At 65.7% G+C, this 55594-nt stretch carries 56 protein-coding genes and 2 tRNA genes (1 of these 58 cut by a window edge); 26 read left to right on the top strand and 32 right to left on the bottom strand.

All coding sequences use genetic code 11. The features are described from left to right. Positions 1-81 precede the first annotated feature (81 nt). Both rpsB and HT578_RS21490 read right to left on the bottom strand, forming a co-directional pair. Positions 82-837: a 30S ribosomal protein S2 gene (rpsB, locus tag HT578_RS21495; protein ID WP_039394238.1), complete on the bottom strand. Its 756-nt coding sequence runs from the start codon at positions 835-837 to the stop codon at positions 82-84. 220 nt (positions 838-1057) lie between these two features. Then, positions 1058-1516 carry a hypothetical protein gene (locus HT578_RS21490; RefSeq protein WP_159108111.1) on the bottom strand — a complete coding sequence of 153 codons (459 nt, stop codon included), beginning with the start codon at positions 1514-1516 and terminating at the stop codon, positions 1058-1060. 232 nt (positions 1517-1748) lie between these two features. Between HT578_RS21490 and HT578_RS21485 the strand changes: the two genes are divergently transcribed. After that, positions 1749-2021, top strand: a complete 273-nt coding sequence (locus HT578_RS21485) for a hypothetical protein (protein ID WP_213501381.1) — start codon at positions 1749-1751, stop codon at positions 2019-2021. On the opposite strand, the gene pssA is transcribed toward HT578_RS21485, so the two are convergent. The 3 genes from pssA to HT578_RS21470 form a co-directional block, all read right to left on the bottom strand. After that, positions 1948-2736 carry a CDP-diacylglycerol--serine O-phosphatidyltransferase gene (gene pssA / locus HT578_RS21480; protein WP_084592310.1) on the bottom strand — a complete coding sequence of 263 codons (789 nt, stop codon included), beginning with the start codon at positions 2734-2736 and terminating at the stop codon, positions 1948-1950. The two genes, HT578_RS21485 and pssA, sit on opposite strands and share 74 nt — an antisense overlap. 83 nt (positions 2737-2819) lie before the next feature. Next, positions 2820-3569, bottom strand: coding sequence for a phosphatidylserine decarboxylase (locus HT578_RS21475; RefSeq protein ID WP_213501380.1), 750 nt, complete (start codon positions 3567-3569; stop codon positions 2820-2822). A gap of 240 nt (positions 3570-3809) precedes the next feature. Continuing rightward, positions 3810-3895, bottom strand: a tRNA-Tyr gene (locus tag HT578_RS21470). A gap of 175 nt (positions 3896-4070) precedes the next feature. On the opposite strand from HT578_RS21470, the gene HT578_RS21465 reads away from it, so the two are divergent. Beyond that, a complete protein-coding gene (locus tag HT578_RS21465; protein WP_039394246.1) occupies positions 4071-4859 on the top strand; it encodes a TrmH family RNA methyltransferase in 789 nt (262 codons plus the stop codon). Between the two features lie 34 nt (positions 4860-4893). Next, positions 4894-5727 (top strand): hypothetical protein, encoded by an 834-nt coding sequence (locus HT578_RS21460; protein WP_213501379.1) that lies wholly within the window; start codon positions 4894-4896, stop codon positions 5725-5727. Between the two features lie 167 nt (positions 5728-5894). Here HT578_RS21460 and HT578_RS21455 read toward each other — a convergent pair whose 3' ends face one another. The 8 genes from HT578_RS21455 to HT578_RS21420 form a co-directional block, all read right to left on the bottom strand. Continuing rightward, positions 5895-6167, bottom strand: coding sequence for an HU family DNA-binding protein (locus HT578_RS21455; RefSeq protein WP_039394254.1), 273 nt, complete (start codon positions 6165-6167; stop codon positions 5895-5897). Between the two features lie 357 nt (positions 6168-6524). Next, a complete protein-coding gene (rplS, locus tag HT578_RS21450) occupies positions 6525-6893 on the bottom strand; it encodes a 50S ribosomal protein L19 (protein WP_039394257.1) in 369 nt (122 codons plus the stop codon). A gap of 4 nt (positions 6894-6897) precedes the next feature. After that, positions 6898-7635 carry a tRNA (guanosine(37)-N1)-methyltransferase TrmD gene (trmD, locus tag HT578_RS21445; protein WP_213501378.1) on the bottom strand — a complete coding sequence of 246 codons (738 nt, stop codon included), beginning with the start codon at positions 7633-7635 and terminating at the stop codon, positions 6898-6900. 83 nt (positions 7636-7718) lie between these two features. Next, positions 7719-8228, bottom strand: a complete 510-nt coding sequence (gene rimM / locus HT578_RS21440; protein ID WP_039394260.1) for a ribosome maturation factor RimM — start codon at positions 8226-8228, stop codon at positions 7719-7721. Positions 8229-8246: 18 nt separating this feature from the next. Further along, positions 8247-8672, bottom strand: coding sequence for a 30S ribosomal protein S16 (gene rpsP / locus HT578_RS21435; protein WP_039394262.1), 426 nt, complete (start codon positions 8670-8672; stop codon positions 8247-8249). A 38-nt stretch (positions 8673-8710) separates the two neighbouring features. After that, positions 8711-10180, bottom strand: a complete 1470-nt coding sequence (gene ffh, locus HT578_RS21430; RefSeq protein WP_039394265.1) for a signal recognition particle protein — start codon at positions 10178-10180, stop codon at positions 8711-8713. A 217-nt stretch (positions 10181-10397) separates the two neighbouring features. Further along, positions 10398-10473: transfer RNA gene (locus HT578_RS21425), tRNA-Ala, on the bottom strand. Between the two features lie 286 nt (positions 10474-10759). Continuing rightward, complete coding sequence (locus HT578_RS21420) at positions 10760-11083, bottom strand: FYDLN acid domain-containing protein (protein WP_213501377.1); 324 nt, start codon at positions 11081-11083, stop codon at positions 10760-10762. Positions 11084-11325: 242 nt separating this feature from the next. Here HT578_RS21420 and aroA point away from each other — a divergent pair, with 242 nt between their 5' ends. After that, on the top strand, positions 11326-12678 hold the full coding sequence (gene aroA / locus HT578_RS21415; protein ID WP_239026404.1) for a 3-phosphoshikimate 1-carboxyvinyltransferase: 1353 nt from the start codon (positions 11326-11328) through the stop codon (positions 12676-12678). Beyond that, positions 12675-13298: a (d)CMP kinase gene (gene cmk, locus HT578_RS21410; protein ID WP_213501376.1), complete on the top strand. Its 624-nt coding sequence runs from the start codon at positions 12675-12677 to the stop codon at positions 13296-13298. The genes aroA and cmk overlap by 4 nt, the downstream gene beginning before the upstream one ends. Positions 13299-13386: 88 nt before the next feature. Here cmk and HT578_RS21405 read toward each other — a convergent pair whose 3' ends face one another. Further along, on the bottom strand, positions 13387-14415 hold the full coding sequence (locus HT578_RS21405; protein ID WP_213501375.1) for an NAD(P)-dependent alcohol dehydrogenase: 1029 nt from the start codon (positions 14413-14415) through the stop codon (positions 13387-13389). A gap of 351 nt (positions 14416-14766) precedes the next feature. Here HT578_RS21405 and rpsA point away from each other — a divergent pair, with 351 nt between their 5' ends. The 4 genes from rpsA to HT578_RS21385 all read left to right on the top strand — a co-directional run bounded on the left by rpsA (position 14767) and on the right by HT578_RS21385 (position 19884). Beyond that, positions 14767-16473 (top strand): 30S ribosomal protein S1, encoded by a 1707-nt coding sequence (gene rpsA, locus HT578_RS21400; RefSeq protein WP_039394280.1) that lies wholly within the window; start codon positions 14767-14769, stop codon positions 16471-16473. A gap of 608 nt (positions 16474-17081) precedes the next feature. Continuing rightward, complete coding sequence (locus HT578_RS21395; RefSeq protein ID WP_213501374.1) at positions 17082-17450, top strand: hypothetical protein; 369 nt, start codon at positions 17082-17084, stop codon at positions 17448-17450. 83 nt (positions 17451-17533) lie between these two features. After that, positions 17534-18304 carry a hydroxyacylglutathione hydrolase gene (gloB, locus tag HT578_RS21390; RefSeq protein ID WP_213501373.1) on the top strand — a complete coding sequence of 257 codons (771 nt, stop codon included), beginning with the start codon at positions 17534-17536 and terminating at the stop codon, positions 18302-18304. Positions 18305-18789: 485 nt separating this feature from the next. After that, positions 18790-19884 (top strand): 5-methyltetrahydropteroyltriglutamate--homocysteine S-methyltransferase, encoded by a 1095-nt coding sequence (locus HT578_RS21385; RefSeq protein ID WP_213501372.1) that lies wholly within the window; start codon positions 18790-18792, stop codon positions 19882-19884. Positions 19885-20034: 150 nt separating this feature from the next. On the opposite strand, the gene HT578_RS21380 is transcribed toward HT578_RS21385, so the two are convergent. The 8 genes from HT578_RS21380 to HT578_RS21345 all read right to left on the bottom strand — a co-directional run bounded on the left by HT578_RS21380 (position 20035) and on the right by HT578_RS21345 (position 26764). Then, on the bottom strand, positions 20035-20616 hold the full coding sequence (locus HT578_RS21380) for a F0F1 ATP synthase subunit B family protein (protein ID WP_084592266.1): 582 nt from the start codon (positions 20614-20616) through the stop codon (positions 20035-20037). After that, positions 20609-21103, bottom strand: a complete 495-nt coding sequence (locus HT578_RS21375; RefSeq protein ID WP_039394297.1) for a F0F1 ATP synthase subunit B family protein — start codon at positions 21101-21103, stop codon at positions 20609-20611. Before HT578_RS21375 ends, HT578_RS21380 begins: the two co-directional genes overlap by 8 nt. Positions 21104-21214: 111 nt before the next feature. Then, entirely contained in the window at positions 21215-21442 is a 228-nt protein-coding gene (locus tag HT578_RS21370) for a F0F1 ATP synthase subunit C (protein WP_039394300.1), read from the bottom strand. Between the two features lie 52 nt (positions 21443-21494). Continuing rightward, positions 21495-22280, bottom strand: a complete 786-nt coding sequence (locus HT578_RS21365) for a F0F1 ATP synthase subunit A (RefSeq protein ID WP_039394302.1) — start codon at positions 22278-22280, stop codon at positions 21495-21497. A gap of 72 nt (positions 22281-22352) precedes the next feature. Beyond that, positions 22353-22673, bottom strand: a complete 321-nt coding sequence (locus HT578_RS21360) for an AtpZ/AtpI family protein (protein ID WP_039394305.1) — start codon at positions 22671-22673, stop codon at positions 22353-22355. Between the two features lie 328 nt (positions 22674-23001). After that, positions 23002-23403 (bottom strand): YdbL family probable chaperone protein, encoded by a 402-nt coding sequence (locus HT578_RS21355; RefSeq protein ID WP_052322579.1) that lies wholly within the window; start codon positions 23401-23403, stop codon positions 23002-23004. Next, positions 23403-23588 carry a YnbE family lipoprotein gene (locus HT578_RS21350; RefSeq protein WP_039394311.1) on the bottom strand — a complete coding sequence of 62 codons (186 nt, stop codon included), beginning with the start codon at positions 23586-23588 and terminating at the stop codon, positions 23403-23405. The genes HT578_RS21355 and HT578_RS21350 overlap by 1 nt, the downstream gene beginning before the upstream one ends. Positions 23589-23683: 95 nt before the next feature. After that, positions 23684-26764, bottom strand: a complete 3081-nt coding sequence (locus HT578_RS21345; RefSeq protein ID WP_239026403.1) for an intermembrane phospholipid transport YdbH family protein — start codon at positions 26762-26764, stop codon at positions 23684-23686. Between the two features lie 179 nt (positions 26765-26943). On the opposite strand from HT578_RS21345, the gene radC reads away from it, so the two are divergent. Continuing rightward, a complete protein-coding gene (gene radC / locus HT578_RS21340) occupies positions 26944-27714 on the top strand; it encodes a RadC family protein (protein ID WP_039394314.1) in 771 nt (256 codons plus the stop codon). A gap of 261 nt (positions 27715-27975) precedes the next feature. Continuing rightward, entirely contained in the window at positions 27976-29772 is a 1797-nt protein-coding gene (locus HT578_RS21335) for an SLC13 family permease (RefSeq protein WP_213501370.1), read from the top strand. Positions 29773-29787: 15 nt separating this feature from the next. Here the strand turns inward: HT578_RS21335 and HT578_RS21330 are convergent, their stop codons facing one another. Beyond that, positions 29788-30810: an alpha/beta fold hydrolase gene (locus tag HT578_RS21330; protein WP_213501369.1), complete on the bottom strand. Its 1023-nt coding sequence runs from the start codon at positions 30808-30810 to the stop codon at positions 29788-29790. 165 nt (positions 30811-30975) lie between these two features. Here HT578_RS21330 and purB point away from each other — a divergent pair, with 165 nt between their 5' ends. From purB to HT578_RS21310, 4 genes are all read left to right on the top strand, one after another. Beyond that, complete coding sequence (gene purB, locus HT578_RS21325; protein ID WP_039394319.1) at positions 30976-32289, top strand: adenylosuccinate lyase; 1314 nt, start codon at positions 30976-30978, stop codon at positions 32287-32289. Between the two features lie 140 nt (positions 32290-32429). Then, positions 32430-32786 carry a LapA family protein gene (locus tag HT578_RS21320; protein ID WP_213501368.1) on the top strand — a complete coding sequence of 119 codons (357 nt, stop codon included), beginning with the start codon at positions 32430-32432 and terminating at the stop codon, positions 32784-32786. 4 nt (positions 32787-32790) lie between these two features. After that, on the top strand, positions 32791-33468 hold the full coding sequence (gene pyrF / locus HT578_RS21315; RefSeq protein WP_039394324.1) for an orotidine-5'-phosphate decarboxylase: 678 nt from the start codon (positions 32791-32793) through the stop codon (positions 33466-33468). Positions 33469-33675: 207 nt separating this feature from the next. Continuing rightward, positions 33676-34428 (top strand): SIMPL domain-containing protein, encoded by a 753-nt coding sequence (locus tag HT578_RS21310; RefSeq protein ID WP_213501367.1) that lies wholly within the window; start codon positions 33676-33678, stop codon positions 34426-34428. Positions 34429-34441: 13 nt separating this feature from the next. On the opposite strand, the gene HT578_RS21305 is transcribed toward HT578_RS21310, so the two are convergent. Then, positions 34442-34864, bottom strand: coding sequence for a DUF4019 domain-containing protein (locus HT578_RS21305; RefSeq protein ID WP_039394331.1), 423 nt, complete (start codon positions 34862-34864; stop codon positions 34442-34444). A 69-nt stretch (positions 34865-34933) separates the two neighbouring features. Between HT578_RS21305 and HT578_RS21300 the strand changes: the two genes are divergently transcribed. Then, positions 34934-35572 (top strand): phosphoribosylanthranilate isomerase, encoded by a 639-nt coding sequence (locus HT578_RS21300; RefSeq protein WP_213501366.1) that lies wholly within the window; start codon positions 34934-34936, stop codon positions 35570-35572. A gap of 4 nt (positions 35573-35576) precedes the next feature. Here the strand turns inward: HT578_RS21300 and HT578_RS21295 are convergent, their stop codons facing one another. Both HT578_RS21295 and HT578_RS21290 read right to left on the bottom strand, forming a co-directional pair. Beyond that, complete coding sequence (locus tag HT578_RS21295; RefSeq protein WP_213501365.1) at positions 35577-36044, bottom strand: hypothetical protein; 468 nt, start codon at positions 36042-36044, stop codon at positions 35577-35579. Positions 36045-36261: 217 nt separating this feature from the next. Further along, a complete protein-coding gene (locus HT578_RS21290) occupies positions 36262-36729 on the bottom strand; it encodes an outer membrane protein (RefSeq protein ID WP_213501364.1) in 468 nt (155 codons plus the stop codon). A gap of 267 nt (positions 36730-36996) precedes the next feature. Here HT578_RS21290 and trpB point away from each other — a divergent pair, with 267 nt between their 5' ends. Genes trpB through HT578_RS21270 form a run of 4 tightly spaced genes read left to right on the top strand, consistent with a single transcriptional unit; the run spans position 36997 to position 40660 of the window. Further along, the gene (trpB, locus tag HT578_RS21285; protein ID WP_052322581.1) at positions 36997-38274 is read left to right on the top strand and encodes a tryptophan synthase subunit beta; all 1278 of its coding nucleotides are present in this window, start codon (positions 36997-36999) and stop codon (positions 38272-38274) included. Continuing rightward, positions 38271-38519 (top strand): hypothetical protein, encoded by a 249-nt coding sequence (locus tag HT578_RS21280; RefSeq protein ID WP_039394344.1) that lies wholly within the window; start codon positions 38271-38273, stop codon positions 38517-38519. The genes trpB and HT578_RS21280 overlap by 4 nt, the downstream gene beginning before the upstream one ends. Continuing rightward, entirely contained in the window at positions 38519-39295 is a 777-nt protein-coding gene (trpA, locus tag HT578_RS21275; protein ID WP_213501363.1) for a tryptophan synthase subunit alpha, read from the top strand. Before HT578_RS21280 ends, trpA begins: the two co-directional genes overlap by 1 nt. Positions 39296-39322: 27 nt before the next feature. Next, on the top strand, positions 39323-40660 hold the full coding sequence (locus tag HT578_RS21270) for a bifunctional folylpolyglutamate synthase/dihydrofolate synthase (protein WP_213501362.1): 1338 nt from the start codon (positions 39323-39325) through the stop codon (positions 40658-40660). Between the two features lie 22 nt (positions 40661-40682). Here the strand turns inward: HT578_RS21270 and HT578_RS21265 are convergent, their stop codons facing one another. After that, positions 40683-41954 (bottom strand): AmpG family muropeptide MFS transporter, encoded by a 1272-nt coding sequence (locus HT578_RS21265; RefSeq protein ID WP_213501361.1) that lies wholly within the window; start codon positions 41952-41954, stop codon positions 40683-40685. Between the two features lie 155 nt (positions 41955-42109). Here HT578_RS21265 and HT578_RS21260 point away from each other — a divergent pair, with 155 nt between their 5' ends. Further along, on the top strand, positions 42110-43108 hold the full coding sequence (locus HT578_RS21260; RefSeq protein WP_422394361.1) for a pseudouridine synthase: 999 nt from the start codon (positions 42110-42112) through the stop codon (positions 43106-43108). A gap of 13 nt (positions 43109-43121) precedes the next feature. Next, positions 43122-43691, top strand: a complete 570-nt coding sequence (gene rsmD / locus HT578_RS21255; RefSeq protein ID WP_213501360.1) for a 16S rRNA (guanine(966)-N(2))-methyltransferase RsmD — start codon at positions 43122-43124, stop codon at positions 43689-43691. An 85-nt stretch (positions 43692-43776) separates the two neighbouring features. On the opposite strand, the gene HT578_RS21250 is transcribed toward rsmD, so the two are convergent. After that, on the bottom strand, positions 43777-43935 hold the full coding sequence (locus tag HT578_RS21250; RefSeq protein WP_213501359.1) for a hypothetical protein: 159 nt from the start codon (positions 43933-43935) through the stop codon (positions 43777-43779). A gap of 313 nt (positions 43936-44248) precedes the next feature. On the opposite strand from HT578_RS21250, the gene HT578_RS21245 reads away from it, so the two are divergent. Then, on the top strand, positions 44249-46549 hold the full coding sequence (locus HT578_RS21245; protein WP_213504548.1) for an ATP-dependent helicase: 2301 nt from the start codon (positions 44249-44251) through the stop codon (positions 46547-46549). A gap of 58 nt (positions 46550-46607) precedes the next feature. On the opposite strand, the gene HT578_RS21240 is transcribed toward HT578_RS21245, so the two are convergent. Next, a complete protein-coding gene (locus tag HT578_RS21240; RefSeq protein ID WP_213501358.1) occupies positions 46608-48029 on the bottom strand; it encodes a carboxylesterase/lipase family protein in 1422 nt (473 codons plus the stop codon). Positions 48030-48207: 178 nt separating this feature from the next. On the opposite strand from HT578_RS21240, the gene HT578_RS21235 reads away from it, so the two are divergent. Beyond that, the gene (locus HT578_RS21235; RefSeq protein WP_213501357.1) at positions 48208-49749 is read left to right on the top strand and encodes a M20/M25/M40 family metallo-hydrolase; all 1542 of its coding nucleotides are present in this window, start codon (positions 48208-48210) and stop codon (positions 49747-49749) included. Between the two features lie 25 nt (positions 49750-49774). On the opposite strand, the gene HT578_RS21230 is transcribed toward HT578_RS21235, so the two are convergent. Then, positions 49775-51202, bottom strand: a complete 1428-nt coding sequence (locus HT578_RS21230) for a DEAD/DEAH box helicase (RefSeq protein ID WP_213501356.1) — start codon at positions 51200-51202, stop codon at positions 49775-49777. A 153-nt stretch (positions 51203-51355) separates the two neighbouring features. Beyond that, positions 51356-51946: a hypothetical protein gene (locus HT578_RS21225; RefSeq protein WP_213501355.1), complete on the bottom strand. Its 591-nt coding sequence runs from the start codon at positions 51944-51946 to the stop codon at positions 51356-51358. A gap of 149 nt (positions 51947-52095) precedes the next feature. Between HT578_RS21225 and HT578_RS21220 the strand changes: the two genes are divergently transcribed. Together HT578_RS21220 and HT578_RS21215 are read left to right on the top strand one after the other, a co-directional pair. Beyond that, positions 52096-53532, top strand: coding sequence for an FAD-binding oxidoreductase (locus tag HT578_RS21220; RefSeq protein WP_213501354.1), 1437 nt, complete (start codon positions 52096-52098; stop codon positions 53530-53532). Between the two features lie 106 nt (positions 53533-53638). Then, a complete protein-coding gene (locus HT578_RS21215; protein WP_213501353.1) occupies positions 53639-54424 on the top strand; it encodes a SapC family protein in 786 nt (261 codons plus the stop codon). Between the two features lie 404 nt (positions 54425-54828). Here HT578_RS21215 and HT578_RS21210 read toward each other — a convergent pair whose 3' ends face one another. Beyond that, positions 54829-55594, bottom strand: the 3' portion of a protein-coding gene (locus tag HT578_RS21210; protein WP_239026402.1) for an N-formylglutamate amidohydrolase. Its footprint extends 161 nt past the window's final position; the window shows 766 of its 927 coding nt (coding positions 162-927); its start codon lies beyond the right edge, outside the window; the stop codon is at positions 54829-54831.

Genomic DNA, 55594 nt, shown 5'->3' with positions numbered 1-55594 from the left:
CTTGAATACAGGTGCGCGCCGAGCCCCATGGACCCGGCGCGCGACAATTCCATGACGAAAGTGTCGTCCGTCGCCGGGCTATCAGGCCTCGACAGCGACTTCCGCGGCGGGCTCGTCCATGGCGCCCATGTCGACACCGCTGTCGGCCAGAGCGTCCTGGCCGCCCTTGGTCGCGGCCTGCGCCATGGCGTCACAGTACAGGCGCACAGCGCGGCTGGCGTCGTCGTTGCCCGGGATCGGGAAGGCGATGCCCTGCGGGTTGACGTTGGTGTCGAGCACGGCAACGACCGGAATGCCAAGGACGTTGGCTTCCTTGATGGCCAGCTCTTCCTTGTTGGCGTCGATCACGAACATCACGTCCGGGATGCCGCCCATGTCGCGGATACCGCCGAGCGAGAGCTCAAGCTTGTCGCGCTCACGGGTGAGCTGAAGGATTTCCTTCTTGGTGAGGCCGTGGGTGTCGCCAGCGAGCTGCTCTTCGAGCGCCTTGAAGCGCTTGATCGACTGCGAGATGGTCTTCCAGTTGGTGAGCATGCCGCCCAGCCAGCGGTGGTTGACGAAGTGCTGACCGCAGGCGCGCGCAGCCTGGGCGATCGGCTCCTGAGCCTGGCGCTTGGTGCCGACGAAGAGCACCTTGCCGCCGGCCTGCACGGTGGCCGAGACGAAGTCGAGAGCGCGGGCCATCAGGGGCACGGTCTGCGACAGGTCGATGATGTGGATGCCATTGCGCGCGCCGAAGATGTACGGCTTCATGCGCGGGTTCCAGCGGTGGGTCTGGTGGCCGAAGTGGGCGCCAGCTTCGATGAGCTGCTGCATCGTGACGGTAGGAGCCGCCATAGAGAAATTCCTTTCCGGTTGTACCTCTGGAAAGCTGGAACCGTGGGGATCAGACCCGCTGCGGCACCGGTATGTGCGCTTTCCATGTGGATTCGCCCTTGATCGGAACCTGCGAATTCAGGAATCCATATCAGTGGACGCGGCGGCCCTTAGACCTATCCGCCCCGCGATGCAAGGCCGGATGCAGAACCTGCATGCAAACAGCGCCCCCAAAGCCCGTTCAGTGAACCCGCAGCGAGCCCGTGACACCGAACGCGCGGTCGATCGCAAACTCGTCGGCCGCGACATCGCTCTCGACGACATCCTCCAGGAGCCCCACGGTCTGGTCGATGATCGACTGCATCTGCAGCAGCGTCTCTCCGATCGCCTCCATCGACTGCGCCGCGCGGGCAAAGTCGGCGACGATCACGACACCGTGCTGCTGATCGATGGAGAAGCGGCAACCCAGCAGCCGGTCGTGCAGACGGGCGAGCGTCAGGCACATCGGCAGTTCAGGCTCGACGTCCTCGAGAACGAGCCCCTTCAACTGGAGCCAGTCCTCCACACGGAACAAGGACCAGGCGCTCCCGGTAGTCTGATCGGTCAGGAACACCTCGTCCGCGCCGATCTCCTCCACGGTGAAGGCGTTGAGCGCGCACCACTGCGACAGTCCGTCGAGCGTGATGAGGCGATGAGGCAAACCGTCGGCAACCATGGGAACCCTAACTAAGCGGATGAAGGCGCAGCGGCGCGGCGCCCTTCAAGGAGGCGCCCTGCACGCATCGCGCCCCTCTCGTCAAATTCCCGCTTGACACAACGGGAACAAAAATAGAACAAGAACGCCATTGGAACATTGATAGAACAGATTCGCGTTTTCCACAAGTCATCCACAGCCCCACGCACAGCTGCGGGGCGCGAGAAAGGAAACGGTCATGACAGCCTTTGCCGCCAGCCTCTTCGCCCTCGCCGGTCTTGTCTCTCTATGGGTGATCGGAAAAACGCTGCTGGAGTACGCAGCGGCCGCGCGTGGCCTGACACGCCAGCTTCAGGCCTGCAGCACCACGCTGACCGTGTCCTGGTCCGTGATCGAACGCCCTTCCCCGCACGGCGACACGCAGCGCGGGCGCGTTGTCACGATGGGCCAAGCGGTTCGTCAAGCTCGTCGAGTTCCGGCTCCGGCACGGCCAATGGACCTTGCCGCCTGACCTTGGCGTAGACGAACAGACCATAGGGCAGCAGCGCCAGATAGCCGATGGTGAGCACCGCCAGCGTGGGCCAGGGCTCGACCAGGAGCGCTGCCATCACCAACCCGACCAGGGCCAGGACGAAAAGACGCACGCCCGGCGCGGGACGCAGGCGCGACCAGCTGAGCGTCGGAATATTCGAGATCATCAGGAAGGCGGCCAGGACCATCCACACGCTGACGCCGATGGGATTGGCAAAGTCGCGCTCTCCGCTCGCGATCCACAGGCACAGCGGCAGGAAGCCGAGCACGGCCCCAAGCGGCGCCGGGACGCCGGTCAGGAAGCCTGCCGCCTTGTGCGGCTGATCATCGAGATCAAGACGCGCATTGAAACGCGCAAGTCGCAGCACACAGCAGATCGCAAAGGCCAGCGCCGCCATCCAGCCCAGGCTGGGCAGCGCATGAAGCGACCAGAGATAGACGATCAGCGCAGGCGCGACACCAAACGAGATGGCGTCGGCTAGGCTGTCCAGTTCGGCACCGAAGCGCGACTGCGCCTTGAGCAGGCGCGCCGCGCGGCCATCGATACCATCGAGGACGCCCGCCAGCAGGACGGCCTGGACCGACTTTTCGAAATCCCCGGCAATGGCAAAACGGATGCCGGTCAGGCCCGAGCAGAGCGCCGCGGCGGTAATGGCATTGGGCACAAGCGCGCGCAGCGAAAGGCCGCGCGCCATGCGCCGGGCACGCGATTCCGAAGCCCCGTCCGGGCCCGGCGTGTCGTCCGAGGGCGCGGCGGCCTGGGAAATCGCGTCCTCGCTCACTGGCAGATGCCCTCGATCATGGGGGCGGCACCAATTTCGCCAAGCACGGTCTCACCCGCGACGATACGCTGGCCCATGAGCACCTTGGGCTCGGTTCCGGCGGGAAGGTACACGTCGACACGGCTGCCGAAGCGGATAAGGCCGATGCGCTGGCCTGCGGCGATGATGTCGCCGGGCTTCACGAACGGCACGATGCGGCGTGCGACAAGCCCCGCGATCTGGGTGAAGCAGACCTGCTGACCGTCACCGCGCTCGATGAGAATGTGCTGACGCTCGTTTTCTTCGCTCGCCTTGTCGAGATCGGCGTTCACGAACTTGCCGGGGATGTAGATGACGCGGCGGACGGTGCCGCCAATCGGTGCGCGGTTGATGTGGACGTCGAAGACACTCATGAAGATCGAGACGCGCGTGAGCGGCGCGTCGGAGAGCGGCGGCATGCCGCTGCCATCGTCAACGGTCAGCTCGCGCGGCGGCGAGACCTTCTGGATCAGCGTCACCAGGCCGTCGGCCGGCGCGACAATCGCGCGCTCATCCTGCGGCGTCACGCGCAGCGGATCGCGGAAGAAGGCGAGCACGCACAAGGTCAGGACGGCGAGCGGCCATCCGAACCAGGGTCCGAACAGGACCCAGACGCCCAGCGCCAGGACACCGGCAATGGAGCCGAACTTGCGCCCTTCGGGATGAATGGCCGGCCATTGCCACGAGGCATCGCCACGACCCTGATTATCGAGAATATCTGAGGACATCGGTTTCCTCTAGTGAGTGGCGTTCAAGACCGCAATGCCGCCACGCGCGGGAAGTTCCGCAAAGCGTGCGCAAAGCTGTGTCTTGCACTCCAGGGAAAACCGTTCCTGGGCACTTGCCGCTGGCAAGCCGTACTCATCTGGAAGAATGGGCTGATAAAGGCATCCGCGCCATGGGCTCAGCCGCCACCCGATCCGCTTTAGCGGATCCCTTCGTCATCGCGATTTCGAGAGAAGGGCTGGTGGTGGACAGGGCTGGATTCGAACCAACGTACGCTTGCGCGGGCAGATTTACAGTCTGCTGCCTTTAACCACTCGGCCACCTGTCCACACCAGTCATCTGGCTGAGATTTTCCTTTCAGATCATCTCGTTGGTCGAGAGCGTTTAGTGCCGCCCCCGTTGCCGAGGACCGGCCCAATGCCGAACTCGGCCTTGCCTGTCAATGGGTCGAATGGCAGGAGCGGCACATAATTTGAATTTTTTTGAAAAAAGGATCACACGAGATGAGCAAGCGCGGACAGGGGAAAGCCCTGCGCGGCCGGGCCGGACGCATGAAAAACGGCCGGGGATCGGGGCGCGCGAGCAGCGGCATGGTCCGCCTGTGGGGTCGCCATGCGGTCGAGGCGGCGCTCAAGAATCCGAATCGCCAGCACCGCAAACTTTGGGCGACTCGCGAAGGCGTCGAATCACTTGATGGCGAATTGCCCGTCGATTTCACCGTCGAATGGGCCGAGGCACCCGACCTTGCCCGACTCGTTGCACGCGATGCCCCCCACCAGGGCCTCGTCCTGGAATGCGAGCCGCTCGACGATTTTTTCCTCTCTGACGTCCTCGACAACGATCCCGCGCGCCCGGTGCTCGTCCTCGACCAGGTGACAGATCCGCATAACGTCGGCGCGATCCTGCGTTCGGCGGCCGCCTTCAATGCCTGCTGCATCGTCACCCAGGACCGCCACGCGCCACCCGAATCGGGAACGCTGGCAAAATCGGCCTCGGGCGCGCTCGAAATCGTGCCGTGGATCCGGGTCGTGAACCTCGCGCGCGCGCTCGAAGAGATCGCCGAAGCGGGCTACTGGCGCATTGGCCTCGATGGCGAAGCCGAATCGACGCTGGCCGAGGCCCTGCCCGCAGGCCCCGTCTGCCTCGTTCTGGGTGCCGAGGGTGATGGCATGCGCCACAACATCGTCCAGCACTGCGATGCGATCGCCAAGCTGCCGATCTCCTCGGACATGGAAAGCCTCAACGTCAGCAATGCGGGCGCGATCGCTCTCTACGCGGCCGCGACGCGCTGAGGCGCCTCGCCAACACGCATCGGAGACGTTCGTCATGCACCTCCCCTTCCCGCGTGCCGATCAGGCACGTCGTGCGCTCGCGGTCCTGACCGCGGGCGCCGCCACCCTCCTCGTCGCCGCGTGCTTCTTTGCCCCGGGGCGTTTCTCCTCGCGCCTCGATGTCAACGCGGACCACAGCTTCGCCTTCCGCTACACAGGCGAACTCATCATGATCCCGTTGAAGGAAGAGGCCGACAAGGCCGCGCAACCCTTCGAGCCCGAGGACTGCTACGACGAGGACAGCTTCGAGGAACGAACCTGCACCGAAGATGAGATCGCCCAGCAGAAGGAGGATTGGGCTACCAAGAAGGGTTCGAATGCCGACGCGGCGCGTGCGCTTCTGGGCGGTATCGACCCGAGCGATCCCGAAGCGGGCCATGAACTAGCCCGCAAGCTGAGCCGCCGCCAGGGCTGGAACAAGGTCACGTACAAGGGCGGCGGCGTGTTCGACGTCGACTACGCCGTCTCGGGCCGCCTCGACCACGATTTCGTCTTCCCGACCTTCGAAGGCTTCCCGATGGCCAACGCCTTCGTGCAGATCACTCCGCGCAAGGATGGCTCGGTACGCATCAACGCGCCGACCTTCGGCCCCGATGCCACGAGTTCGCCGGCAGCGGGCCTGATCCCAGGCAATCTGTCCGGCCCGTCCAAGGACGGTGGCCCGGCGGAACTGGCCGATGGCACCTTCACCATCCACACCGATGGCAAGATCCTCGCCAACAACACCGACGAGGGGCCGACCATCGAGGGCGCGATGCAGGTGCTGACCTGGGCGGTCAATCCGCGTATCCCGGCCGCCCCGACCGCGCTCCTGCAACTGGAGCCCTGAGGGCAGCGCTCAGGGGCGGCGCCACCGGTGTCGCCCCTGACAGCCTCCTCTTTTCCGGCCCCCTCACAGCAGACGCCCACAAAAAAACGCCGCTTTCCGCACGTGGGGAAAGCGGCGTTTTTGCGTTCACAAGGCCCGTGAGGCGTTACGGGCCCTTGAAGGACGTCTTAGTTGACGGCGTCCTTGAGGCCCTTGCCGGCCTTGAACTTGGGCTGCGACGAAGCCGCGATTTCCATCGGCTCGCCGGTGCGCGGGTTGCGGCCGGTCGAGGCCTTGCGCTTGGCGACCGAGAAGGTGCCGAAGCCGACGAGGCGCACTTCGTCGCCCTTCTTCAGCGCGCCGGTGATGGCGTCGAACACGCCTTCGACAGCCTTGGTCGCATCGTTGCGGGTCAGACCGCTGGTTTCCGCGACAGCGCTGATGAGATCGTTCTTGTTCATTATACCCCCTACCTTTCAGTGGAACAGGATGTGATGGGAAGCTGGATTCGCCTCGTAAGAGGAGACGGAATTGAGCGGTTTTTGGTCACGCTGTCAAAGCCTAAACCGGGCAAAAAAGCGCGGTTTATCGTGTTTTTCCGCCATTTTAGATGCAGAAGCACGTTGTGCAGTGCAGCATGGACTTGCGCCACGGCCCGGCATGCAAATTCGCCGGATTTGCGCGGGGAACGCGACAATGCGGTGACTGCATGGATTTGCCGGTTGCCCAAGCGCCTGCGCCGGGGACAAAAAAGGCGGCTCGCATGCGAACCGCCTGATTGCCGTCCCAGGCCAGAGCCGTGGACGAATGTGACCGAATTAGCCTTCGGTGCGCACGTCGCGACGCTCGGCGATGCGGGCGCGCTTACCGGTACGACCACGCAGGTAGTACAGCTTGGCACGACGCACGATACCGCGGCGAACGACGGTGATGCTGTCGATGTTGGGCGAGTAGAGCGGGAATACGCGCTCCACGCCTTCACCGAAGCTCATCTTGCGAACGGTGAAGTTCGAACCCATGCCACGGTTCGAACGCGCGATCACGACGCCTTCGAAGTTCTGGACGCGGGTACGGGTGCCTTCGACAACCTTCACACCAACCTTGACGGTGTCACCGGCGCGGAAGGTCGGGATTTCCTTGGCGGCCTTGGCAATTTCCTCGGCCTCGATCTGCTGAATCAGGTTCATGAACCTAGTCCTTCGTCTTTTTGCCGCGCATCAGAGGCAGACGGTCCCGAACGTCGACATGACGTTCCCAAAGGTCCGGCCTGCGTGACCGTGTGTGATCTTCCGCCTGGGTCTTACGCCAGGCTGCGATCTTCGCATGATCCCCCGATCGCAGCACTTCAGGGATCGTGCGCCCTTCCCATTCGACGGGTCGGGTGTAGTGCGGGTACTCGAGAAGGCCGTCCTCGAACGATTCCTCGGTACCGCTGGAAGCCGCGCCCATTACGCCGGGAAGCAGGCGAATGCAAGCGTCCAGTACCATGAGAGCCGCGCATTCGCCGCCCGACAGGACGATATCGCCGACCGAAATCTCCTCGACCTCGCGACCCTCGAAGATGCGCTCGTCAAAGCCCTCGAAACGGCCGCACAGGATGATCGCGCCGGGACCTGCCGCGAGCGCGCGAACGCGTTCCTGCGAGATCGGCGTGCCGCGCGGCGTCATCGCCAGAACGGGCGCGCCCGGATTGGTGGCTCGGGCGTGGTCGATCGCGCTCGCGAGCACGTCGACCTTGAGCACCATGCCCGCCCCGCCGCCTGCGGGCGTATCATCGACCGTGCGATGCTTGTCGGTCGCGAAATCACGGATCTGCACCGCGTCCATCGACCAGTCCCCGCGCTCGAGCGCACGCCCCGCCAGGCTGATGCCCAGAGGCCCGGGGAACATGTCGGGATAGAGTGTGAGAACGGTGGCCGCGAACGTCACGAGAGCACGCCTTCCTATTCAAAGATATGCACGTAGCCGCCCGCTTACGGCCATGCCCGGCCAGCGGCGGCTCGGCTCCGGGGTCAATCCTCGGCGAACGCGGCCGTTACCACCAGCTTCTCGGCGTCCCAGGAAGGCACCGCGGCCTCGGTCATGGGCACCATGAAGCGCTGGATACGGCCCTTCTCGTCGCGCTCGGCACGCTCGATCTCGAGCACGTCGCCCGCGCCGAAATTCTCGACCGCAATGACGCGGCCAAGGGCCTCGCCCGTGTCGGAGACAGCGGGAAGACCGATGAGGTCGGCGTGATAATATTCGCCGTCCGCCAGCTCGGGCATCTCGGCGCGCGGAACGGTGAGGACGGTGCCGCGCAGCTTTTCGGCCGCGGTACGGTCGGTCACTTCCTCGAAACGGGCGATAGCCCCGCCCTTGCCGTCGTCCTTGAGCTTCTTGAGCGTCAGGGCCGAATCGTTGAAGGCGCGGTAGCGCTTGAGCGCCGCCACGCCTTCCCCAAACAGCTTGAGGCGGACTTCACCCGTCACCCCGTGCGCGCCGGTGACGGCGGCCAGGGTGACGGACGTGTCGTGTGCCATATGCCGTGTCCCGAAGGCTTACGCCTCGGTCGATTCCTCGGTGGCTTCGGCAGCCGGAGCTTCCTCGGCGGGAGCGGCCGAAGCGGCAGCAGCAGCCTCAGCAGCTTCGCGAGCCTTCTCGGCCTTTTCCTCGGCGCGTTCCTTGGCCTTGTCGCCCGGCTCACCCTTCTTGGGGTTGTTGGTAGCCTGACGCTCCTTGATGCCGGCCTTGTCGAACATGCGTGCAACGCGGTCGGTCGGCTGCGCGCCGACGGAAAGCCAGTACGAAGCGCGCTCGCCGTTGATCTTCACGCGGTTCTCGTCGTCCTTGGCGAGGAGCGGGTTGTAGGTGCCGATCTGCTCCAGGTACTTGCCGTCGCGCGGTGCGGTCGCGTTGGCGACGACGATCTTGTAGTAGGGACGCTTCTTCGCACCACCGCGCGACAGACGGATCGAAACTGCCATGAGATTACCTTTCTTCTAAATCTTACAAATGTTTGGAATTATTTCTTCAGAAACTTGCTGAGGTCCGGACCACCGGCTCCGCCCGGTCCGCCAAGCCCGGGCAAGCCGCCCTTGGCTCCGCCGCCCAGACCCTGGCCGCCCAGGCCGGGCATCGCGGCATCGAGACCACCCTTGCCGAACATCGCAGCCAGCCCCTTGAGGCCGCCCATCTTCTTGATCTGCTTCATGGCCTTGGACATCTCCTGGTGCATCTTGAGCACCTTGTTGACGTCCTGGACCTGGGTGCCCGAGCCGTTGGCGACGCGGATCTTGCGCTTGGCGTTGAGAAGCGCGGGATTGGCCCGCTCCTTCTTGGTCATGGAGCCGATGATCGCCTCCATGCGCAGCAGCACCTTGTCGTCCATGTTCGAGGCGGCCATCGCGGCCTTGGCCTTCTTCATGCCGGGCATCATGCCCGCCAGCATGCCGAGGCCGCCCATGTTCTGCATCTGGCGAAGCTGGGTGCGCAGGTCGTTGAGATCGAACTTGCCCTGCTCCATGCGCTTGGCGAGTTCTTCGGCCTCCTCGACCTTGACCGCCTCGGCGGCCTTCTCGACCATCGAGACGATGTCGCCCATGCCGAGAATGCGGTTGGCAACGCGGCTCGGGTGAAAGACCTCGATCGCGTCCATCTTTTCGCCGGTACCGGCGAACTTGATGGGCTTGCCGGTGACCGCACGCATCGAAAGCGCCGCACCACCGCGCGCATCGCCGTCCATACGGGTCAGCACGACACCGGTAAGGTCGACTTCGCCCGCAAAGCTCTGCGCGACGTTGACCGCGTCCTGACCCGTCAGCGAGTCGACGACGAGCAGTGTCTCGCGCGGGGTGGCGATGGCGGCCACCGCCTTCATCTCGTCCATCAACTGCTGGTCGACGTGGAGACGGCCCGCGGTGTCGAGCATGAGGACATCGACGGCCTGCAGCTTGGCGGCCTGCATCGCGCGGGTGGCGATTTCGGTCGGCTGCTGGCCGGCAATGATGGGAAGCGTGGCAACGCCGGTCTGCTCACCCAGGACCTTGAGCTGCTCCTGGGCGGCCGGACGGTTCACGTCCAGCGAGGCCATCATGACCTTCTTGCCCTGCTTGTCCTTGAGAAGCTTGGAAATCTTCGCCGTGCTGGTGGTCTTGCCCGAGCCCTGCAGACCGACCATCATGATGACGACGGGCGGGCTGGCGGCAAGGTCCAGTTCGGGCGTCACATCGCCGCCCAGGGTCTCGATCAGTTCGTCGTTGACGATCTTGACGACCTGCTGGCCGGGCGTGACCGAACGCAGCACCGACTGGCCAATGGCCTTTTCGGTAACGCGATCGACGAAACGGCGCACGACGGGAAGAGCAACGTCGGCCTCGAGCAGCGCGATGCGCACCTCGCGCATGGCGTCGCGGACATCCTGCTCCTTGAGCGCGCCGCGGCCACGCAGCTTGTCGAACACACCGCCGAGACGATCGGAAAGGCTGTCGAACATGACCTTGCTCCTCTTTGACAGGCCCCGCCTTGCACAGCAACGAGACCCATCGAACGCCAAAAACGCCGGTGGGCGAAACCTCGCCGACCGACGCATGCGGGACAGTACGCGAAAAACGCCGGTGGACGAAACCTCGTCAACCAGCGTGGTACGCACATCGCGCGAAACTGATACAACAGAAGCCGCCCTCTTGCGAGAAGCGGCATCTGGTGGGAAATGGTGGAGCCTAGCGGGATCGAACCGCTGACCTCTACAATGCCATTGTAGCGCTCTCCCAGCTGAGCTAAGGCCCCGTGCCATTTCGAAAAACCGGTCTGGGAAGGCCGGTTTGTGTTACCGTTTGGAGTGTCGCCCCGTCCGGTGAAGCGCCATCTAGGGTAGGTCGGTCAGGCTGGCAAGAACTTTTTTCAAAAAAATGAAATTTTTCTGCTCAAGCCAGAATTTGCGCCAATTCCAAGCCCTTGCCTGACCATTGGCGCCCAACCTTGCCGCGCCGGGTGACCGGCGCCTGCCGGCCGATGCCCCCTTATGCGGGGCATCGACCCACCTGCTCCCGGGAGGCACACCGGGGAGCGCGTCTTACTCGTCGCGCTCGTCGTCGTCGTCGCCGCCGCTCGAGATGCCCAGGTCGTCGTCGCCGCCCAGGTCCACATCGTTGTCGGGCGAATCGCCGTCGTCATCGATGTCCAGATCGTCATCGGCCAGGTCGTTGTCCTGCTCCTCGACCTTTTCCTTCTTCTCCGCTTCCTCATAGGGGATCGGCTGCTTGGACTTGAGCACCGGCTCGGGCGTCCAGGTGTGGCCGCATTCGATGCAGGTCACCGGGTCGTCCTTGCCCAGGTCGTAGAAACGGGTGCCGCATTTCGGGCAGCCGTGCTTGGCGCCCCATTCAGGTTTGGCCATGAAATGTCCTCGTTTTGGGCGACCCGCGAAGACACGGGCGCTGGAAAAATCCGTTATATGATGGAAAGGCCCCGCTTCAAGATCAAGCACCCACGCACGAACCGGCACAAGGGCCGGCAGGCAGGGCGCACGATCAGGCATTGAAGCCACATCAGGGCGCGCGCCTTGCCATGGGCCGCTGCCGCTGTCAAAAGCCGCCGCGATTTTCCGCCCTTCGCCTAGCCCAGAAAGACGCCCTGCCCGTGACTTCCTCTGCCCACGACGCCGCCTCTGCCACTCCGCGCCGTTTCACCGCGCAAGGCCCGCTCAAGGGCCGCATCCGCGTGCCCGGCGACAAGTCGATCAGCCATCGCTCGATCATGCTGGGCGCGCTCGCGGTCGGCGAAACCAAGGTCACCGGCCTTCTGGAAGGCGAGGACGTTCTCGCCACGGCCGCGGCGATGCGCGCCATGGGCGCGACCGTCGAGCGCACGGGCGAAGGCGCCTGGACGGTCAGCGGCGTGGGCGTGGGCGCGCTCCTCCAGCCCCAGGGCCCGCTCGACATGGGCAATTCGGGAACCTCGACCCGGCTGCTCATGGGGCTTGTCGCCAGCCACCCGATCAACGTCAGCTTCACGGGCGATGATTCGCTCTCCAAGCGCCCGATGAACCGGGTGATCAATCCTCTCTCGCAGATGGGCGCCAGCTTCGAAGCGAGCGAAGGCGGGCGCCTGCCTCTCATCGTGCGCGGCGCAAGCCCTGCCGTGCCGATCACCTACACGCTGCCCGTCGCCTCAGCGCAGGTGAAGAGCGCGATCCTGCTGGCCGGCCTCAACACGCCCGGCAAGACCACCGTCATCGAGCCTGTCCCCACCCGCGACCATTCCGAGCGCATGCTCAAGGGCTTCGGCGCTGAGCTTGAGGTGGAAACACAGCCCGACGGCACGCGCATCATCACCCTCACCGGCGAAGCGGAACTCAAGCCCCAGACCATCGAGGTCCCGGGAGACCCCTCCTCGGCGGCTTTCTTCCTCGTTGCCGCTCTCATCACGCCGGGCAGCGATGTCGTGATCGAGAACGTGGGCCTCAATCCCACGCGCGCCGGCATTGTCGACGTACTCATTGCAATGGGCGGCCAGATCGAGAAGCTCGACGAACGCGACGTCGGCGGCGAGCCGGTTGCCGACCTGCATGTGCGCCACTCCGCGCTCAAGGGCATCGAAGTCGACCCCGCCGTGGCGCCGAGCATGATCGACGAGTTCCCCGCCCTCTTCGTCGCCGCCTCGGTTGCCGAGGGCGTGACGACGACAAGCGGGCTCGATGAACTGCGCGTCAAGGAATCGGACCGCCTTGCGGTCATGGCGAGCGCCCTCACGGCCGCTGGCGCCACGCTGGAAGAGCGCGAGGACGGCCTGGTCATCACCGGCACCGGCGGCAAGCCCCTTCCCGGCACCCGCGCAGGGATCGAGATCGCCACGCACCTCGACCACCGGATTGCCATGTCGATGGCCGTAGCGGGCGTGGCAAGCCAGGACGGCGTGCTCGTCGACGACACCCGCCCCATTGCCACCAGCTTCCCGGTATTCGAATCGATGCTCGAAGGACTTGTCGCATGATCATCGCCGTCGACGGCCCCACCGCCTCGGGCAAGGGCACCATCGCCAAGGCCCTGGCCGCGCACTACAGCCTGCCGCATCTCGACACGGGCCTGCTCTACCGCGCGGTCGGGCGTCAGTGCGCGAAGAACGGAGGCAATCCCGACAGCGCCGAGGACGCGCTGGCGGCCTGTGCGTTCCCCGACGACCTACTGGCCGACCCGGAGCTTCGCTCGGAGGTGACCGGGGGGCTGGCAAGCCGCGTCTCGATCCACCCGCCCGTGCGCCAGGCGCTCTATGAACGCCAGCGCAGCTTTGCCACGCAACCGGGCGGCGCGGTCCTCGACGGGCGCGACATCGCCAGCGTCATCGCGCCCGAGGCCGAGGCCAAGCTCTTCGTCACCGCCAGCGTCGAGGCCCGTGCGCAGCGCCGTTTCTTGGAAATGCAGGAACAGAACCGCGACGTCGCGCTCGAGGAAATCGCCGCAGACCTCGCCGCGCGCGACGAACGCGACCGGGGCCGCAAGGACGCTCCGCTGGTGATTGCCGAGGGCGCGGTCGAAATCGACACCTCGGACCTTCGCCGCGAGGAAGCCATCGCAGCTGCCATTGCCGCGGTTGAGGCTTTCCGCGCAGGATAACGCCCGCCTTATCACACAGAACATGAAGAAGGGGCCGCAAGTATAGCGCTTGCGGCCCCTTCTTCATGTTTCGACCTTGTTCGCCGGGTCAGGGTACCAGCACCGCGCGCCCTGGCACCTTGCCCTCGCGCAGCCGGTCATAGACCTTGACGGCCTCATCAAGGTCGTGCGTTTCGATATCGGCCTTGATCTGCCCGCTACGGGCCAGCGCGATGACCTCGATCAGTTCGGCCCGCGTGCCCCAATAGGGAACCATGACCTGCGATCCATAGGGCATGGTGTTCGCATTGTAGCTGAGCGTTCCGCCCGCCAAACCCACGATCGTGAGGCGGCTGTCGCGCCCGATCAGCGAACTCGCCAGGTCGATCGTCGCCTGCGCCCCCACGAAGTCGAGCGCCACCGTGACGCCGCGCCCGCCGACGAGATCACGGATCTCCTCCTCGGCACTCTTCGCGCCGGAATTGACAACGACATCCGCGCCCAGCTTGCGCGCTGTCTCCAGCTTGTCCGCGCTGATATCGGCCGCCACGATTCGCGAGGAGCAGGTGGCCTTCAGGATCTGGAGCGCCATCTGCCCAAGCCCGCCGATGCCGGTGACGAGCACGGTCGCATCGGGCGTCAGCTTGGCCTGTGCCGCCCTGATCGCGTGATAGGGCGTCAGAGCGGCATCGCTCAGCGGCGCGGCCTGCGCCGGATCGAGATCACCCAGCGGCACCAGCAGGCGCGGATCGGGCACGATCATGTATTCGGCCATGCCGCCGTCGGAGCCCAGGCCGCCACCAAAGGTCGGCAGGCTGGCGTGATTCTCGCAGTAGTTTTCCGCCGAGGTCTGGCAGTGGTGGCACGAACCGCAGCCCCAGGGGCCGTAGACGGCGACCGCATCGCCCTCCTTCCAGCCCGTGACGCCCTGCCCCAGCGCCTCGATCCAGCCTGCGTTCTCATGGCCGAGCGTGAAGGGCCCCTTGAACGGCACCTCGCCATCGAGGACGTGAAGGTCGGAGTGGCAGACACCCGCGCCGCCGATCCGCAGGAGGACTTCCCCGGGCCCCGGCTCGGGCTTCGCGATGTCGACGATTTCCGGCGGGCGGCCGCCCTCGATGAAGCGCACGGCTTTCATGGCAATTCTCCAGATCGTATCATGTTTGCAGCTATTCAACGACTTAGGCCCGATCGCGTTCCGGTGGATTGACAGACATCAAGCGAAACCGCCCTGCCAGCGCCCTCGCGCAGGAAATTTGCGCCCCCCTGCGCATACCCCGCCATTTCCCTTGCATTTCCCGCCCCACGCGCGTAGGGCGCGCCGGTTCGAGGGGCCGTTCAGTCGGCTCCAAGAGCGCTGTGCAGGTATCCGGCCTGCATGGCAGTTCGGCCCTTTTGGCCCGCCGATGCAATGGTGCGGATGGCGGAGAAAGACCGGCGGAAACAACCGCCTGGCCGGAAAAACGTACAATCTGAGGATAACCTCTTAATGGCTACTTCTGCCAATCCGACCCGCGACGATTTCGCGGCGATGCTCGACGAGCAGCTCGGTGGCGTTGCTGACGACGGCTTCGAAGGCCGCGTCGTCAAGGGCACGATCACCGCAATCGAGAACGACAAGGCCGTCATCGACGTAGGCCTCAAGAGCGAAGGCCGCGTGCCGCTGCGCGAATTCGCGCGCGGTGAAGACGAGCACGGCCTCAAGGTCGGCGACGAAGTCGAAGTCTACGTCGACCGCGTCGAGAACGCCGACGGCGAAGCGATGCTGTCGCGCGACCGCGCCCGCCGCGAAGCCGCCTGGGACAAGCTCGAGAACGAATTCGGTGAAGGCAAGCGCGTCGAAGGCGTGATCTTCGGCCGCGTCAAGGGCGGCTTCACCGTCGACCTCGACGGCGCCGTGGCCTTCCTCCCCGGCTCGCAGGTCGACATCCGCCCCGTGCGCGACGTCACCCCGCTGATGGACGTGCCCCAGCCCTTCCAGATCCTCAAGATGGACCGTCGCCGTGGCAACATCGTCGTGTCGCGCCGCGCCGTCCTCGAAGAGACCCGCGCCGAACAGCGCAGCGAGCTCATCGACAAGCTGAGCGAAGGCCAGGTCATCGACGGCGTCGTCAAGAACATCACCGACTACGGTGCGTTCGTTGACCTGGGCGGTATCGACGGCCTGCTCCATGTCACCGACATGAGCTACAAGCGCGTCAACCACCCGAGCGAAGTGATCGCCATCGGCGACACCGTCACCGTCCAGATCATCCGCATCAACCAGGACACCCAGCGCATCAGCCTCGGCATGAAGCAGCTGGAAAGCGATCCCTGGGAAGGCGCAGCGGTCAAGTACCCGGTCGGCGCGAAGCTTTCGGGCACGGTCACCAACATCACCGAATACGGCGCCTTCGTGGAGCTGGAGCCGGGCATCGAAGGCCTGGTCCACGTTTCGGAAATGTCCTGGACCAAGAAGAACGTCCACCCGGGCAAGATCGTTTCGACCTCGCAGGAAGTCGAAGTCATGGTTCTCGAGGTCGACTCCGACAAGCGTCGTATCTCGCTCGGCCTCAAGCAGGCTCAGCAGAACCCCTGGGAAGGCTTTGCAGAGCGTCACCCGGTTGGCTCGACCGTCGAAGGCGAAGTCAAGAACGCGACCGAATTCGGCCTGTTCATCGGCCTCGATGGCGACGTCGACGGCATGGTTCACATGTCCGACATCGCATGGGGCATCTCGGGTGAAGACGCCCTGGCCCTGCACCGCAAGGGTGAGGTCGTCCAGGCCGTGGTTCTCGACGTCGACGTCGACAAGGAACGCATCAGCCTCGGCATGAAGCAGCTCGAGCGTGGCGCTCCGGCCGCTGGCGGCACGGTCACCGGTGGCAGCTCACTGCGCCGTGGTGAAACCGTCACCGTCACCGTCCTCGAAGTCCGCGACGGCGGTCTCGAAGTCCAGGCTGGCGAAGACGGCGCGACCGGCTTCATCAAGCGTTCGGACCTCGGCCGTGACCGTGACGAGCAGCGCCCCGACCGCTTCCAGGTCGGCCAGAAGCTCGACGCGATGGTCACCGGTTTCGACCGTTCCAAGAAGCCGAACTTCTCGGTCAAGGCCCGTCAGCTGGCCGAAGAGAAGGAAGCGGTGGAGCAGTACGGTTCGTCGGACTCGGGCGCTTCGCTCGGCGACATCCTCGGCGAAGCTCTGAAGGGCCGTTAATCGGACCTTTCAGCCTCACCGAAGCTGAAATCACCAAGAGCCCGTCCGGAGCAATCCGGGCGGGCTTTTGCGTTTGCGCGATTACCCTGCCCGGCATGACCCGAGCCGCGACCGTGAACCTTTTTGGCCGCTACGGCCTTGCCATCGCGCTAATGCTCATAGGTTGGTGTGCATTTGCCATGGGTTGCGCCCTGCTTGGCCGCCCGCTTGCGTCCAGCGCCGCAGGATATGCCCTGTGGATCGTGGCCGGAATCGTCACCCTTGTGCAGGCACTCTGCATGAGCGGTACAGGCCCCGGCGCTGTGGCCACCGTCGCGCGCGGGGCCTGGCCCCTGTCATACCGCCTCATCCTGGCAGCAACGCTGGCTCTCTTCCTCATCTGGGCCTGGATCAGTTCCTTGGGGAAGAGCGCATTCCCCCGATGGCCTTCATGCCCCTGATCGGCGTGCGTGCGGCGCTCGAACTGGCCGCTTCGCGACGCGACCGAGCCGGTCCCCAGACCACCATCCTCGAAGCCTGAAGTCAGGTCTGCGACACCGCCACAAACACGGTTCAAACGTGTGCCCCGGACATTTGCCTTCCCATGCCGGCTGGCCTAACGCAGCCCCATGAGCCATCCCCGCAAGAGCCCGCTCGGCACACTCCTCCAGGCCCGGCGCGACCGCGTTGGCGCCCTCTTCGTCGCCCTCGCCATCGCCACCGCCTTCCTGCCGCCAACCGCCTTTGCGCTGGTCGCGGGGCTGGAAGCGCTCGCGCTCGTCCTCGCCTTGCGCACGGCCCGCGCCATGACACCCGAGGAACGCGCGCCGATGTCGATCCTCGGGCACACCTCGGCGGTCGCAGCGGGCTCGCTCGTCTGCGTGTTCTTCATCAGCCGCTATGTGCACTACATCAGCTTCCAGACGCAGGCGGTTGCCTCTGTCCTCCTGATCGGCGCGCTCGCCTTTCTGCTGCTGCTGCGCCGCCCGGTGCACTGAGACAAAGCGACCAGGTCCCGACTTCCTTTGACACTTGGGACCCTTTGCCTAGACTCAAGACCACGCAAGGAGAGAGGAGCGCCATGCTCGAAGTTCACCAGTTTCCGTGCCTGAACGACAACTACGGCTACCTGCTGCACGACAGCGCCTACGGCGAAACGGTGTGCATCGACACGCCCGACGCCGAGGAATACCTGAAACAGGCAGGCCAGAAGGGCTGGCAGATCACCCAGATCTGGAACACCCACTGGCACCCCGACCACGCGGGCGGAAACATGGCGATCAAGGCCGCCACCAATTGCACGATCACCGCGCCCGAAGGCGATGCGGGCAAGATCGAGGGCGTCGACCGGATGGTCAGGCAGGGCGACATCGTCACGATCGGCGACCGCGAGGGCAAGGTCCTCGACGTGGGTGGCCATACGCTGGGCCACTGCGCTTACTGGCTTGCCGGCGCGCGCATGGCTTTCGTGGGCGACAGCCTCTTCGCGCTGGGCTGCGGGCGCATGTTCGAGGGCAACCCTGAACAGTTCTGGACCAGCCTCAAGCGAATCAAGGCGCTTCCGGCCGACACGCTGATCTACTGCGCCCACGAATACACCGAGGCGAATCTCAAGTTCGCGCTTCACGCCGATCCCGACAACGCCGAACTTGCCGCCTATGGCGAGGACATCGCCCGCTGGCGCGCCGAGGGCCTGCCCACCGTGCCGACGAAGCTCCAGCGCGAACTTGCGACCAACCCCTTCCTGCGCGCCGACGATGCCGACCTTTCGGCCCGCTGGGCCCCCGACGGCCACATGGGCGACCCGGTCGCGACCTTTGCCGCCCTTCGCGCCGCCAAGGACAACTTCTGAGCCAGGGTGGGCGGGCACATACGCAAGCGCCCGCCCAAGCCTGCCTCAACCGACCGTGACGCCGAAGAAGGCTCGCTCCACAGGACAGCGCACATGGCCGCGCCCGTACACCCGCTCTGGAGCCCGCGCCCCGGCAGTGAGTATACGGAAACGACGAAGTTTCAGGGGCCTCCGCGCCATGACCCCGCCCGCAGAACACATATAAAGAACTCTTTATATCCGCCTTGACGGTGCCGCATCGCTGCGCTCTAAGGCACGTGTCGCGGTTCGTGGCGCTGCAGTGCAGCATGCCCGGCTCGCGACCACGAAATTACGAACCGCGCCGGGACACAAGGAGCCCTGCGGACGCGGAGCAAGGCTGGCCTACCCCAAGGAACCACGCCTTTCCTCCGACATTCCGCACACGCCCCAGCCCGCCGGAGCCAGAACAGGCGTGTGGCCCCTCGCCGCACGCACAACGGACCAGCAAGAAGGGTCATACGTCCATGTCCAAACCCCGCTTTCGCGCCGACCACGTCGGTAGCCTGCTTCGCCCCGAGCCCGTCGCCAAGGCCCGCGCCGAAGGTGCCGACGCCGCGATCCTGCGCGCCGCCGAAGACGCGACCATCCCCGACCTGATCAAGATGCAGGAAGACGTCGGCCTCAAGGTCGTCACCGACGGCGAAGCGCGCCGCGCGTTCTGGCACTTCGACTTCATGGGCATGCTTGATGGCATGGAACTTCGCACGCGCGATGAAGGCGTGAAGTTCCACGGCGTCGACCTGCCCCCGATCCGCCCGACCATCACCGACACGCTGGGCTTCCCGGCCGATCACCCGATGCTCGAACACTTCACCTTCGTGAAGGACCACACCACGGTCTGCCCGAAGATCTCGATCCCCGGCCCCTCGGCCGTGCACTTCCGCACCGACCCCTCGGACGTGCTGCCCGAGAAGTACCGTGATCAGAAGGTGCTGATGGCCGACATCGCCGCGACCTACAAGGCCGCCGTCGAGGCCTACTACGCCGCTGGCTGCCGTTACCTGCAGATGGACGACATCTTCTTCGCCTACCTCGCCGACCCCAAGCAGCGGGAACAGCGTCTGGCGATGGGCCAGGATCCCGACCAGCTCATCACCGACTACGCCTGGATGCTGAACGAGGCGATCAAGGACCGTCCGTCGGACATGACCATCGGCATGCACATGTGCCGCGGCAACTTCCGGTCGACCTACGCGGCGACCGGCGGCTACGATGCAGCGGCCGATGCCATCTTCAACGGCACCGATGTCGACATCTACTTCATGGAATACGACACCGACCGTGCCGGTGGCCTCGAGCCGCTCGCACTCCTGCCCAAGGGCGACAAGCGCATCATGGCCGGTTTCATCACCACCAAGACGCCCGAACTGGAATCGATGGACGACATCAAGCGCCAGTTCGAAGCGGCCAGCAAGTTCGTCGACATCGACCAGCTCGGCATCGCGCCGCAGTGCGGTTTCTCCTCGACCGAGCACGGCAACTCGCTGACCGTCGATGACCAGCGCCGCAAGCTGGAACTCGTGGTCAACGTCGCCCAGGACATCTGGGGCGAAGCCTGATCCAACAATGTGTTGCGCGCCGGTCTTCGGACTGGCGCGCCGCTCATCACCCCGGCGCTCGGGCCACTCTCCCACGCACACGAAAAAAGCCCCCGCCAATCGGCAGGGGCTTTTTTCGTGGTTGGATTATCGCAAGGCCTCCGGAGACGATCAGATCCCGGAAATCGCCTGGTTGACGAGAACCTTGTCGGCATCAGCCGAGTGATTGCCTGCGATCAGACCGCGCGCTGCGGCAGTCGCCGCGTCGGCAGCAACGGCGCGAAGGTCCGCAACGGCCGCGAGCTGGGCAGCACCGATCTTGTCTTCGGCCATCTTCTCGCGGCGGGCAATGACGTCCGCCGTATCGGTTTCGGCCTTGGCAACGATGGCGATCGCTTCCTTGCGGGCATGCTCGAGCATCTCGGCGGCGTCCTTTTCGGCACCGGCGATCTTGTCGGCATACTCCTTGCGCAGGGCTTCCGCCTCGGCGCGCAGGGTCTTGGCTTCCTCGAGCTGGGCCTTGATGTCCGCGATGCGCGAATCAAGACCGCGGCCGATCGCCTTGGGAACGCCCTTCCACAGAGCGATGCCCAGAAGCACCAGCATCGAGGCGCTGACGACCATGGCCGGCGGGGCTACGCCCAGCAGCATCGGCTCGGCGTGGTGCTCGACACCCGCGTGGGTCTCGGCCGCCGCTTCGACGTGCGCGCCTTCGTTCTCCAGGGAGGACTGGACGGCAGGGGTATCAGCCATGGACCAGGTTCTCCTTCACGGCGGCGCGGACCTGGCCCTCGTCAAGCGAGAGACCGGCAACGCGGCCGATGATGTCACGGGCAGCTTCGGCTGCAACCGTTTCGATTTCGTCTGCCGCGGCCTTGCGGGCGGCAGCAATGCCAGCCTCGGCTTCGGCGATCTTGCCGTCGATCGTGACCTGGGCGGCGGCAAGGCGCTGCTCGGTTTCGGTCGCGGCCGTGGCACGGGCCTCGGCGATCAGGGCGTGGGCCTTGGCGCGGTTGGCGTTTTCACGCTCCCGCCAGGATTCCTCTTCGGCATCCGCCTGCTTGCGCGCGCGTTCGGCGGCAAGGAGGTCGTCGGCAATCTGGGTGTCGCGCTTCGCAACCGTGTCCATGACCTTCGGAACCATGCCCCGTCCGATGACGAAGAAGGTGAAACCGAAGAACACCAGCATCCAGAAGATCTGGCTGGAATAGGTTGCGGCAAGCTGTTCGATCTGAGGCATGGGTCAGCCCTGTGGTCGAGGTGGCCGGAAAAAGTGTTCCGCGATCCGGCTGCCCTACCAAAGGGTCAGGGCAGCCGGATGCGGATCAGTGTGGTCTGGATCAGTCCGCGATTACGCGGCGAAGATCAGCAGAGCCGCGATAACGAACGAGAGAAGACCGAGAAGCTCGGCACCGGCGAAGCCGATGAAGAGACGGCCCTGCTGCGCGTCGGCAGCACCCGGGTTGCGCAGCGCGCCTTCGAGGAACTTGGCGAACACGTTGCCCACGCCGATCGAGGCGAGACCAGCACCGATAGCGGCGAAACCTGCACCAAGCAGCTTTGCAGCTTCTGCGTCCATTTCAAAAACTCCCTTTGGTATGCCCGAATGTTTGAGGCGGTAAAACTTGAGATCAGTGAAGATTCTCGGCGTCGTTGAGATAGACGCAGGTGAGAAGAGCGAAAACGTAGGCCTGGATGCCGGCGACGAGCAGCTCGAGAGCGCAGATGCCGATCATCAGGATGAAGCTGGGCAGGCCGGCAATGGCGAAGAGGCCGATGTTGGCGTTGCCCGAGTCGATCACGAAGCTGGAGAGCACTTCGAGCAGAACGTGGCCGGCCATCATCGCAACGAAGAGACGCAGGCCAAGGCTGAACGGACGCACCAGGAACGAGACGAGTTCGACGAAGAAGATCGGAACCACCATCGCAGCGGGCGTACCGTGCGGCACGAACAGCGAGAAGAAGTGCAGCTTGTGCTTCGCAAAGCCAACGATCAGCACGATCGCGAAGGACATGATCGCCAGGACACCGGTGGCCGAGAAGTGGCTGGTGAACGTGAAGGCGTGCAGGCCCAGGACGCCGATCGGAAGAAGACCGAGGACGTTGGCGAACAGAATGAACATGAAGAGCGAGAAGATGTACGGGACATACTTCTTGCCGTTGGGGCCGACATTGGCGGCCAGCATGCCGTCCACGAACCCGGTGAAGGTTTCCACCGCCATCTGCCAGCGACCGGGAACGAGCTGACGCTTCGAGCCCCCCGCCACGAAGATGAGAAGCGCCACGGTGGCAATCGCCATCCAGAGCGCACTGTTCGTAAAGGCGATATTATACCCCGCGATGGACCAGTGACCCGAGCCGAACAACGGCTCGATGGTGAACTGGTGCATCGGATCGACCTTCGCTTCGGCTGCCACGCGAATATCCCTGTCGCCTGTGAACGGCAGCGCCCTTGCCTGATCCCCTTGCCCCATCGAAGAATGGAGAGATCAGTCCGGGCGCCGGTTCGTAATCCGGATAATGTTCCTGAAGGCAATGAATATTCCGAAGAACATCATCCCCAACAGACCCCAAGGGCTTGTACCTGCGAAATGGTCAATGAGCCACCCCAGGAACAGGCCACCTGCAATTCCCCCCAGCAGCTCCGAAAGAACGCGGTTTCCGATGCGGTAATTCTCATCGGCTTCCACGCCTGCTTTCGGCTGGTTGCGCACTTCCTCGCGTTCGCGGAGGTCCTTCAACCTCTCGTCGAGCGCCCGGATGCGCGCATCCTCGCCAACAGGGCCTTGGACGGGGTCCTTATCGCTCATGTCCTTTGCTCCTTATATCAATCAGGAACGAGTGACGCGTTCGACAGTTGCCCGTCTTGGGCGCCGACCCCTTAGGGTGGGGCTTTTCCCGAGTCAACCATGGCAGCCACATGACGAACCACCGATCTGCACAGGTAGCCCCGACGCGGCGCCCCGCTGCGAATTGGAAGTTAGCGATAACCTAATTCCGCAGCCGCGCAAAAGTGCGGCATCGCGCATCGCGATAGAATTGTCCTACAAAAGCGAAAGGCCCTCTCCCGTTTTTCAGGAGAAAGCCTTTGCATGAGACCTAAGTCGAAGAAAAGAAGTTCTATGGGATCCGCCGTATTCAGGGACACTTGGGATCGCGTTCGGGCGCGCCGCTCCCGCGTGTCTTCCAACTTCCGTCGAGCCCCTCGTACTTCTCGCCAGGCGAGGTTTCCGCGATCAGGCGGCAGGCTGTGGTAAAGGCGTACTCGTCGATCGTGCTCGACAGGCTGGCGGCCTTCGAGGTGTAGATCGAGCGGCGCTTGTTGTTGATATCGCGCACCATCGAACGCACGTCCGCGCTCTGATCGCCGACCACCCCGAGATAGCCGTTGCGCTGCTCACCAACCTGGCCTTGCGCCTTGGCGGCAGCATAGGCCTCGCCGCGCGACTGGGCACCAGCCGGTGCCGCCATGCCCAGACCCGCCAGCATGGCGAGGGCCAGCGTCGCCGCGGCTACGGGTTTCTCGATAAGGCTGCGCATCAGAAGATCTCCGGATTTTCCTCAATGGTGTTCGCGGCATCGGCGGCCAATCGGTAGATAACCTCCTGGCGGATATTGATGTTGAGCTCGATCACGATGGGCTTGTCGGGTGCGGATACGTTCACGCAGCCCCCCAGCGTCGGTATCGCGCCCAGCCCCAATCCTGCCAGTGCCATCGCCCGCATCACGGACCTCACTCCCTTGCCCTGCGTCAGGTTCGCCCGGCGAACCGTGTGCGTTCCTTTTGCAGCGACGGGCGGTGTGGTCAAATTACACGTAATCATGGAGTGTCCTCGCTGACTGGAGGCTGAATGGAGATGAACGGAGCGACAGCGCCCTCTCCCGCCTGGGATTTGCCGTCCTTGGCAACAAGGCCGAGCTCGCGCGGATCGACCACGTAGTTCGAATCGTAGAGCGAGCGCATGTTGCCAAAGAGCTGGAAGAACGGCGCCTGGATATTGACGATGAAGCGCACCGGCAGCTTCGCGATCTGGCGGGTCAGGAAATTGCGCGTGGCTCCTGTCCCCTGGCTGATCCCGGCAAAGCGCAGCTGGGTGATGATTTCACCCGAGAGCGAGCCGTTGAGCGTCACTTCCATCGTCTTGTAATCAATCGACTTGAGCGCATCGAACGCAAAGTTGCCCATGGTCGAGAGATCTTCGTAACTGAGCGCCCCGACATAGGCGACATTGCCGCCCGGCTCGCGCGCGACAAGGCTGCCGTTCTCGATCCGCGCGCCGTTCTGGTCGTAGACAATCGGCAGCTGGCCATCGAAGACGCCGCTCGCCGAGATATTGTCGAGTTCCATGTGCCGCACGAGGCTGGCCGCGTTCAGACCCTTCACGTTCAGCGTGTAGCGCCTTGTCTCGACCGCCCCGACCGTCATCGTGGTGGGCGCGAGCGTCAGTTCTCCGTCCATGAACGGCCACTTCGCCCCGTTCACGACGAGGCGATGATCGGGCTGCATCTCGAAGGAGATCGCCCCGTCCGTGACCTCGATACCCGGATTGATCGAGGCGACGGCAAGGCGCTGGTCGGGGGCGGTGACCATGCCGAGCAGGTCGGTGAAGACAACCTCGCCCGACAGCCCCTCAACGGGTCCAAAGGGCGCTGCAAAATCAAGGCCTTCGCTAGCAAAGCGGCCGCGACTGGTGACGGCATCGCCCCTCCAGTCGATCCGACCCGTCCCCGTCACCGTCCCCTCGACGAGCGAGACAAGACCGCGCAGGTTGGTCGACAGCTGTTCGGGCTGAAGATTGTCGCCAAAAGTCAGCCCATCGACCGCGAGATCCGCATGCCCACGCAAGGTGCCCAGGTCATGGACGATGTCGACACGGCCCACCGCGCGATCCGATTGCGGTTCGCGCAATCGGGCCGAGGCAGAAATCACGTTGTCGGCAAGCTCCAGCGAAGCGCCGCGCGCGACCATCGGCTCGAAACGGGCGTCCTTCTGCCTGTCGACAAGTACGAACTGCGAATCGTCGAGCCGCAGCACACCCCCGGCGTAGCTCCAATTCCCGGCGACCTCGTGCAGATCGAGCGGCACCGCCGCGAGCGCGACGTCCGCATTTTCAAACGTGCCCGCGACATCGCCCGCGAGATCGGCCGTCAGATTGGCGATGGCAAAGCGCGAGGGCGCCGCCTCGGGCCCCAACGCCACGGCGATATCGCGCGCCGCAAGCGTTCCGGGATAGGCCAGGCCGACAGGACCGGTCGCCAGCCGCACCTCGGATTCGCCAAGATGACCGGAAAGTTCGAGCGCGGGTGTACCCGCTGCGAACGCAAAGCCGCCGCTATCGTAGCGTGCCATTGCCCGACCCTTGGGCGGGCACAGCGAAAGCCGGTTCGCATCGAGCGTCAGGTTCGCCATCGTGAGAGCGTCAAACGTGACCGTGGTGCACGAGGACCAGAGCGCGAGATCGCCATTGCCCTTCCAGCGGCCCGAGACCGGCACACGCAGGTTGCGGACTGATCCGCCCGGCAGCGCCCCGCCCAGCCGCACTTCGCCCGCGACATCCAGATCGCCATTGCCCCGCTGGCGCAGGACCATCTCGGGGATAGCGACATGGTCCTCGCCCGCCCGGTAATCGGCCATCTGCACGTGGAAGGCCGTCTCGCCCGAATCGCGCGTTTCCATGCGCCCGTTGAGGCGCGGCAACCTGCGCCCCGACGTCACGAAGTTGCCCGAGACGCGCGGTGCGCCATCGGCCAACAGCATCTGCATGCGCGAGAGTTCGAGCAGGCTTTCACCGCTGCGCGCCCGGACCCGCGCCTGGGGCACGACCACGCTGCGTCCGCGCGCATTGCTGCGCGCGATGAGCCGCGCTTCGAGCGTGCTCCCGCGCAGCTCGCGGGCAAGATTGACGCGAATCTGGTCCGCGAGCCCGGCGACCAAGGAACCTTGCGTAGTGCGCGCCAGGTCCTGCAAGGCCGAAGCAAGCCCGGAACCGGGCCGCAGGTTCTCACCCGACAGGTCGGTTTCGAGCGAGAGCGTATCGAAACCCGCGCTCGCCCGGGCCGTACCGCTGAGTTCAAGCCGGGAAAGATGGAGCGGCGCACCGCCCGGATCCCTTGCGGCCAGATCGTAGCGCGCATTGAGACTGTCGCCCCGGTAGGTGACCTGCGCGGAGCCCTCGAGCGCTGCGGCGCCGGCATCGGCCATGCGCAAGCGCTGCGCGGAAAGGCCCAGCGAGGCGCGGCCGCCGTCCAGCGTGTCATCAAGCTCAAGGTCGAGGTCGAGCGCGGCCTTCGCGAGTGAGGCCCCCTGCCCTTCGCAGGCGAAATCCTCCAGCCGCAACGGCCCTTTCAGGCGCGGCCGCCCCGCCGCGACGGACAGCTTGCCGTAAAGGCTCAGCGGACCGCTGGTGCAGCCCGCATAGGCCAGCGCGGGGGCTTTTGCGGCAAGCTCCCCTTCGAAACCACCGCGCAAGGCGCCCTCGCCTTCCAGGCTGACCCCCACCCGCCCCGCATCGGTCACGAGCAGCGCGCCGCCATCCTTCACGGCAAGATCGAGATCGGGAAGCTGCGTCGGCTCCGTGCTCTGCGGATCGGCGAAGAGGACCTTGTCGAGCGAACCGAAGCTGACACTGCCGTTCTTCATTCGGCCATAGAGACGCGGGCGCACAAGAGTGATGCGGCCAAGGCCGGGCAATCCGAAGGTGAGCCGCGTTGCCACACGCACCTCCGCGATCGTCAGGTCGGGATGCGCCGGATCGCCGATCACGACATTGCGCACGATCTGCTCGTCGGGCCCGATCTGGACGATGTCGTAGGTGGCTGGCAGCCCCAACGCGGAAAGTTCGCTCTGGACAATATTGTCGGCGATATCCTCGCGCGCGATCCAGGCGCTGCCAAGCGCCATGGCCCCGACGACACCCAAGCCCAAAGCGATTCGCCGACGCCGGCGCCGACGCGCAGCGACAGGCCGCGCCGCTTCCTCGGCAACGCGCTCTTCTTCGTTACTTTCCAGGGACTCGTCTTGCGCCATGCGCTCCATCACTTGCGCTGTGCGCGCCGGAAAGGCAATTGTCAGAGCCAACGATGGCAGACGATACCCCCCTCTTTCCTGAACGGACCGAAAGCCAGCCCGCGCGCGCCGAGACGAAGGCTGCGCACGACAGGACGAAGGCGAAAGACGCAGGGAGCGATACCTCGGGCCACCGCACGCGGCTACGCCAGCGCCTGCTGGGCGGCGGAGACGAGGCCCTTGCCGACCACGAAGTGATTGAATTGCTTCTGATGCAAGCGGTGCCCCGGCGCGACATGAAGCCGCTTGCCCGAAGCCTTCTTGCCCGCTTCGGCACGCTGGCAGGCGTCCTCCAGGCCGATCCTCGCACGTTGGCGCTGCACCCCGGCATGGGCGAGGCGACCGCGGCAGCCCTGCGGATCGTCACCGTCGCGGCAACCCGGCTCGCCCGCCAGAAAGTGCGTGAGACCCCCGTGATCGGCTCCTGGCAAGCGCTGATCGACTACCTCACCATAGATATGGCGCACCTGACGCTGGAACGCGTGCGCGTGCTCTACCTGAACACCAAGAACATGCTCATCCTCGACGACCTGGTGGGCGAAGGCTCCATCGACGAGGCCGCGATCCACCCGCGCGAGGTCATCCGCCGCGCCCTCGATATCGGGGCCAGCGCCCTCATTCTGGTCCATAACCATCCCTCCGGCTCGCCCGAACCCAGCCGCGCCGACATCGACATCACGACGCGCATCGCCGAGGCCGGGCGCCTGCTCGGCATCACCGTCCACGACCATATCGTGATCGGCCGCGAGGGGCATGTGTCACTGCGCGCCAAGGGCCTGATCTAAAAGGCAGGTTGCACCTGCGACTGAACCCGGCAGGCGGACAGAGCGCCCGGCATCCGACAGGCGGAAGGAACCGCGAAATGACTGGGGCGCCCGCACATGTGCGGCCACCAGTGCGAGCACGAAACGGGCCCCAACTTTTTCTAATGGCCCCGCAATCAAATCAACTTTTTTAGTAGTAAACAAAGCCTTTGCGCGTTGCACAATTGTCGCTAGACCCTTGCGCGAAGCGCTGGGTTCCCAGCGTAATCGATAGGGGAATGGATGCATTTCGGTCTGGATCTGGCTTCACCGCTCGTCATGGCGCCGTTGCTTGTTCTCCTCTTCCTTGCCTTTGCCTTCGAGCTCGCCGCGCCCGAAGTCGTGGCGCTGGGCCTTGTCGCGGTTCTGCTCCTGCTGGGCATCATCGCGACCGATGACGTGCTCGAAGCGATGGGCAACCCCGCCCCGCTGACGATCGTGAGCATGTTCATCATGTCCTCGGCGCTGGTGCGAACCGGCGCGCTCGACTTCTTCTCGTCCTGCATTACAGGGCTTGGCCGGACGCGCCCCTTCCTGTGCATGTGCGTGTTCCTGGGCCTGATCGCGACGATCTCGGCCTTCACCAACAACACACCGCTGGTGATGATGATGATCCCGGTGGGCATGACGATTGCCCGCGAGCTCGACATTCCCGCCTCGCGCGTACTCATGCCGATTTCCTTCGCCGCCGTTCTGGGCGGCACCGTCACGCTGCTCGGGACCTCGACCAATATCCTTGTCGACGGCGTCGCGCGCCGCGCAGGGCTTGAACCCTTCGGCCTCTTCGAGATCGCGCCGGTCGGCATCATCGTGGCCATCATCGGCGTCATCTGGCTCGCCGTGTCGAACAAGCTGCTTCCCGAACGCCAGACCGTGGCGAGCCTGGGCAATGCGAGCGATAACAAGCGCTTCGTCGTCTCGATCTTCATCGAGGCGGGATCGCCCTATATCGGCCAGCCGCCCAAGACCATCGACCTGCTCTCGCGCAGCGAACGTCGCCTTGTCGACGTGCTGCGCGGCGACCAGTCGCTGCGCCGCAATTTCGCCGCACAGACGCTGGAGGAAGGCGACATCCTGGTCCTGCGCACGTCTGCAAGCGACCTCATGTCCCTGAAGGAAGCCGGGCGCATCTCGATGACCGCGGCCTCCACCACCGACCCGCACCTCGTCCAGCTCTCGACCCGCAACTCGGTCATGGCCGAAACGCTGCTGGCTCCGGGCGCCGAGATCATCGGGCATACCCTGTTCGAGCTGCGCCTGCGCCGCCGCTACGGCGTCTACCCCATTGCGCTCCACCGCAAGGGCACGAACCTTGAGGACCGTTTCGAGCGCGTCCCCCTTGAAGTGGGCGACACACTCCTGATCGAAGGCGCGCCCGAAGACCTGCGCCGCCTCGTCGAGGACCAGCAGCTGGTCAACATCGCTGAGCCGACCTCGCGCGGCTTTCGCCGTAGCAAGGCCTGGATCGCGATTGCGACAATGCTCGGCGTGGTCCTCGGCGCTTCGTTCGACCTCATGCCGCTCGCGGGCCTCGCCGTCATGGGCGTCGCCGTCGTGCTTGCGGGGCGCTGCGTGGAGCCCGAGGAAGCCTTCCGCTCGGTCGACTGGCGCATCATCGCGCTGATCGTGGCCATGCTTTCCATTGGCACGGGGCTGGAACGCTCCGGGCTGGTCGAGACCATCGTCGGCTGGGCCACGCCCTGGCTCGGCAGCCTGGGCCCGATTGCCGCCCTCGCCGCAATCTACTTCCTCAGCCTGTTCCTGACCGAACTTGTCACCAACAACGCGGTGGCCGTCGTCGTGACCCCCATCGGGATCACGCTGGCCCAGGCGCTGCATGTCGACCCGCGCCCGTTCGTCGTCGCGGTGATGTTTGCCGCCTCGGCCAGCTTCCTCACGCCCATCGGCTACCAGACCAACACCCTCGTCTACAGCGCGGGCGGATACAAGTTCACCGACTTCTACAAGTACGGCTTTCCGCTCACGATCCTGGTGTCGATCACGACGCTGATCGTGATCCCGATGATCTGGCCCTTCTGATCCGGGGAGACAGGGTCAGGGCGCCGGGCTCTCCAGCGCCTGGATCAGGCGGGGTTCGAACTCGTCCGGCGCCTCGACCTGGGGCGAATGGCCGCGTCCTTCGAACCAGACGATGCGCGCCTCGGGCATGCGCGCCGCAGCGTCCTCGACCACCTCGGGAATGGGCCTCAGCCGCGCCTTCACCGCGTCGGGGGCCTGCCCCTTGCCGAAGGTCGTGGTGTCGAGCCGGCCAATCATCAGGGTGACGGGCACCCTCAGATTGCCGAACTCGTGCGACACCGGCTGGGTCAGGATCATCTCGGCGGTCTTGGCCTGCGCGATCTCGACTGCGTCATCATCCTCAGTCGCATATTGCCCGGCGAGCATGTCGACCCAGCGATCGTAGTCCGCACGCCATTCGCCGTGGTAGTAGGTCCGCAGCTGATAACCCTTGATCGACGCGCGGCCCTTGGCGCGTTCGGCCGCGATCAGCCTGTCGAGCGGCACATAGGGCACCCCCTGCTCCATCCGGTCGACAAGCCCCAGCGGATTGATCAGCAGCAGCCGCGAGGTGTCGTCCGGGAACATCAGGGCATAGCGCAGCGCCAGCATACCGCCGGTCGAGTGGGCCAGCACGATCGGCTTCTCCACCCCCTGTGCCTTCAACAGGCGGTGCGTGGCATCGGCCATCAGCGCGAGCGTGTACTGCGCGCTGTCGGGCTTGGAGGACTTGCAGAAGCCGAGCTGGTCGGGGACGATTACCCGGTAGCCAGCCGCCAGGAGCGCGCGCGCCGTGCTCTCCCAGGTCGCCGCGCAGAAGTTCTTGCCGTGGAGGAGAACCACGCTCTGCCCGTTGGGCCGCGCGGGCGCGACATCCATGAAGGTCATCTGCGCGTCCTCGTCCCCCACGCGCACGCCAAAGCGCTTCTCCGGCCAGGGATAGGCGAACCGCTCCAGGTTGCTGCCCAAGGGCGCCACGTCCTGCGCGCTGGCTCCGCTAGCGCTTAGAAGGCCCAGGGCAAGGGCGGCGGTAGTGGGTACAAGGCGGCGCAGGGACACGAAATTTCTCCAACCGGGGACTGCGGGTTCCTAGACCAAGCGCGTGGCCGCGCGGAAGGCTCCTGCCAAAAAAGTAACCCCGCTCATCGGGTAGCCGCGCGCCTTGCACTTGCCTTTCGCCCGAAGCGGCCCTAGCGGACGCCGCGTCAGCCAAAGGAGTCTTGCATGGTCCCCCGTTACGCCCGCCCCGCCATGACCGCGATCTGGGAGCCCGAAGCGCGCTACCGCATCTGGTTCGAGATCGAGGCGCACGCCGCCGTCAAGATGGGCGAAATGGGCACCGTTCCCGAAGCCGCCGGCAAGGCCCTGTGGGACTGGTGGGCGACCAACCCCAAGGTCGACGTCGAAGCCATCGACGCCAAGGAAGCCGTGCTCAAGCACGACGTGATCGCGTTCCTCGACTGGGTCGCCGAACAGGTCGGCCCCGAAGCGCGCTTCATGCACCAGGGCATGACCAGCTCGGACGTCCTCGACACCACGCTCAACGTCCAGCTCGTGCGCGCCGCCGACATCCTGCTCGCTGACCTTGATGACCTCCTCGCCGCGATCAAGCGCCGCGCGATGGAGCACAAGTACACCCCCTCGATCGGCCGCAGCCACGGCATCCACGCCGAGCCGGTTACCTTCGGCCTGAAGCTCGCCGAAGCCTATGCCGAGTTCGCCCGCGCGAAGAAGCGCCTGATCGCCGCGCGCGAGGAAATCGCGACCTGTGCCATCTCGGGCGCTGTCGGCACCTTCGCCAATGTCGATCCGGCCGTGGAAGTCTACGTCGCCGAACAGATGGGCCTCGAGATCGAGCCCGTCTCGACCCAGGTCATCCCGCGTGACCGCCACGCCATGTTCTTTGCAACGCTCGGCGTCATCGCCAGCTCGATCGAGCGCGTCGCCGTCGAAGTGCGCCACCTCCAGCGCACCGAAGTGCTGGAAGCCGAAGAATACTTCTCGCCGGGCCAGAAGGGCTCGTCGGCCATGCCGCACAAGCGCAACCCCGTGCTGACCGAGAACCTCACCGGCCAGGCCCGCATCATCCGCTCCTACGCGATGCCCGCGATGGAGAACGTGGCGCTGTGGCACGAGCGCGACATCTCGCACTCCTCGGTCGAGCGCTTCATCGGCCCCGACGCCACGATCACGCTCGACTTCGCGCTCGCGCGTCTCACCGGCGTCATCGACAAGCTGCTCGTCTACCCCGAGCGCATGCAGAAGAACCTCGACCGCATGGGCGGCCTCGTCCACTCGCAGCGCGTCCTGCTCGCGCTCACGCAGGCGGGTCTCTCGCGCGACACCTCCTACCGCCTTGTCCAGCGCAACGCGATGAAGGTGTGGGAATCGGACGGCCAGCTCTCCCTCATGGAACTACTCAAGGCCGACGAGGAAGTGGCCGCCGCGCTGACGGTCGAGCAGATCGAGGACAAGTTCAACCTCGACTACCACTTCAAGCACGTCGACACGATCTTCGCGCGCGTCTTCGCCGACTGAGACGCGATGCACGCAGCGCCGATGCCGCAGGGCCGATGATCCGGGGCCTTCCCTTACCCCGTTTTCGGTCCTAGCATCGGCGCTTCGCCGCGCCCGGGCACCCGCCCGGGTCCGGCACGGCACGAACATCGGGAGCATCCATGAAAGCCGTCCGCACCATCGCCTGGATCGTGACCACGGCCATCCTGGTCGCCTTCATCGCCATGAACTGGACCAAGGTCCCGGTGAACTTCTGGCCATTGGACGATGGCAACTACATCCATTTCGACTGGCCGGTGGGCTTTGTTGCGCTGTTCTTCTTCCTGCTCGGCATGATGCCGGTGTGGCTGTACTTCCGGGCCGTGCGCTGGCGCCTCAACCGCCGCATCGCCAGCCTCGAGAACGCGCTCCACGCCAGCTCGATGCCCTCGCTCGCCGAGGAACCCACGGCCAGCGCCACCACCTCCCCCCGGCCTGACACGTCACCGCAAACGACACCCCTGACCCCGGATACCTGAGCCCATGAGCAACAATCCCGTCTACCTCGCACTCGACGTCCCCCGCCTCGACGCCGCCGAAGCGCTGGCCCGCAAGGTCAAGGACCACGTCGGCGGGATCAAGCTCGGCCTCGAATTCTTCTGCGCCCACGGCCACCACGGCGTGCGCGAGATCCAGAAGGTGGGCCTGCCCATCTTCCTCGACCTCAAGCTCCACGACATCCCCAACACGGTCGCCGCCGCGATGCAGGCGATCAACACGCTGAACCCGGCCGTGGTGACGATCCACGCCGCGGGCGGACGCGCGATGATGGAAGATGCCAAGGCCGCCGCGGGCGAGAACACCAAGGTCGTGGCCGTCACCGTCCTTACCAGCCTCGACAACGACGACCTCTCGGCCATCGGCATCACGGCCGATCCGATGGAACAGGCGCTGCGCCTGGCCGAGTTGTCGCAGGCCGCCGGGCTCGATGGCATCGTGTGCTCGGGCCACGAAGTCGGCGCGATCCACAAGCAGTGGAAGGACGGCTACTTCGTCGTTCCCGGCCTGCGCCTGCCCGACAGCAAGCTGGCGGACCAGAAGCGCATCGTCTCCCCGCGCGAGGCGCGCGACAACGGCGCGAGCCTGCTCGTCGTCGGCCGCCCGATCCGCGGCGCGGAAGATCCGCTCGCCGCCGCCAAGGCCATCGAAGAGACGCTGTAAGCCAAGATCGGCGACTTTACCGTTCGCGCGCCATGCAGCGCGCACAAGGTGAGGTCGCCCGTTCCGCGAGCCCGAGGGCTATGGCCCTCGAAACCCTCTTCGTCATCTTCTGATCCGGTGCCACGCACCTTCCATTCATCGCCACGAAACATCCTCTCGTCCAAGTCGTTGGACAAGCTCTGAGAGGATGATGGAGTGCAAACGACGATGAAATCGAAGCTTCTTTGGGCCGCTGCGGCCGCGACACTGGCGACGCTTCCCGCGCTGGCCCAGGCCCAGCAGGCCGAAGCCCCAGCCATCGCGGCGAACCACACGCTCCTGAGCGTAAACGCGGAAGGCTCCTCCAACCGCGAGCCGGACATGGCCAACTTCCGCGCGGGCGTCACCACGCAAGGCGCCAGCGCCAGCGCCGCTTTGGCCGAGAACTCGCAGCGCATGACCGCTGTCTTTGCCGCACTCAAGCGCGCGGGGATTGCCGAGAAGGACATCCAGACCAGCAATCTGAACGTGAGCCCGGTCTATTCGCAGCCCGCACGCCGCCCGGACGGCGGCTACGATGCGAACGAGCGTACGATCACCGGCTACCAGGTCAACAACACCGTCCTGGTACGCCAGCGCAAGCTCGACAATTACGGCGCCGTGATCGACGCGCTCGTCTCGGCAGGTGCGAACGAGGTCAATGGTCCCGACTTCGGCCTTTCCTCGCCCGATGCGGCGCAGGACGAAGCGCGCACCGCGGCCATCAAGGCCGCGCGTGAACGCGCCGATCTTTACGCCCGTGCGGCGGGCCTTCGTGTCGTGCGAATTGTCTCGATCAGCGAAGCGGGCGGCTATGCACCGCAGATCCGGGCCAAGAGCGACATGATTCGGCTCTCTGCAGCCCCCGCGCCAGCCCCGGTCGCGGCGGGCGAACTCGACATCACCGCGCAGGTCTCGGTCCAGTTCGAACTGGCACCGTAAGAGCCCCCTCTGCTCAGTTGAGCATCATGTCCTGCGAATCGATGGCGTAGTTCACCAGGGTAACCGCGTCCTCGTCCCCCTTGCGGTAGGTGAAGCGCTCGGTCCCGGTGCCTTTCTCGAACGTGGTCTGGTAGGTCGCGGTGAGATAGGTACCGGAGGTCGAGGCGTTGGTGTTCCAGCCCACCTGCTTGGTCTCCTTTACCGCCCCAAGCTTGGTGTGAACCGCGCCCAGCAGCTTCTCGAACGCGGCCTTGTCGCCCGCCTTGCGCAGTTCCGGATCGGCCTGCGTCCAGATACGGGCGTAGTTGGCCGCATCAAGGTCGCCGTGGAACCGCGCGATGGCCGCGTCCGCCTTCTCGAAGGACTCCTTGATCCCGCACCCGCCAAGCATTGCAGCGGCGGCAAATGGGACTAGAAGGCGCGCGATACGGTTCATTGCGAAGAGATCCTTGTTGCAACTGGCAGGGGGCGAAGAGCCGAGATCACTCTAGCCAGCGGACAGGCCATGCCAACACCGGCGATCAAGATTTGCGGTATCTCCACAAGCGACGCGCTCGACGCCGCGATCCGTGCGCACGCGGAATACGCCGGCTTCGTGTTCTTCGAAAAGAGCCCGCGCCATGTGACGAGCGCACAGGCCGCCGCTCTCTCGCAGCGCGCGCAGGGGCGTATCGCGCGCGTCGGGCTTTTCGTCGATGCCGACGACGCGACCATCGGCGAGGCACTGGCCGCAGCCCAACTCGACGTGCTCCAGCTTCATGGCTCCGAAACGCCCGAGCGCTGCGCGCAGCTGCGTGCGCGCCACGGCGTGGAGGTGTGGAAGGCGCTTCCGGTCGCCACGGCCGAGGACGCGGCAAGGGCGCATGGCTATGCCCAGGCCATCGACCGCGTGCTGTTCGATGCCAAGACGCCCAAGGGAACGTTGCCGGGCGGGATGGGCCTGAAATTCGACTGGCGGCTGGTGGCCAACTGGAAGGGCCCTGTCGCCTGGGGGCTTGCCGGAGGGCTGACCCCCGACAACGCCGCCGAGGCCCTTGCACGCACCGGCGCGCCGCTCCTCGACACCTCCTCGGGCGTCGAGAGCGCGCCGGGCGTCAAGGACGCCGACAGGATCGCGGCGTTCTGCCGGGCCGCGCGCGCCTGATCGCTCAGAACATGATGCCGAGCCCGGCGATGAGGATCTCCTTGTCGCCTTCGTGCTCGGTTGCGAGGTGCTTGTATTCGCCCTTGAGGTAGAGCCGCTCACCGATCTCCTGCTCCCAGCCGCCGCTGAAGCCCCAGGCCGCCTCGCAATGGGGGCAGTCCTTGGACTGGTAGTTGAGCCCGACGAAGGCCTTGCCCCGCTCGGTCACTTCCAGCCCGGCGCGCACGCCGATGCCCAGCGCCACGTGGCGCTCCTTGACCATCTCCTTGTCGAGGCTGGCCTCGAGCCCGACGAAGATGGTCTCGGTGAGGTCCCAGTCATAGCCCGCCGCGAGGCCGAAGATCGCCGCGTCTTCCTCAGGCCCGAAACTGATGCCGCCGATAGCTTCGGCATAGGCCTCGTCGGCATGCGCCGGACTGGCAAGGCCCGCCACTGCCAGAGCCAGAAGCCCTCCCCATGCCCTGCCCCGCATCGCCTCTTCCTTTCCCGTCAGGGCAAGGTGCACAAGCGTGCGCCGGGCCCGAGTGAAAGGAGAGGCTATCATCCTGAAGAGCGCCGCGAACTCAGGTGTTTCCCGCGCAAATCAAGGGGCAGATGCGGAAGAGCACGCACGAAAAAGGGCGCCCCGCAATCCTGCGAAGCGCCCCTTTCGTGCCCGGGTTGCGACCCTCAGGCTATGGATGTGGCGATCAGAACTTCACGCCAACGCCGACCAGACCCACGTCTGCGTCGGGGGTGTTGTCACCGATCAGCATGTGCTTGTACTCGGCCTTCGCGTAGAAGTTCTTGTTGAGCGACTGCTGCACGCCGCCGCCCAGGTTGACCGAGCTGTTGCAGAAGCGGCAGGGCTTCGACTGCCATGCGGCCGAACCGTAGATCTTGGTGCCTTCGAACAGCTTCACACCGGCGCGGCCACCGGCGCCCCATGCGACGCGGGTGTGGTCGGTCAGGATCTTGTCGGCCGAACCTTCGACGCCGATGAAGACGTTCTTGGTGAGGTCGTAGTCGTAGCCGGCAGCGACGCCAGCGACAGCTTCGTCACCGCTGCCGTTCCAGATGATGCCGGTGCGGCCTTCAACGCGGATCTCGTCCGCCATGGCGGGCGTGGCGACGGCAGCAACCGCAGCAGCGGCGAGCGAAACAAGTGCAATACGCATAAAAACAGACTCCAGTTGTACCCCCGACCCTCGGCGGGGGGTGTCCCTCTTGCGGGGCAGGAGCGCCGCTGCGCCTTCCAACCTGTCGGCCAGATGAACGAAATATTCCTTTCTGTCCTCAAGACGTCACAATTCTGCGGCATCGAGACACATTATTGCATTGAATGTGCCGGCAATTGCACTCCTTGCAATTGAAAACACAGCGGTCCTCCCCAGCACGCGATCCCGCTGGACAGGTCCGCGCGGCTCTGCCAATCCGCCCTCACTATGACTGACCAAACGCCTGTGAACCGCCCCGCGAGCCCTCTGGCAGCCGACCAGGTGAACTCGTGGCGCGCCCTGCCCGACGCCTCCGGCCACTTCGGCCAGTTCGGCGGTCGCTACGTCGCCGAAACGCTCATGCCGCTCATTCTCGATCTCGAGAAGGAGTACCGCAAGGCGCAGGACGATCCCGCATTCTGGTCGGAATTCGATTCGCTGATGAAGGACTTCGTCGGCCGCCCCAGCCCGCTCTACTACGCACCGCGCATGACCGAGCACTGGCGCGCGAAGGCGCCCGCTGGAAAGGGCCCGAAGATCTACTTCAAGCGCGAGGAGCTGAACCACACCGGCGCGCACAAGATCAACAACTGCATCGGCCAGATCCTGCTTGCGATGCGCATGGGCAAGACGAAGATCATTGCCGAGACGGGCGCGGGCCAGCACGGTGTCGCGACCGCGACCGTGGCGGCGCGCTTTGGCCTGCCTTGCACGATCTTCATGGGCGCGACCGACGTCGAGCGCCAGAAGCCCAACGTCTTCCGCATGAAGCTGCTGGGCGCCGAAGTCGTCCCCGTGACAAGCGGCGCGATGACGCTGAAGGACGCGATGAACGATGCGCTGCGCCACTGGGTCGCGAACGTGCATGACACCTTCTACATTATCGGCACCGCCGCCGGTCCGCACCCCTATCCCGAGCTCGTGCGCGACTTCCAGTCGATCATCGGCAAGGAAACGCGCGAGCAGATGCTGGAGAAGGAAGGCCGCCTGCCCGACCGTCTCGTGGCGGCCGTGGGTGGGGGCTCGAACGCGATCGGCCTGTTCCATCCCTTCCTCGACGATCCGGACGTCCAGATGACCGGCATCGAGGCGGGCGGCCACGGCGTCGATACCGACAAGCACGCCGCTTCGCTGACGGGCGGCAAGCCCGGCATCCTGCACGGCAACAAGACCTACCTGCTCCAGGACGAGGACGGGCAGATCACCGAGGCGCACTCGATCTCGGCCGGTCTCGATTATCCCGGCCTTGGCCCCGAGCATTCCTGGCTGCACGAATCGGGCCGGGTCGACTACGTGCCGATCACCGATGGCGAGGCGCTCGAAGCCTTCCAGCTGTGCTGCGCGCTCGAGGGGATCATCCCCGCGCTCGAAAGCGCCCACGCGCTCGCTGCCCTGCCCCAGCTCACAGCCGAAATGGACGAGGACCAGCTTCTCGTCGTCAATGTCTCGGGCCGCGGCGACAAGGACATCTTCACGGTGGCCGAGGCGCTGGACGTCGAGCTGTGACCAAGGGCTGGCAGCGGCCTCTGGTCGACGCCCTGATCCTGTGGATGGCGGTCTTTCCCGCCATCTTCGTCTTCGCCGAACTGGTCCAGCGCCGCTCGATCGACCTCTCGTCCTCGCGCTACTACTGGGCCTTCGCCTTCAGGGGCACCTGGCTGAACATCGGCATCAGCCTGGGCTATCTCGGCATTTTCGTATTCCTGACTGCCGGTATCCTTCGCATGACCCGAAAGAGCCTGTTTACCTGATGACCCGCTTCGAAAACGCCTTCGCCAAGGGCCCGGCCCTCGTCACCTTCATCACCGGGGGCGATGGGGACACCGCCGCCAACCTCGACGCGCTCGTTGCGGGCGGCGCCGACGTGATCGAGCTGGGCATGCCCTTCACCGATCCCATGGCCGATGGCGATGCCATCCAGCAGGCCAACATCCGCGCGCTCGGCAAGGGCACGAAGACCAAGGACATCTTCGAGCTCGCCACCGGCTTCCGCCAGCGCCACCCGGACGTGCCGCTGGTGCTGATGGGCTACGCCAACCCGATGATCGCGCGCGGGCCAGACTGGTTTGCCGCCGAATGCGCCAAGGCCGGTGTCGACGGTGTGATCTGCGTCGACATTCCGCCCGAAGAGGACGCCGAGCTCGGCCCGGCGCTGCGCGCTGCGGGGATCTCGCTGATCCGCCTGGCCACCCCCACCACCGACGCCGCGCGGCTTCCCGCCGTTCTCGAAGGCTCCTCGGGCTTCCTCTACTACGTCTCGGTTGCCGGGATCACCGGCACGCAGACCGCGGCCCAGACCTCGATCGAGGACGCCGTGGCGAGGCTCAAGGCCGCCAGCGACATTCCCGTCGCGGTTGGCTTCGGTGTGCGTACGCCCGAACAGGCAAGCGCCATCGCCAAGGTCGCGGACGGTGTTGTCGTGGGCTCGGCCTTCGTCGATCTCGTCAAGGAGCATGGCGACAAGGCCGCCGGGCCTTTGCGCGAACTCACCTCGGCGCTGGCCGAGGCCGTCCACTCCGCGCGCTGAGCGCCCTGAAGGCACGCCCGAACAGCCATGTCCCGCCCCAACGACTTCGCGGTCTCGGAAGCCCCGGCCGTCCAGACCCAGCTTGACCGTCTTGCCGCGCTGTCGGTCCCGCAGGGCCGCCTCGGGCTCGACGTCATCAAGGACCTGTGCGCGCATCTCGGCCATCCCGAGCGCGCGCTCCCGCCGGTCTTCCACGTCGCGGGAACCAACGGCAAGGGATCGACCTGCGCGTTCCTGCGCGCCGCGCTCGAAGCGGCGGGCAAGACCGTCCACGTCTTCACCAGCCCGCACCTGGTGCGCTTCAACGAGCGCATCCGCGTCGCGGGCACACTGATCTCGGACGAGCTGCTCGCCGAATTGCTCGCCGAAGTGTTCGACGTGGCCGAGACCCACGGCATCGGTGCCAGCTTCTTCGAGATTTCGACAGCGGCCGCCTTCCTGGCATTCTCGCGCATTCCTGCGGACGCCTGCATCTTCGAGGTGGGCCTGGGCGGGCGGCTCGATGCCACCAATGTCATTCCCGATCCCCTCGTCTGCGGCATCGCGGCGCTGGGCATCGACCACGAGCAGTTCCTGCTTTCGCCGAGCGAAGGCACCCCGGACGATCCTTTCGCGCGCATTGCCTTCGAGAAGGCGGGCATTGCCAAGGCGGGCGCCGCGCTCGTCACCCTGAGCTACGGCCCGGGCATGAACGAGACCGTGGAGGCCCAGGCCGAACGCGCCGGGACATACGTCGTGCGCGCAGGCTCGGACTGGTCGACCGCGCCCGAACCGGACGGCTTCTCCTACCAGGACCACAAGGGCCTGCTGCACCTGCCGCGCCCGCGCCTCTCCGGTCCGCACCAGACGATCAATGCAGGCCTTGCCGTTGCCATGCTGCGCCACCAGGACGCGATTGCCATCCCCGACGCCGCGCTCGCTGCGGCGATGGACTGGGCGCGCTGGCCTGCGCGCCTGCAACGGCTTGAGGCGGGTCCGCTGACTGCGCTGCTGCCCGAGGGCACCCCGTGCTGGCTCGATGGCGGGCACAACCCCGATGCGGGCAACGCGCTTGCCCAGCATTTCCGCGAGCCGCGCCCGTACGTCCACCTCGTCATCGGCATGCTCGCGAACAAGGACCCCTACGCGCTGATCCGTCCGCTCGCCGCTCAGCTCGCCAGCGTAACCGTGGTTCCGGTTCCCGGCCACGAGTGGCACGGTGCGGAGGATTTCGACTACGCCCTCTCCCCCGAGGCAACGAGCGCTGCAGGCGTGCGTGCCGCCCTTGAAGGGCTCGACGTGAAGGAAGGCGAGGTCGTCCTTATCGGCGGCTCGCTCTACCTTGCAGGCACCGTGCTGGCGGCGAACCACCAGCTTCCCGACTGAGCGGCTGGGAGGGCCAGCGCGCTCAGTCGCGCGCGTCGCCCTCGCCCACTTCGCCGGCCGTGCCCATGGCATCGTCGACAAGGCCGGTCGCCATCATCACCGCGAAGATCGCGATGCCCGGCAGGGCTGCCACGGTGGTCGCCAGATAGAAGTTCACATAGCCCATCGCCTCGATCAGCGCGCCCGCCGTGGTTCCGGTGAGAAAGCGCCCGACGACGCTCGCCCCAGCCGAGATCAGCGCGTACTGGGCCGCCGTGAAGCGCAGGTCGCAGAGCGCCGAGAAGTAGGCCACCACGACCACACCGCCATAGCCGCTCGCAAAGTTCTCGAAGCCGATGGCAAGCGCCATGCCCACGTTCGAGTGACCCGCAGCGGCCAGCATCGCGAAGCTGAGGTTGGAGACCGCCATCAGCACCAGCGCAATCAGCACCGAGCGCTTGAGGCCCATGCGCGCATAGATCACGCCGCCCACGAACACACCGACGATGAGCGCCCAGAACCCGATCCCCACGTCGTAGAGCGCGATCTCGTCGTTGGAGAAGCCAAGGTCATCGAACAGCAGGCGAAAGGTCAGGTTCGCCAGCGTATCGCCGATCTTGTGAACGAGGATGAAGGCCAGGACGAGGAAAGCCCCCTTGCGCTGGAAGAACTCGGCGAAGGGGCCCGCGATCGAGGCCCAGATCTCGCCCATGCCCTTCTTGTCGCGCACGACCTTGTGACGCTCGGGCTCGCCCACGATAAGCGCGGTCAGCATCGCGGGCAGCGCGAAGACCGCGCAGACCGCATAGGCCAGGTGCCAGTCCGAACGCGCCGCGACGACCAGCGCGAGCGAGGCGGCGAGCCCCGAACCGATGCGCCAGCCATACTGGCTCATCCCCGAGCCGGTTCCCAGCTGGTAAGGCTTCAGGGTCTCGATGCGGTAGGCGTCGATCACGATGTCGAACGTCGCACCCGCCAGCCCCATCAGGACGGCCGCCAGCGCGGTCCCGGCGATGTCCTTGCCGGGATCGACCAGCGCCAGGTTGAGGTTGGCGGCCATGACGAGCAGCCCCACCACCAGCATCCAGGAGACCCGCTGCCCCAGGCGTCCGATCACGGGCAGCGAAACTCCGTCGATCACCCAGGCCCACAGCGGCTTGAGGTTGTAGACGAAGAAGGCCAGCGCAAAGGTCGTGATCGTCGATTTCTCGATCCCGTCCTGCGCCAGGCGCGTGGTCAGCGTCGCCGCCAGAAGCGCGAAGGGATAGCCCGAGGACACCCCCAGCATGAAGGCCGCGACGGACTCCTTTTCCATGTAGGGCCGGACCGAATTCCATAGGCCGCGTCGTTGGTTAGTCGTCTGCGCGGTCACACTCGATCCTTTTCGTCATGATCATGCGCGCAACTTAACGACGCGCCGCGTGAAGGGAAGGCTGGATGAAGGCGCGATCAACAGGTATGGGGCGGCGGATGTCCAAACCACCTCGCAAATCCGGCGGCTCCTCCTACGGATCCGATTCGCGCGGATCCGATTCGCGCCGCTCCGAAGGGCGTGGCCCTGCTCGCGGCCCTTCGCGTGGCCCCCGTTCGGGTGGCCGCTCCTCCGACGAGCCCCGCCGCGACGGCCCCTTCAACGAACGCAAGGGCGGCGCCGGTTCGCGCCCGCGCAGCTTCGGCAAGCCCAGGCCTGCCGGTCCCACGCCCAAGGACCCGAACATGCCCGCGCGCGAAGGCGATCGCATCGCCAAGCTGCTGGCCCGCGCCGGGGTTGCGAGCCGCCGTGAGGCCGAGCGCATGATCGCCGAAGGCCGCGTGAAGCTGAACGATGAGCTGGTCGAGACCCCCTCGACCGTGCTGACCTCGCTCGCGGGCGTCACCGTCGATGGCAATCCGGTCAAGGAAGCGGACGCCACGCGCCTGTTCGCCTTCCACAAGCCCGCAGGCCTCATCACCGCCGAGCGCGACCCGGCCGGTCGCCCCACCATCTACGCCGCGCTGCGCAACGCCCTGCCCAAGGATGCGGGCCGCGTGATGCCGGTGGGCCGCCTCGACTTCAACACCGAAGGCCTGCTGCTGCTCACCAACGATGGCGAGTTCAAGCGCGCGCTGGAACTGCCCTCGACCGGCGTTCCGCGCACCTACCGCGCCCGCGCCTTCGGCGACATCACGCAGGAACAGCTCGAAAGCCTCATCGAGGGCGTCGAGATCGACGGCGTGCGTTACGGCAAGATCGACGCCAACATGGAGCGCGGCGCCGGGCGCAACCGCTGGATCGAGATGACGCTCACCGAGGGCAAGAACCGCGAAGTGCGCCGCGTGCTCGAACACTTCGGCCTCAAGGTCAGCCGCCTGATCCGCATCGGTTACGGCCCCTTCGCGCTCGACGAGCTGCCCAAGGGCGCCGCCGTCGAGATCGACGCGAAAGTGCTCGACCGCTTCCGCCGCGAGATCGACCGCGCCAAGGGCTGAGGGAGCACACGACATGAAGGGACCGGCCACCCGGACCGGCCTGCGCATCGTCGCGGGCGAATGGCGCGGGCGCAAGCTCGCCACTCCTGAGGGCGACACCACCCGCCCCACCGCCGACCGCACGCGCGAGACGCTGTTCTCGATGCTGGCGAGCCGGCTTGGCACCTTCGAGGGGCTCAAGGTGGCCGACCTTTTCGCGGGCTCGGGCGCGCTTGGCCTCGAAGCGCTCTCGCGCGGGGCGGCGCATTGCCTCTTCGTTGACCAGGATGCCGCCGCGATCCGCGCGATCCGACGCAACATCGCCAACCTCAAGGCGCAGGACCGCAGCGACGTCCGCCCGGTCTCCGCGCTCGCGCTGGGAACGGCGAAAGAGGCTCTCGATCTCGTCCTGCTCGACCCGCCCTACGACACCGGCGCGGGCGCGGTCGCGGCCGACAAGCTGGCGCGGCTGGGCTGGATCAATGAAGCGACCTGGGTCTCGATCGAGACCGCCCGGGACGAGAGCATTTCCGTGCGCGGCTTCGAGGTCGAGGCGACCCGCGATGTCGGCAAGGCCCGCCTCCACATCTTGCGCAAGGTCTGAGGAACAAGCCGCAAAGCACTTTCTTGAAACGAAAAAGGGCGCCGGAAGAACCGGCGCCCTTTTTGCTGGAACTGTCCTGATGAAATCAGGATGCGGGCATCTCCTGCCCCTTGTCCTCGGGATAATGGTCGAGCGGGCGGTTGCCGAAGTTGAGCCCGGCCTCGCGCGGATTGATACAGCCATCAGTGGCCTCACCGCGGCACACGTCGTAGACCTTGCCCTCGACCCGAACCTTCGCAGCCACCCCGCGCGCGTCCTTCTCGACGACCTCAGGAGATGCCGATGCGCTCTGCGCCTGAGCGCAAAGGGGCAGTACGGCCGCCGCAGCGGCGCAAGCAATAAGACTTTTCTTCATAATCTTACTCCCATTTCTTAAAGCCCCTTACACGCAGCCCGCAGCCGCCTTCCCGCGCTGGCGGACCGCCGTACATCCCGGGGCCGATCACTCCATTTCGACGCATTGGCCGGGGGAATTGTTCCGGGACGGCGACGAAGCGACCTTGCACCGGGTTAATCCGTTCCCTAGTTGTTCACGTGTGACCGAGAGCCATTCCCCCCTGCCCGCCGCGCCCGCCCATCCAGCAGGCGCCGACGCGTCCAATCCCCTCATCGCCGGACTGAACGAGCCCCAGCGCGAAGCCGTCCTGACGACGGAGGGACCGGTCCTGATGCTGGCGGGCGCCGGCACGGGCAAGACCTCAGCCCTCACCCGGCGCCTCGCCTATCTCGTCCAGAGCCGCCTCGCCTGGCCGAGCGAGATCCTGTGCGTCACCTTCACCAACAAGGCCGCGCGCGAGATGCGCGAACGCGTCGGCCAGCTGGTTGGGCCCGCGGTCGAAGGGATGCCCTGGCTCGGCACGTTCCACGCCATCGCGGCCAAGATGCTGCGCCGCCATGCCGAACTGGTGGGCCTGGAATCGAACTACACGATCATCGACACCGACGATCAGCTGCGCCTCCTCAAGCAGCTCATCCAGGCGGAGGGGATCGACGAGAAGCGCTGGCCCGCCAAGCAACTGGCCGGGTGTATCGACCGCTGGAAGAACCGTGGCCTCAACCCGCGCGATCTCGACGCGCGCGAGAACGAGGCCTACGCCGAGGGCAAGGGCCAGCATTTCTATCATATGTACCAGGAGCGCCTGAAAGCGGTGAACGCCTGCGACTTCGGCGACCTCCTGCTCCACATGCTCAACATCCTGCGCGAGCATCGCGACGTCCTCGAACAGTACCAGCAGCGCTTCAAGTACGTCATGGTGGACGAATACCAGGACACCAACCAGGTCCAGTACCTGTGGCTGCGCCTGATCGCCCAGCACCGCCGCAACATCTGCGTGGTGGGCGATGACGACCAGTCGATCTATTCCTGGCGCGGCGCCGAAGTCGCCAATATCCTGCGCTTTGAAAAGGACTTTCCGGGCGCCAAGGTGATCCGGCTCGAACAGAACTACCGCTCCACGCCGCAGATCCTGGCCGCCGCCTCGGGCCTCATCGACGAGAACACGCAGCGCCTCGGCAAGACGCTCTGGACCGAGCGCCATGGCGGCGACAAGCTGCACGTCGTCGGCGTCTGGGACGCGCCGGAGGAAGCGCGCCGGGTGGGCGACGAGATCGAGCGCCTCGAACGCGAAGGCGCCCCGCTCGACCAGATCGCGATCCTCGTGCGCGCGCAATACCAGACCCGCGAGTTCGAGGACCGCTTCATCTCGATCGGGATGAAGTACCGCATCGTTGGGGGTTTCCGCTTCTACGAACGCGCGGAAATCCGCGATGCCCTCGCCTATCTGCGCGTCATTGCCCAGCCTGCCGACGACCTCGCGTTTGAGCGCATCTACAACACGCCCAAGCGGGGGCTCGGGGCCAAGGCGCTGGAAAAGCTGCACCTGCTGGCACGCCGCCGAGGCATCCCGCTCGCCAAGGCCGCGCTTGAAATCTGCGACACCGACGAACTGCCCGCCCGCGCACGCAACACACTGCTTTCGCTGATGCGCGATTTCGCGCGCTGGCGCGACATGGCCAGGGAAGAAGGGCCCGCCGACCTCATCCGCACCGCCCTCGACGAGAGTGGCTACACCGACGCACTCCAGGCCGAACGCACGCCCGAGGCTAGCGGACGCCTCGAAAACCTCGTCGAACTCGCCCGCGCCATGGAAGAGTACGACAGCCTCGGCGACTTCCTCGAACACGTCAGCCTTGTCATGGACAATGACGCGCGCGACGATGAGGAGAAGGTCACGATCATGACCATGCACGCGGCCAAGGGCCTGGAATTCGACAACGTGTTCCTGCCCGGCTGGGAGGACGGCGTGTTCCCCTCGCAGCGCTCGCTCGACGAAGGCGGGCTGGCCAGCCTCGAGGAAGAGCGCCGCCTCGCCTACGTCGCGATCACCCGTGCGCGCCGCAAGTGCACCATCCTTCATGCGGCGAACCGGCGCATCTACGGCCAGTGGACCAGTTCGATCCCCTCGCGCTTCATCGCCGAGCTGCCCGAGGACCAGATCGAGAGCGAGACCACGCTGTCAGGCGGCGCCTCGCTCTGGCGCGCGCAATGGTCCGAGCACGCCGATCCCTTCGCCGACGTCGCCCGCATGCAACCGGGCCGTACCGTTACGCGCGGGCCGGGCTGGCAGCGCGCCGCCCAGCGCGAATTCGACACCGCCCCCAAGCGGGTCAAGGAGAGCACCCGCAGCGCGGCGAGCTTCGCCTCCAAGCCCCGCACCGACATCGAGGTGGGCGCGCGCGTCTTCCACGAGAAGTTCGGCTACGGCACCGTCGCGTCGCAGGAAGGCAACAAGCTGGAGATCGAGTTCGAGAAGTCAGGCTCCAAGCGGGTCCTCGACAGTTTCGTAAAACCCGCCTGAAACACTTTGAGAAAAGGCCGAAAAGGTTTTCCCTTCCGGCCCCTTTTCTATCCGATCGTCACATGTCCGCGGCGTCGATCTCGGCCTGCCAGGGGTCCTCGCGGAAGTGGACCTTGCCGTCGGTTGCGAAGTCCATGATCTGGCCGTTCGCCTCGGCATAGGGCTTCCACGCCGGCAGGCCCCAGCCGGTGGACGGCGCGCCGGTCTTGGCGAAATTGACCAGATAGCTGCTCATCGCATCACCCATCGCGTTGTCGCGCACGCTTGTCTCCTCCCCATACTTCGCACTCTGCGTATCGAAGAAGAAGGGGATGTCGGTCGCGTGCTGGGCTCCGGGCGCGGCCACCGAATCGGCGACATAGGAGAAGCGGTACTCGTAGACCGGCACGCCCTGATCGCCGATGACCTTGGCCAGCTTGCGCGCACCCGCGACCATCTGCCCCTCGACCCCGCCGATGTCGGCGGCCGTCGCGCCGATCATCACCGGGACATGCGCGAAGTCGCCGCTCTCGAAATTGCTACGCTGGGGCGCGGCGGTGACACCATCGACGACGGGCAGCGTGTAGGTGACAGGGCCTTCCTGCGGCGCAAAAAGCGCCATGAGGTTGAGGCCATCGACCACGTCCTCGCCCGAGAGCGCGCGCAGCTTTTCCAGAGCGGCGGGGCCCGTGCCGGTGATCCCCTTCTTCTTCGCAAAGGCCACGCCAGCCTCGTGCGCGGTCTCCATGCTCGACTTGGTAAAGCCCTTGCCGTTGCCACCCGACATGACCACCGCCTTGTCGAACAGGCCCTTGGCCGCGGGAAGCGTCAACAGGTTGTCGACCGAGTTTCCGCCCGCACTCTCGCCCGCAATCGTCACGTTGTCCGGGTCACCGCCGAAGGCCGCAATGTTGCGCTTCACCCATTCGAGCGCGGCGATCTGGTCCATGTAGCCGTAGTTGACCAGCTTGCCGTCATCGGGATCGGCCTTGGTCAGCGCGGGATGCGCGAAGAAGCCGAAGCGCCCGATGCGGTAATTGAAGCTGAAGACAAGCACGCCCTTCTTCGCGAGTTCCGCCCCCGAATAGGTCGCGGGCGAAGCCCCGCCATTGATGAAGCCACCACCATAGATCCACACCAGGACGGGCAGCTTGCCCTCGGCCTTCTCCGGGCGCCAGACATTGGCGTAAAGGCAGTCCTCCGCAGGCGGCGTGCCGAGCGGCGCGGCATCGCCGCCAAAGGGCTTCTGCATGCAGTCCGAGGCATAACTCGTCGCCTGGCGCACACCCGACCAGGCCTTGGCGGGCTGCGGCGCGCGCCAGCGCAGATCCCCCGTCGGCGGGGCCGCGAAGGGAATGCCCTTCCAGCTCAGGACCCCGTCCTGTGCCACACCGGCCAGAGTACCTGTCTCGACCTTGGCCGTGGGAGCACTCCCCTGCGCGCTGGCCGCAACGCTCAGCCCCGCAAGCACGAGAGCGGACATAACCATCGGAATTTTCATCAGTAACCCTTCCATTCGAACGCACGTCGACGCGTCCGTTCGTTGCAATCGCACCTGCCAGAGTGGAGTTCCCGTGCCAGGAGGCAAGCGCAAAAAGGCGCGCTGTCCATGGACCGGCTTGCAAGCCCGCCACCATCTGCGCATCCTGCGCAGCACATGTCCGGAGGGGAGGACCGCCATGAACACCACGACCGCGACCACGCCGTCGCTCGACCGCCGCCGCCTGCTGGGCACCTCACTGCTGCTGCCCGCGCTCGGCGCGCTGAGCTTTCCCGCGCGCGCGCTTGCCGCCGACACGCCGCAAGGCGCAATCCTGCGCCAGCTTGAGGCGGGCCGCGAGGCGGACATCGCCCGACTGCGCGAATGGATCGCACTGCCCTCGATCGCGGCGGAGAACCGCAACATGCCCGACGGCGCGCAGATGATGGCGCGCCTTGCCCGCGAGGCCGGGGTCGAGAACGTCGAAGTCGTGCCGACCGATGGATTTCCGGGCGTCTTCGGGGTCATGGACAACGGCGCCGAGACAACGCTTGGGCTCTACTTCATGTACGATGTGAAGCAGTTCGACCCGGCTGAGTGGTCCTCACCTCCGCTTGAGGGACATATCATCGCCAAGCCGGGCTGGGGCCAGGCGCTGGTCGGACGCGGGGCGATCAACCAGAAGGGCCCACAGGCAACGCTGCTCGCCGGGCTGCACGCGATGCGCCGGGCCGGGATCAGGCCGCCTGTAAATCTCGTCCTCGTCGCAGAAGGGGAGGAGGAAATCGGCTCGCCCCACTTCAAGCAGCTCGCCACCCATCCCAAGGTGCTTCCCGCGCTGAAGAAGTGCGCCGGGATCTTCATTCCCGCCTGCTGGCAGGGGCCCGATGGCGAAGTCTCGATCAACCTGGGTGCCAAGGGCGTGGTCGAACTCGAACTCATTGCAAGCGGCGAAGCCTGGGGCCGTGGTCCGGTCGGCGACATCCATTCCAGCAACAAGGCCAGCGTCGATTCGCCGGTCTGGCGCCTCGTTCAGGCGCTCCAGACGCTGGTGACGCCTGACGGGAATACCGCCGTCATCGACGGCTGGTTCGAGAACGTGCGCCCGCTCACCGCCCGCGAGAAGGAGCTGATCGCCCTGTCGGCGGCGAACACCGACGAGGCCAAGGTCAAGGCGATGATGGGGGTCACCCACTGGATTGATGACCTGCCCTTCGAGGCGGCCATCGCCCGCCAGGCGAGCCAGCCCACGGTCAACATCGAGGGGCTTGTCGCGGGGTACACCGGGCCCGGAGGCAAGACGATCCTGCCCGGGCGCGCGGCCGCCAAGCTGGACCTGCGCCTGGTCCCCAACCAGACCCGGGCCGAGGCCGAACGCAAGTTGCGCGCGCACCTCGACGCCCATGGTTTTCCCGATGTCGAGATGAAGGTGACCGGAGGCTACGATCCCACCGAAGTCGCTGAAAACGCCCGCCTGATCCGCGCCCAGAAAGAAGCCTATGCGGCGATGGGCGTGAAGGCGAACCTGTTCCCGCGCCTTGCTGGATCCTGGCCGGGCGCCGTCTTCACCGCGCCTCCGGTTTCCATTCCGGCAACACAGTTCGGCATCGGCCATGGCAGCGGCGCACATGCGCCTGACGAATATTTCGTGATCGATTCGACCAACCCCAAGGTCGCCGGGATGTCCCGTGCGAGCCTGGGCTTCGTCGAACTCATGTACCAGCTGGCACGCACCACCTGAGGCGCGCGCCAGTCGGACGCTCGTTTCAGGAAATGGCGGAAACCGCGAGGAAGTCCGGGATCGGACCGTTCCAGTCGCCCGCCGCTTCGAGCGCGGGCGCGGCTACCGGAGGCTCGGCCCGGCGACGCGGCACGCGGCCCTTGGGAGCGGGAGCCTCAGTCTCGACCGTCTCCTCGACCACGGGGGCCGGAGCGGGCTTGGCCGCCGCCTTGGGAGCGGGCTTCGCCTTGGCCGGAGCCGCAGCGGTCCTGGTGGACGTCTTCGAGCGGCTGGCGCGCTTGCGCGGCGCGGGCGCGGCTTCCGCCTTTTCGCCAGCGGGAGCGGCTTCTGCGCTGTCCGCAACCTCGCCGAACAGCGGGATCACCCCACCGGTCAGCTTCTCGACGTTCTCCACGGCCTCGGCATCGTCCGGGGTCACGAGGGTGAAGGCCCGGCCCGAAGCGCCGCCACGGCCGGTGCGGCCAATGCGGTGGACGTAATCGTCCGGATGCCAGGGCGTGTCGTAGTTGAAGACGTGGCTCACGCCCTTCACGTCGAGGCCGCGTGCGGCGACGTCGGAGGCGACGAGAATGTTGATCTCACCCGACTTGAAGCAGTCGAGCTCGGCGATGCGCGAGGACTGGTCCATGTCGCCATGGATCTCGCCAGCAGCAAAACCGTTCTGCTTCAGGTTCTTGGCCAGTTCACGCACGGTCGTCTTGCGGTTGCAGAAGATGATCGCGGTCGACACGTTGTCGGTGCGCAGGATCTCGCGCAGCGTCTCGCGCTTCTTGCGCGCGGTGACCGGCACCTTGAACTGGGCGATGTTGGTGTTGGTCGAGGCCGGACGGGCGACTTCGATGTACTTGGGATTCTCGAGGAAGCGATCGGCCAGCTTCTTGATGACCGGCGGCATCGTTGCCGAGAACAGCAGCGTCTGGCGGTTGGTCGGCAGCTTCGAGCAGATCGTCTCGATGTCGGGGATGAAGCCCATGTCGAGCATGCGGTCGGCTTCGTCGATGACCAGCAGTTCGCAACCCGTAAGCAGGATCTTGCCCCGCTCGAACAGGTCCATCAGGCGGCCCGGCGTCGCGATCAGGACGTCCACGCCTTCCTGCAGCGCCTTGACCTGTTCGCCCATCTGGACGCCGCCGATCAGCAGCGCCATGCGCAGGTCGTGGTTCTTGCCGTACTTGACGAAGTTGTCCGCCACCTGCGCGGCGAGTTCGCGCGTCGGCTCCAGGATCAGCGAACGCGGCATCAGCGCACGGCGGCGGCCATGCGCGAGCACGTCGATCATCGGGAGAACGAAACTGGCGGTCTTGCCGGTGCCGGTCTGCGCAATCCCGATGAGGTCCTTCATCATGAGGACCGGCGGGATCGCCTGCGCCTGAATCGGGGTCGGTTCGCTGTAGCCCGCGGCTTCCACCGCTTGCAGCAATTCGTCAGACAGGCCGAGGTCGGCAAAGCTCATATACGCTCAGTTTTCCGGATAAGGGATGCGGGACAACGTGTGTTCTTGGCAATGCACCGGCCGCTTGGGACCCGCGCATCACGATTGCGGGCCCCTAGTCCGATTGGTGCACAAAAGTCAAGGAAATCCGCAGAACTCGCGGACGAATGGCCGTCAGTCCCGAATCCGGACAAGTTCGCGCATGCGGGTCAGACTGCATTTGGTGCCACTGCGCGATTGCAGCTTGTCGCGCTTGACGCAGACCTTTCCGTCTTCGTTGCCCGCAAGATAGAAGCCGGAATAGAAATCCATGGCACGGCACGAATGGTCGAGCTCCGCGCTCACCACGCGCCGGTCACGCATGAAGAAGATCAGGCGGTTGCCGCGTTCGGGCTGAACCCCCGCGATTCCCGCAGCGGCAACGCACTTGCTCATGGGCCGCTCTTCGTAGCGCGGCGCGCCCGGCCCGCCAGGCATGGCAATGCCGCGCATGTCGGGGGGAAGCGGCGCCCGGCCACGTGGCGATATGCGGATCGTCATGCGCCGCTCGATGCGCACCTGCCAGGCCGGCTCCGGCTGCACGCGGCGCATCTCCTCTTCGCGATAGGCAAGAGCCTCCGGCGCATCGTCCGGAACAACCGTTTCGGGCCAGAGCTGCGCACGCGTGGTCTCATGCCCCCACGCCCCACTGTCCCGCGGCTGCAAGGCCGAGGACGCCGGCGCCAGAAACGCCAGCGGTATCAGCAGGACGGATGTGAAACTCATTGCAGACCCATTTCCCCGACGCACGGTGATGCCGCAAGCCGACCCCTAGCGCAACAGCTTGAACGCCTGCTGAACCTTGCGCCCGCGAACCGCGCGCTCCTGCAAGAAGGGATGAAAGTGCCAGGGGGCTGTGCCATAGACCCGCGCAGATGAGCACCTTCGACACCTTCCTCGCCGAGGCCGACGCCCTGCTTGGCCCGCGCGGCCTGACCCGCGATGCAGACCTGACCGCGCCCTGGACGACCGACTGGCGCGGCCGCTTTCACGGCGCCTGCCTTGCCCTCGCCTCGCCGGCTGACACAGCCCAGCTGAGCGCGCTCGTGAAGCTGTGCGCAGCGCATCGCGTGGCGCTCGTCCCCCAGGGCGGCAACAGCGGCATGTCGGGGGGCGCCACCCCCTCCCCCGATGGGAAACAGCTCCTCGTCTCGCTGCGCCGGATGAACACGATGGGCGCTATCGACGTCGCCGAGCAACGGGTTACCTGCGGAGCGGGTGTCGTGCTCCAGAGCCTGCACGAAGCCGCCGAGGCACTAGGCTTGCGCTTTCCCCTGACACTGGGCGGCAAGGGCTCGGCCACCGTAGGCGGGCTCATCTCGACCAACGCCGGCGGCACGCAAGTGCTGCGCCATGGCTCGATGCGCGCCATGGTGCTGGGGATCGAGGCGGTGCTGGCCAGCGGCGAGGTCTATTCGGCGCTGACGCCGCTGCGCAAGGACAACCGCGGTTTCGACCTCAAGCAGCTATTCATCGGCGCGGAAGGCACGCTGGGTATCGTCACGGCGGCAACACTGCAGCTTGCGCCCGCCATCGGTGAGCGGGTGGTGATCTGGGCGGCGGCTCCCTCGCTGGGTGCCGCGCGCCAACTTCTCCATCGCTGCGAGGAGACGCTCCCGGGTGCGGTCGAGGGTTTTGAGGTGCTGCCCCAGCCCTGCCTCGACCACGTGCTCGAATACCTTCCCGAGGCCCGCGCGCCATTGGCCACGCGCGCGCCCTGGCATGTGCTCATCGAAGCGGTCGCGGCGCGCGATGCGCCCGCAGGATCGGATACGGACTTGCGCGACCAGTGCGAAGCCGCGCTGGCGTGCGCGCTCGAGGACGGGGTGGTCCTTGATGCCACGATCGCGGCCAGCGAGGCCCAGGCCGAGGCGTTCTGGACCTTGCGCGAATCCGTCTCGCCCGCCGAGCGGGCCCAGGGGCCCGCCGTCCAGCACGACATCTCGGTGCCCGTGGCGGACATGCCCCGCTTCATCGAAACGGTCAGCCCCCAGCTCGAAGCCGAATGGCCCGGCACACGCGCGGTCGCCTTCGGGCACCTGGGCGATGGCAATGTCCACTTCCACATGATTGCCCCCCAAGGCGTCGATCCCGCCACCTGGTATGCGGGTGAGGCCAAGGCCATCAGCGCGCGCGTCCATGATCTGGTCACGCAGTGGCACGGTTCGATTTCGGCCGAGCACGGGATCGGCCAGCTCAAGCGCGACGAACTGGCCCGGCTGGCCGACCCGGTGGCACTCGGGCTGCTGCGCGCAGTCAAGTCCGCGCTCGATCCGCAAGGTCTCCTCAACCCGGGTAAGTTGATGAACTGAGTAGAAGTCCCCTAGTGGCGGGAACCCTCGGCTTGCACGGCCGCAATCAAGCCACTAAAGCCACGCGCTGATCTTTTTTGAAACCTCGATCGCGGAGAGTATTGCAATGGCCACTGCGCCACAGAATCCATCCCTTCCCTTGTTCTACAAGGATCTGGTGCCGCTCAATTCGCAGCAGCACGCAAGCTGGAAGACGCGTTCGACCGACAAGGCGACCTGGCTGGCCGGGGTAAACTCGATTCCCCTGACCGTCGAAGAGTTCCCGCAGGCGCAGCGCCACTTCCCGATCATCTTCACCGGCTCCGACCAGCCGATCCCGCTCGCGCTGATGGGCATGAACGAGGGCGTCAACGTCTTCGTCGAGGACGACGGCACGGTTCCCAACCCGGTCTACATCCCCGCTTACGCGCGTCGCTACCCCTTCATGCTCGCGCGCCTGCGTCCGGACAGCGAAGAGCTTTCGCTTTGCGTGGACCCCAGCAGCGACCTGATCGGCGAGATCGAGGAAGGCGAGGCCCTGTTCGCCGACGGCCAACCGACCGACACCACCAAGAACATGCTCAAGTTCTGCGAGAACTTCGAGATGGCGGGTTCGAAGACCGGCAACTTCATGGCCGAGCTCAAGAAGCACGACCTGCTCATGGACGGTGAGCTCAACATCGACATCGGCGGCGGCCAGCCCTTCAACTACCGCGGCTTCAAGATGGTCGACGAGAACAAGCTGCGCGAAGTGCGTGGCGACATCCTGCGCCAGTGGAACCAGAATGGCCTCCTCGCGCTGATCTACGCCCACCTCTTCTCGCTCGACCTGGTGCGCGACATCTTCGGCCGCCAGATGCAGCAGGGCAAGGGCCCGCAGGCCCCCGCGCAGGCTCCCGCCGCGAACGCCTGACCGGGGCGCCCTGACCCGGCACGCCGGATCCCAGGCACCCCTCTAGGGCCTCGCGCCCGACCGGAAATACCCGCGGCCCGGGTGGACGACGCAGACGCGAAGTCCGCCCGGGCCGCTGCTTTTGAAGGTTACCGAACCCTTCATGACAAAAATGTCACAATTGGATTTGATAATCCGACCACGTGATTTTTTAACTGGACATGATGCGCAATTTTTGCGTGGAAGAATCGCTTGAACTCGGCACAAGGTTCGCTATGTTGGAGCCAGCCTGATCGGCGCTACCCTCATGGCCCGATCGGCTGGTGCACTCGATGTGCACCTCCTCCCTGAACCTTGGCCACCTCGCGCGTCGCGCGGGGTGGTTTTTTTAGGTCTGCCTGCGCGAGGCGCCAGACCTCGTTTGGCTACTGCGCGGCGAGCGGCCAATCCTCGCCGCCCTCCTCAGCCCCGCGCGGGCGCGCCAGCTCCATGACCGCCGCAGCCTGGACCCGCACCAGGCCTGCAAGCTGCTCCACCAGAACGTCCACGCCCGCGCTCGGCGTGCGCATCTGCGCATCGAGATAGCACGTCCGGTCAATCTCGACCTGGAGCGCGTGAATGCCGCGACGGGGCGCAGCATGACGGTCGAGGACATAGCCACCGGCATAGGGCCGATTATGCGCTGCAGCGCGCCCGCAACGGGCAAAATGGGCAAAGGTCGCGGCGATGACCGCGCCATGGCAACTCGCCCCGAAGCGATCCCCGATCACGATCTCGGCGCTGGTCTGGCCGGGCCGGGCCTGGAGCGGCGGCATCGAATGCAGATCGACCAGCAGCGCCACGCCCCAGCGCGCGCGAATTTCCGCCAGACGCTGCGCGAGCGCGGCGTGGTAGGGCGCATGGACCTGCGCGATCCGGGCCTCGACTTCCTCGCGGCGCAGCGAACGGCGCCACAATTCACCAATACCGGGCAGACGCCGGGGAATGAGACCAAGACCACTGCGCGCCCGCGGCGAAAGCACTCCACGCGATGCGCCCGCTACCCTTTCGCCGGGCATGCGTTCGACCATGCCCCAGTCGACATCCTCGGGCGCGCGGTTGAGATCGATCATCGCCCGCGGCGCGTGGGCCAGGAGCAAGTCGACGCCGGTTGCCTCGGCCACGCCGCGCGCAAGAATATCGACGAAGCGA

The organism is Novosphingobium decolorationis (genome assembly GCF_018417475.1).
Taxonomy (GTDB): Bacteria; Pseudomonadota; Alphaproteobacteria; order Sphingomonadales; family Sphingomonadaceae; genus Novosphingobium; species Novosphingobium decolorationis.
This window is presented reverse-complemented; position numbering and strand designations above follow the sequence as displayed.

Bases quoted from the DNA above. Each gene is read 5' to 3' on its own strand.
- trpA (WP_213501363.1), top strand. From the start codon at position 38,519: ATGACCCGCTTCGAAAACGCCTTCGCCAAGGGCCCGGCCCTCGTCACC.
- HT578_RS21485 (WP_213501381.1), top strand. From the start codon at position 1,749: ATGACAGCCTTTGCCGCCAGCCTCTTCGCCCTCGCCGGTCTTGTCTCT.
- HT578_RS21375 (WP_039394297.1), bottom strand. From the start codon at position 21,103: ATGCCTCAGATCGAACAGCTTGCCGCAACCTATTCCAGCCAGATCTTC.
- HT578_RS21395 (WP_213501374.1), top strand. From the start codon at position 17,082: ATGAGCCATCCCCGCAAGAGCCCGCTCGGCACACTCCTCCAGGCCCGG.
- HT578_RS21385 (WP_213501372.1), top strand. From the start codon at position 18,790: ATGTCCAAACCCCGCTTTCGCGCCGACCACGTCGGTAGCCTGCTTCGC.
- HT578_RS21350 (WP_039394311.1), bottom strand. From the start codon at position 23,588: ATGCGGGCGATGGCACTGGCAGGATTGGGGCTGGGCGCGATACCGACG.
- HT578_RS21320 (WP_213501368.1), top strand. From the start codon at position 32,430: ATGAAAGCCGTCCGCACCATCGCCTGGATCGTGACCACGGCCATCCTG.
- HT578_RS21360 (WP_039394305.1), bottom strand. From the start codon at position 22,673: ATGAGCGATAAGGACCCCGTCCAAGGCCCTGTTGGCGAGGATGCGCGC.
- trpB (WP_052322581.1), top strand. From the start codon at position 36,997: ATGACTGACCAAACGCCTGTGAACCGCCCCGCGAGCCCTCTGGCAGCC.
- ffh (WP_039394265.1), bottom strand. From the start codon at position 10,180: ATGTTCGACAGCCTTTCCGATCGTCTCGGCGGTGTGTTCGACAAGCTG.
- HT578_RS21300 (WP_213501366.1), top strand. From the start codon at position 34,934: ATGCCAACACCGGCGATCAAGATTTGCGGTATCTCCACAAGCGACGCG.
- HT578_RS21380 (WP_084592266.1), bottom strand. From the start codon at position 20,616: ATGGCTGATACCCCTGCCGTCCAGTCCTCCCTGGAGAACGAAGGCGCG.
- rimM (WP_039394260.1), bottom strand. From the start codon at position 8,228: ATGGCACACGACACGTCCGTCACCCTGGCCGCCGTCACCGGCGCGCAC.
- HT578_RS21270 (WP_213501362.1), top strand. From the start codon at position 39,323: ATGTCCCGCCCCAACGACTTCGCGGTCTCGGAAGCCCCGGCCGTCCAG.
- HT578_RS21405 (WP_213501375.1), bottom strand. From the start codon at position 14,415: ATGAAAGCCGTGCGCTTCATCGAGGGCGGCCGCCCGCCGGAAATCGTC.
- HT578_RS21230 (WP_213501356.1), bottom strand. From the start codon at position 51,202: ATGAGCTTTGCCGACCTCGGCCTGTCTGACGAATTGCTGCAAGCGGTG.
- HT578_RS21215 (WP_213501353.1), top strand. From the start codon at position 53,639: ATGGCCACTGCGCCACAGAATCCATCCCTTCCCTTGTTCTACAAGGAT.
- HT578_RS21370 (WP_039394300.1), bottom strand. From the start codon at position 21,442: ATGGACGCAGAAGCTGCAAAGCTGCTTGGTGCAGGTTTCGCCGCTATC.
- HT578_RS21420 (WP_213501377.1), bottom strand. From the start codon at position 11,083: ATGGCCAAACCTGAATGGGGCGCCAAGCACGGCTGCCCGAAATGCGGC.
- rplS (WP_039394257.1), bottom strand. From the start codon at position 6,893: ATGAACCTGATTCAGCAGATCGAGGCCGAGGAAATTGCCAAGGCCGCC.
- HT578_RS21335 (WP_213501370.1), top strand. From the start codon at position 27,976: ATGCATTTCGGTCTGGATCTGGCTTCACCGCTCGTCATGGCGCCGTTG.
- HT578_RS21295 (WP_213501365.1), bottom strand. From the start codon at position 36,044: ATGCGGGGCAGGGCATGGGGAGGGCTTCTGGCTCTGGCAGTGGCGGGC.
- rsmD (WP_213501360.1), top strand. From the start codon at position 43,122: ATGAAGGGACCGGCCACCCGGACCGGCCTGCGCATCGTCGCGGGCGAA.
- pssA (WP_084592310.1), bottom strand. From the start codon at position 2,736: ATGGCGCGCGGCCTTTCGCTGCGCGCGCTTGTGCCCAATGCCATTACC.
- HT578_RS21455 (WP_039394254.1), bottom strand. From the start codon at position 6,167: ATGAACAAGAACGATCTCATCAGCGCTGTCGCGGAAACCAGCGGTCTG.
- gloB (WP_213501373.1), top strand. From the start codon at position 17,534: ATGCTCGAAGTTCACCAGTTTCCGTGCCTGAACGACAACTACGGCTAC.
- rpsP (WP_039394262.1), bottom strand. From the start codon at position 8,672: ATGGCAGTTTCGATCCGTCTGTCGCGCGGTGGTGCGAAGAAGCGTCCC.
- rpsA (WP_039394280.1), top strand. From the start codon at position 14,767: ATGGCTACTTCTGCCAATCCGACCCGCGACGATTTCGCGGCGATGCTC.
- HT578_RS21310 (WP_213501367.1), top strand. From the start codon at position 33,676: ATGAAATCGAAGCTTCTTTGGGCCGCTGCGGCCGCGACACTGGCGACG.
- pyrF (WP_039394324.1), top strand. From the start codon at position 32,791: ATGAGCAACAATCCCGTCTACCTCGCACTCGACGTCCCCCGCCTCGAC.
- HT578_RS21465 (WP_039394246.1), top strand. From the start codon at position 4,071: ATGAGCAAGCGCGGACAGGGGAAAGCCCTGCGCGGCCGGGCCGGACGC.
- HT578_RS21265 (WP_213501361.1), bottom strand. From the start codon at position 41,954: ATGGAAAAGGAGTCCGTCGCGGCCTTCATGCTGGGGGTGTCCTCGGGC.
- HT578_RS21305 (WP_039394331.1), bottom strand. From the start codon at position 34,864: ATGAACCGTATCGCGCGCCTTCTAGTCCCATTTGCCGCCGCTGCAATG.
- HT578_RS21260 (WP_422394361.1), top strand. From the start codon at position 42,110: ATGTCCAAACCACCTCGCAAATCCGGCGGCTCCTCCTACGGATCCGAT.
- rpsB (WP_039394238.1), bottom strand. From the start codon at position 837: ATGGCGGCTCCTACCGTCACGATGCAGCAGCTCATCGAAGCTGGCGCC.
- HT578_RS21220 (WP_213501354.1), top strand. From the start codon at position 52,096: ATGAGCACCTTCGACACCTTCCTCGCCGAGGCCGACGCCCTGCTTGGC.
- purB (WP_039394319.1), top strand. From the start codon at position 30,976: ATGGTCCCCCGTTACGCCCGCCCCGCCATGACCGCGATCTGGGAGCCC.
- cmk (WP_213501376.1), top strand. From the start codon at position 12,675: ATGATCATCGCCGTCGACGGCCCCACCGCCTCGGGCAAGGGCACCATC.
- HT578_RS21225 (WP_213501355.1), bottom strand. From the start codon at position 51,946: ATGAGTTTCACATCCGTCCTGCTGATACCGCTGGCGTTTCTGGCGCCG.
- HT578_RS21235 (WP_213501357.1), top strand. From the start codon at position 48,208: ATGAACACCACGACCGCGACCACGCCGTCGCTCGACCGCCGCCGCCTG.
- HT578_RS21240 (WP_213501358.1), bottom strand. From the start codon at position 48,029: ATGAAAATTCCGATGGTTATGTCCGCTCTCGTGCTTGCGGGGCTGAGC.
- HT578_RS21345 (WP_239026403.1), bottom strand. From the start codon at position 26,764: ATGGCGCTTGGCAGCGCCTGGATCGCGCGCGAGGATATCGCCGACAAT.
- HT578_RS21460 (WP_213501379.1), top strand. From the start codon at position 4,894: ATGCACCTCCCCTTCCCGCGTGCCGATCAGGCACGTCGTGCGCTCGCG.
- HT578_RS21475 (WP_213501380.1), bottom strand. From the start codon at position 3,569: ATGTCCTCAGATATTCTCGATAATCAGGGTCGTGGCGATGCCTCGTGG.
- HT578_RS21355 (WP_052322579.1), bottom strand. From the start codon at position 23,403: ATGCGCAGCCTTATCGAGAAACCCGTAGCCGCGGCGACGCTGGCCCTC.
- HT578_RS21290 (WP_213501364.1), bottom strand. From the start codon at position 36,729: ATGCGTATTGCACTTGTTTCGCTCGCCGCTGCTGCGGTTGCTGCCGTC.
- radC (WP_039394314.1), top strand. From the start codon at position 26,944: ATGGCAGACGATACCCCCCTCTTTCCTGAACGGACCGAAAGCCAGCCC.